Origin of the sequence: Streptomyces sp. NPDC012508 (assembly GCF_042902595.1) — a bacterium.
GTDB lineage: Bacteria > Actinomycetota > Actinomycetes > Streptomycetales > Streptomycetaceae > Streptomyces.
The window spans coordinates 800895-856899 of the sequence record NZ_JBIBEO010000001.1 but is presented as its reverse complement, the minus strand read 5'-3'; the positions used below and the strand labels follow the sequence as shown (position 1 = coordinate 856899).

Genomic DNA, 56005 nt, shown 5'->3' with positions numbered 1-56005 from the left:
CCTCGGCAACGATCGACAGACCGGGCAGCCAGGCCCCGGCGTCCTCGCGGAGGGCGTCGACCAGATCGGCCTCCGCCGTCGACCCGAAGGCCGCCGCGACGAGGTCCCGCACGGCGCGAGCATCGGCCGCGGTCTCCGGCCGCGTCCGCCACCGGTCGTCGGCCGGCCGCAGGACGTAGCCGGCGTAGCCGTACTCGCCGCCGTGGTCACGGCGCATGGCGAGTTCCGCCCGGGTCGAGGCGAGCGCCTCGGCCATCCCGGGAGCGGCCGGGTCCGCGGCGTCGGCCCGCTCGGAGAGCGGTCCGTAGTACTCGTCCCAGTCGCTCTCGGGCTGAGGGACGACGCCGAGGACGTGGTAACCGCCCTCGACGGCCGCGGCGATGTTCTCGCTCCCGGTGCGGAGCGTGTAGTGCTCGTCCCAGAAGGCGCGGGCCTCCTGGCTCGGCTCGTCCACCGTCCACTCGCATTCGGTGAGCACAAGGGTGCCGCCGGGAGAGAGCAGCCGGCGCCAGGAGCGCAGAGCGGTGTCGAAGCCGAGGGCGTAGGCCGAGCTCTCGGCCCAGACGAGATCGAAGGATCCGTCGGGGAACGGCAGCTCACCCATGTCGGCCTTGAGCGTACGGACACGGTCGCCGAGCCCGCGGGCTTCGGCGGCCTGCCGCAGCTCCTCCAGGAACGGCTCGTGCAGATCGACGGCCGTCACCTCGGCCCCGGCCTCGGCGGCCAGGAGCAGTGCGGAACGGCCGGGCCCGCAGCCCAGATCGAGCACGCGCGGTCGGTCGGGGAGCGGACCCGAGAGCGCCAGGAGTCGGCGGGTGGTGGTGTCGGAGCCCGGACCCTGCCGCGGAAGACCGTGGTGCAGGGTGAAGAAGGCGGTGTACAGAGCGTTGTCGGACAACGTGGGAAACCCTTGTGTGTGAGGGCCCCGGCCGACGTGGAACGTCAGGTCAGCCGGAAACCCGGAAGCTGAGGAAGGACCGGGCGCTGCCGCACTGGGCAGCCTCCATCGCGACGGTCATCAACCTCAGCTCCTCTCCACACCTCATGTCTGTCCGAGCAGGCTAGCAGCCGCGGGCAGCGGTCACAGGCAGAGTTTCGCCTCGTGGGCGGCGTGCCCGGCGGGCTCCAGCTGGAAGGTGCAGTGCTCCACGTCGAAGTGGTCGCCCAGGCAGCCCTGCAGCTCGTGCAGCATCTTCTCGTGGCCGACGGCGTCGAGCGCCGCCTGGGACACGACCACATGGGCGGAGAGCACCGGCATTCCGGACGTGATCGTCCAGGCGTGCAGGTCGTGGACGTCCTCGACGCCCGGCAGCGCCAGTATGTGCGCCCGCACCTCGGCCATGTCGACGCCCTTCGGGGCGGACTCCAGCAGGACGTCCAGGGTCTCGCGGAGCAGCTTGACCGTGCGCGGCACGATCATCAGGCCGATGAGGATCGAGGCGATCGGGTCGGCGTACTGCCAGCCGGTGGCCAGGATGATGCCCGCCGAGACGAGGACCGTCACCGAACCGAGCGTGTCCGCCAGCACCTCCAGATAGGCGCCGCGCACATTGAGGCTCTCCTTCTGGCCGCGGACCAGGAGCGAGAGCGAGATCATGTTGGCGACCATGCCGACCAGCGCGAACGCGACGGCCAGTCCGCCCTTGGTCTCGGCCGGCTCGATGAAGCGCTGGATCGCCTCGTACAGCAGATAGGTGCCGACACCGAGCAGCAGGAGACAGTTGGCCAGCGCGGCGAGGATCTCGGCGCGGGCGAAGCCGTAGGTGCGGGTCTGTGTGGGCGGGCGGTTGGCGAAGTGGATGGCGAGCAGCGCCATCGCCAGGCCGACGGCGTCGGTCGCCATGTGGGCCGCGTCGGCGATCAGGGCCAGCGAGTCCGCGACGATGCCGCCGACGATCTCGACCACCATCACGGACAGTGTGATCGCGAGCGCGATCCGCAGCCGGCCACGGTAGGCCGCGGCCGCGGTCCCCGTGGGCGGCGGCCCTCCGTGACTGTGCCCGTGGTCGTGTCCAGCCCCCATGACATGGCCTCCCCGTCGTCTCGTTTCCGGTGCCCGAGCCGCAAGTCAACTACGGGTGGGGGGTATGTGCAACACGGTACTGAAGACCGTTGTCATATCATCTGACCTGCGGTGATGCGGGCCTGATGGGAGGGCGTGCGAGGGTGGGTGCGGGCCGCGGGGGAGCGCGGTTTGTGGGGCGGCCGGTCGATCACCCATGATGATCTCCGTAGGGCATGGCGCACTCGGGCGGAATCGAGTGGGCCCGGGGGAGTCCGCACCGCAAAGCATCGGTGAACTCCCGCCCTCGTTCATCCGATAGCCTCAGCCGACGTGCCGCCGCCCGATGCCGGGCGGAGCCGCCGTGCCCGGGGCGTGCCATAGGGCCCCGCGGGCCCGCCCGTCAGCTCCAAGGAGTGAGTTCGTCTGTCGACCGCCATCCTCACCGGTCCGCCGGTACCCGGATCGTCGCTCGACGGCGATCTGCGGTCGCTGGGCTTCGACGTACGGGTCGCCTCCGGCCCGCAGGACACCGGCGCGCTGCTCGCCGCCGTACCCGCGGGTGAGCGGGTCGCCGTCGTCGACCCTCGTTTCGTCGGACACCTGCACGCCCTGCGGCTGGCCCTCACCGACCCCCGCTTCCCCGCCGCCGCGGCGCCCGGCGCGCTCACCGCGCAGCCCGAGGCCCGTCCGGCGCTCGCCCGCGCGCTGACCGACGCGTACGCCTCGGTACCCGGCGCGCCGGCCGCACCCGCCCCCGCGGCCACCGACGAGAACCTGCCCGACGCGCTCGCCGACGCCCTCGACGCCGACGGCGTCGCCGTGCACCGGCCCACGCTCGGCACGCTCGTCGCCGCGGTGCCGACGGACGCCGAGGCCCGCCACGAGGCCCGCGCCGCGGTCGCCGCCGTCGACGACGAGGCCGTACGACTGCGCTCCGCGGTGAAGGCTCACGACGGCTTCTTCACCACCTTCTGCGTCAGCCCGTACTCGCGCTACATCGCCCGCTGGTGCGCCCGGCGCGGTCTCACTCCGAACCAGGTCACCACGGCCTCGCTGCTCACCGCGCTGATCGCGGCAGGCTGCGCCGCCACCGGCGAGCGCGGCGGCTACATCGCCGCAGGCGTGCTGCTCCTCGTCTCCTTCGTCCTGGACTGCACCGATGGGCAGCTGGCCCGTTACTCCCTGCAGTACTCGACGATGGGCGCCTGGCTCGACGCCACCTTCGACCGCGCGAAGGAGTACGCCTTCTACGCGGGCCTCGCGCTCGGCGCCGCGCGGAACGGCGACGACGTCTGGGCGCTCGCGCTCGGCGCGATGGTCCTGATGACCTGCCGCCATGTCGTGGACTTCTCGTTCAACGAGGCGAACCACGACGCCGCGGCGAACACCAGCCCCACCGCGGCCCTCTCCAGCAAGCTCGACAGCGTCGGCTGGACCGTCTGGGCCCGCCGCATGATCATCCTGCCGATCGGCGAACGCTGGGCCATGATCGCGGTCCTCACCGCCGTCACCACCCCCCGCATCGTCTTCTGGGCCCTGATCGTCGGCTGCGCCTTCGGCGCCTGCTACACCACCGCCGGACGCGTGCTCCGCTCCCTGACCCGCAAGGCGAAGCGGACCGACCGGGCCGCCCAGGCGCTCGCCGACCTGGCGGACACGGGGCCCCTCGGCGAGCTGATCGCCCGGTCGGCGAAGCGGCAGCCGTTCCGGCTGGCCTTCGCCGGGGTCGGCGTCGGCTGCCTCCTCGCCTCGGCGCTGATCGAACCCGTCGGCAGCAAGATCGTCCTCTTCGCGGCCGTCCTGTACGTCGTGATCAGCGGCAGCGTGGTCGCGGAGCCGCTGAAGGGCGCGCTCGACTGGCTGCTCCCGCCGCTCTTCCGGGCCGCCGAGTACGGCACGATCCTGATCCTCGCCGCCCGCTCCGACGTGAACGGCGCCTTGCCCGCGGCTTACGGCCTCGTGGCCGCCGTCGCCTACCATCACTACGACACGGTGTACCGCATTCGCGGCGGCACCGGCGCCCCGCCCGCGTGGCTCGTGCGCACCGTCGGCGGTCACGAGGGCCGCACGCTCCTGGTGACCGTGCTCGCCACCCTGCTGGCGAGCAGCGGCACCGATTTCACCCTGGCGCTCACCGCTCTGGCGGTCGTCGTCGCGCTCGTGGTGCTCGTGGAGTCCATCCGCTTCTGGGTGTCCTCGGGAGCACCCGCCGTACATGACGAAGGAGAAACCGCATGATCGGCCTCGTACTGGCAGCCGGTGCCGGACGGCGTCTGCGCCCCTACACCGACACGCTTCCGAAGGCCCTCGTGCCTGTCGACGGTGACACCACCGTCCTCGACCTCACGCTGAAGAACTTCGCGGAGGTCGGCCTCACCGAGGTCGCCATCGTCGTCGGCTACCGCAAGGAGGCCGTGTACGCGCGCAAGGAGGCCCTGGAGGCCGCCTACGGCGTCTCGATCACCCTGATCGACAACGACAAGGCCGAGGAGTGGAACAACGCGTACTCCCTGTGGTGCGCGCGTGAGGTCCTCAAGCGCGGTGTGATCCTCGCCAACGGCGACACCGTCCACCCCGTCTCCGTCGAGAAGACGCTGCTCGCGGCGCGCGGCGAAGGCCGGCGGATCATCCTCGCCCTCGACACGGTCAAGCGTCTCGCCGACGAGGAGATGAAGGTCGTCGTCGCCGACGGCAAGGGCGTCGAGAAGATCACCAAGCTGATGGACCCGGCCACCGCCACCGGCGAGTACATCGGTGTCACCCTCATCGAGCCCGAGGCCGCCGAGGCGCTCGCCGACGCGCTGAAGGCCACCTTCGAGCGCGATCCCGACCTCTACTACGAGGACGGCTACCAGAAGCTCGCCGACGACGGCTTCATGATCGACGTGGAGCCCATCGGCGACGTCAAGTGGGTCGAGATCGACAACCACGACGACCTCGCGAAGGGCCGTGAGATCGCGTGCCAGTACTGACCCGGCTGATCCCCTCGCCGGTCGTCGTCGACATCCGCCGCGGCGCGATGGAGGACCTCTCCACGCTCCTGGCCGACCAGCGGATCTCCAGCAACGGCCGGATCGCCGTCGCGATCAGCGGCGGCTCGGGCCTGAAGCTGCGCGAGCACTTCGCCCCCGAGCTGCCCGGAGCCGACTGGTACCCCGTCGACGGCGGCACCATCGACGCGGCCGTGAAGCTCGCCGACGCCATAAGGGGCCGGCGCTACGACGCGGTGGTCGCCCTGGGCGGCGGCAAGATCATCGATGTCACCAAGTACGCGGCGGCCCGGGTCGGCCTGCCGCTGGTCGCCATCGCCACGAACCTGTCGCACGACGGAATCTGCTCCCCGGTCTCCACCCTGGACAACGACAACGGGCGCGGCTCGTACGGTGTGCCCACCCCCATCGCGCTGGTCATCGACCTCGACGTGATCCGGGACGCACCCGTGCGCTACGTCCGCTCCGGGATCGGCGACGCGATCTCCAACCTCTCCGCCATCGCGGACTGGGAGCTCTCCCACCGCGAGACCGGTGAGCCGGTCGACGGCCTGGCCGCGGCCATGGCCCGCAGCGCCGGCGAGGCGGTGCTCCGCCACCCCGGCGGCGTCGGCGACGACGACTTCCTCGTCACGCTCTCCGAGGGCCTCGTGATGTCCGGCATCGCCATGTCGATCAGCGGCGACACCCGGCCCTCCTCGGGCGCCTGCCACGAGATCAGCCACGCCTTCGACCTGCTCTTCCCCCAGCGCGCCGCCAGCCACGGCGAGCAGTGCGGCCTCGGCGCCGCCTTCGCGATGCACCTGCGCGGTGCAGCCGAGGGCTCGCTGGGCATCGTCGAGACGCTGCGCCGCCACGGGCTGCCCGTGACGCCCGAGGAGATGGGCTTCAGCGCGGACGAGTTCGTCCGGGCCGTGTCCTTCGCCCCGCAGACCCGTCCCGGCCGCTTCACCATCCTCGAACACCTCGACCTCTCCGACGACCAGATCAGGGACGCGTACGCCGACTATGCCAAGACCATCCGTAGCTGAACTCCGCCCGGTCGTGCACCCGGCGGGTGTGAAGGACCGGCGTAGCGGAGAGCACTGGGGCGGCCGCCTGTACATGCGCGAGATCTCGCTGCGCATCACCCGCCGCCTGGTGACCACGAAGATCACGCCGAACCAGCTGACGTACGTCATGACCCTCTTCGGCGTGCTCGCCGCCCCGGCGCTGCTCGTGCCGGGGATCTGGGGCGCCGTCCTCGGCGTCGTCGCGGTCCAGATGTACCTGCTGCTCGACTGTGTCGACGGCGAGGTCGCCCGCTGGAAGCAGCAGTTCTCGCTCTCCGGCGTCTACCTCGACCGCGTCGGCGCCTACCTGTGCGACGCCGCCGTGCTCGTCGGCTTCGGCCTGCGCGCCGCCGACCTGTGGGGCACCGGCCGCATCGACTGGCTGTGGGCCTTCCTCGGCACGCTCGCGGCGCTCGGCGCCGTCCTGATCAAGGCGGAGACCGACCTCGTCGGTGTCGCTCGCCACCAGGGCGGTCTGCCGCCCGTCAAGGAGGCGGCGAGCGAGCCCCGCTCCTCCGGCATGGCCCTCGCCCGCCGGGCGGCCTCGGCGCTTCAGTTCCACCGCCTGGTCCTCGGTATCGAGGCGTCCCTGCTGATCCTGGTCCTGGCCATCATCGACGCGGTCCAGGGCGGTCTGTTCTTCACCCGGCTCGGTGTCGCGGTGCTCGCGGGCATCGCGCTCCTCCAGACGGTCCTGCACCTGGTGTCGATCCTGGCGTCGAGCCGGCTGAAGTGAGGCCGGGGGACATGACGAGGGCGCGGACGACAGACGAGACGACGACGAGCGCGGGGAGGACGAACGTGACCACGGCGATGAAGCTGGGTGCCGTCATCATCACGATGGGCAACCGGCCCGACGACCTGCGCGCGCTGCTGGAATCGGTGGCCAAGCAGGAGGGCGACCCGGTCGAGGTCGTCGTCGTCGGCAACGGTGCCCCCGTGACGGGAGTGCCGGACGGCGTCCACACCATCGACCTGCCCGAGAACCTCGGCATCCCCGGCGGCCGTAACGTCGGCATCGAGGCGTTCGGCCCCGGCGGCCCCTGCGGACCCGTCGACGCCCTGCTCTTCCTGGACGACGACGGACTGCTGGACCGTACGGACACCGCCGAGCTGATCCGCCAGGCCTTCACCGCCGATCCGAGGCTGGGGATCATCAGCTTCCGGATCGCGGACCCCGAGACCGGTCTCACCCAGCGCCGGCACGTCCCGCGGCTGCGCGCCTCCGACCCGATGCGGTCCTCGCGCGTGACCACCTTCCTCGGCGGCGCGAACGCAGTGCGTACACAGGTCCTCACCGAAGTCGGCGGACTGCCGGACGAGTTCTTCTACGCGCACGAGGAAACCGATCTCGCCTGGCGGGCGCTCGACGCCAACTGGATGATCGACTACCGTTCCGACATGGTGCTGCTCCACCCCACCACGCCACCGTCCCGGCACGCGACGTACCACTACAACGTGGCCCGCAACCGGGTATGGCTGGCCCGGCGCAACCTCCCCGCTCTGCTCGTCCCGGTCTACCTCGGTGTCTGGCTGCTGCTGACCCTCGCACGGCGCCCCTCCGGCCCCGCCCTCAAGGCGTGGATCGGCGGTTTCCGGGAAGGCTGGGCCACCCCCTGCGGACCGCGCCGGCCCATGAAATGGCGTACGGTGTGGCGGCTGACCCGACTGGGACGCCCGCCCGTCGTCTGACACGTGGTGCCCGACCTGCCGCGCATCTGAATACGAAAGTTTCGACCTGTGAGTGACACAACCCACGACGGTGCGGTCGCGACCAGCGCCCCGCCATCCGCCGACGACGGCCTGCCCCCGGCCGAGCTGGCCGCGAAATACGGTCTGTCGGTCAGCGGCGCCCGGCCCGGGTTCTTCGAGTACATCCGTCAGCTCTGGGGGCGGCGCCACTTCATCCTCGCCTTCTCCTCGGCGAAGCTGACGGCGCAGTACAGCCAGGCGAAGCTCGGCCAGCTCTGGCAGGTCGCGACCCCCCTGCTCAACGCGCTGGTCTACTTCCTGATCTTCGGACTGATCCTGGACGCCGGCCGGGGCATGGAGACCAAGGTCTACATCCCCTTCCTGGTGACCGGCATCTTCGTGTTCACCTTCACGCAGAGCTCGGTCATGGCGGGCGTACGGGCGATCGCGGGCAACCTCGGACTCGTCCGGGCCCTGCACTTCCCGCGGGCCTCGCTGCCCATCTCGTTCGCGCTGCAGCAGCTCCAGCAGCTGCTCTTCTCGATGATCGTGCTGGCCGCGGTCGCGATCGCCTTCGGCAGCTACCCCTCGCTGAGCTGGCTGCTGCTGATCCCCGCGCTGTTCCTGCAGTTCGTCTTCAACATCGGTCTGGCCATGATCATGGCGAGGATGGGCTCCAAGACCCCCGACCTCGCCCAGCTCATGCCGTTCGTCATGCGCACGTGGATGTACGCGTCCGGCGTGATGTTCTCCATCCCGGTGATGCTCGCGGACAAGCCGGCCTGGATCGCCGACGTGCTCATGTACAACCCGGCCGCCGTCTACATGGACCTGATCCGCTTCGCGCTGATCGACGGTTACGGCGCCGAGAACCTGCCCTCGCACGTCTGGGCGACCGCCCTCGGCTGGGCCCTGGCCGTCGGCATCGGCGGCTTCGTCTACTTCTGGAAGGCCGAGGAGAGGTACGGCCGTGGCTGACCCCACCCTGGGACGTGTTCCCACCGTCATCGCCGACGACGTCCACATCGTCTACCGGGTCAACACCGGTGGCGGCGGCAAGGGCAGCGCCACCGCGGCCCTGAGCCGGATGCTCGGCCGCGGCAAGGCCGAGGTCACCCGCGGCGTCCGCAAGGTGCACGCCGTGCGCGGCGTCACCTTCACCGCGTACCGCGGCGAGGCCATCGGCCTCATCGGCAGCAACGGATCCGGCAAGTCGACCCTGCTGCGCGCCATCGCCGGCCTGCTCCCCACCGAGAGCGGCAAGGTGTACACCGACGGTCAGCCCTCGCTCCTCGGCGTCAACGCGGCGCTCATGAACGACCTGACCGGTGAGCGCAACGTGATACTCGGCGGCCTCGCCATGGGAATGAGCAGGGAAGAGATCCGCGAGCGCTACCAGGGGATCGTCGACTTCTCGGGCATCAACGAGAAGGGCGACTTCATCAGCCTGCCCATGCGGACGTACTCCTCCGGCATGGGCGCCCGGCTCCGCTTCGCCATCGCGGCCGCCAAGAACCACGACGTCCTCATGATCGACGAGGCGCTCGCGACCGGTGACCGCAAGTTCCAGATCCGGTCCGAGCAGCGCATCCGGGAGCTCCGCAAGGAGGCCGGCACGGTCTTCCTGGTCAGCCACAGCAACAAGTCGATCAGGGACACCTGCGACCGGGTCCTGTGGCTGGAGAAGGGCGAGCTCCTCATGGACGGACCCACCGAGGAAGTCCTGCGGGCGTACGAGCGCGAGACCGCGAGGTAGCACCCGAACCGCATACGAAGGCCCCCGCCGGTCCCGGCGGGGGCCTCCGTGCGCCCCGGGCCGGGCCCCGGCCCTCACCTGGAATGTTCATGCGGTCAACATCGGGCAGGATGAGCGCATGGCAGCGATCTCGGGGGGAAAGTCCTACCACCACGGCGATCTGCGCAACGCGCTGATCTGCGCCGCCGTCGACCTCGCCACCGAGGGCGGCCCCGAGCGCGTCGTGCTGCGCGAGGCGGCCCGCAGGGTCGGCGTCTCGCCCACCGCCGCCTACCGGCACTTCGACGGCCAGGGCGAGCTGCTCAGAGCCGTCAAGATCCACGCCCAGCGGGCGCTCGCCGAGTCCATGGAGCGTGCCGCCGCCCGAGCCCCGGGCGCCGACGACCCCACCGTCGCCGCGGAGCGACGCCTCGCCGCCCTCGGCCGCGGCTACGTCGGCTTCGCCGTGGACCAGCCCGGCCTCTACCGGGCGGCCTTCTGCACCCCGCGCGCGGCCTGTGGCGACGCCTGGGCGCCCCCCGGCCGCCCGGCCGAACCCGAACCCGAGATCCGCGCGTTCGCCCTGCTCACGGACGCCCTGAACGCCCTGGCCGGGGCGGGCCGCAGCCCGCGCCGCGCCCGCCCCGCCGCCGAGGCCGCCGCGTGGTCGGCCGTACACGGACTGTCACTCCTGCTGCTCGACGGCCCGCTCGGCCGCCTCCCGGAGCAGCGTCGCGCCGACGTCGTCGAGTCCACCCTCGCCCTGATGGTCTCCGGCGCCCGCGCCGACTGACGGCCCGGCGGAATGTGAACTACCGCTCCCTGTAGGGGGGTTGACGTGACCTGCGATGTTTTCGCGCGGGGCCGGGCACCCCGACGAGGCACTCGGCGTTGTACAACGTAAGCTGTACCGGTGCTGATTCGTGGCAAGTGGGGCGATAACCCCTAGGCATCCCGGCCGTCATGCGGTGAGCCCCCCGGGGAGGACCGGTGGCGTGTCCGAAATAGGATGGATTGGATCGGCAGTGTAGAACAGGAGATATGACGGCCATGACGCGAAATCTCCAGCTCCACGAGGGTGTCGCCGTCCCCGCGTCGGGCAGCGGCCAGTGACGCCGACCCGACAGGTACGCCCCGACGCCTCCTCCCGCGCCACGCTCGACAAGGCCGCGGACGAGAACTTCCCCGTGGCGCCGTTCTTCCTGCCGCGCGCCTGGCGCGACGACCTCATGGCCGTCTACGGCTACGCCCGGCTCGTCGACGACATCGGCGACGGCGACCTCGCCCCCGGCGGAGCCGACGCCCGCCACCTCGGCGTCGCCCCCGAACGGGCCGAGGACCGGCTCGTCCTGCTCGACGCCTTCGAGGCCGACCTCCTGCGGGTCTTCGACGGCACCCCCCGCCACCCCCTGCTCCGCGCCCTCCAGCCCACCGTACGGAGCCGCGCCCTCACCCCCGAGCCGTTCCTCGGCCTGATCGAGGCCAACCGCCAGGACCAGGTCGTACGCCGCTACGAGACCTACGACGACCTCGTGGCGTACTGCGAACTCTCCGCGAACCCCGTCGGACGGCTCGTCCTCGGGATCACCGGGACCGCCACCCCCGAGCGCATCCGCCGCTCCGACGCCGTCTGCACCGCCCTGCAGATCGTCGAACACCTCCAGGACGTCGCCGAGGACCTCGGCCGCGACCGGATCTACCTGCCCGCCGAGGACATGAAGCGCTTCCATGTCACCGAGGACGACCTGGCCCGGCAGACCGCGAACGCGTCCGTACGCGCCCTGATCGCCTTCGAGGCGGCGCGCGCCCGCGACCTGCTCGACGACGGCATCCCGCTGGTGGGCAGCGTGCACGGCAGGCTGCGGCTGCTGCTCACCGGCTTCACGGCCGGCGGACGCGCGGCCCTCGGCGCCGTCGCCGCCGCCGGAGGCGGGTTCGACGTCCTGGCGGGGTCGCCCAGGCCCACCAAACCGAGTCTGATGCGGGAAGCGGGATCGATTTTGCTCAGAGCGCGGAGAGAGGGGTGAGCCGGACCGTGGAGGGACAGACGGAGACGTCCGCGCCGGTACAGGCCGCGTACAGCTACTGCGAGGCCGTCACCGGACAGCAGGCCCGCAACTTCGCCTACGGGATCCGGCTCCTGCCGACCGAGAAGCGACAGGCCATGTCCGCGCTGTACGCGTTCTCACGGCGCGTGGACGACATCGGCGACGGCACGCTCGCCCCCGACGCCAAGCGGGACCGCCTCGAAGCGACCCGCGCGCTCCTGGACCGGATCCGGCAGGGCGGGGTCGACGAGGACGACACCGATCCCGTCGCCGTGGCCCTCGCCGACGCCTCCCGGCGCTTCCCGATCCCGCTCGGCGGGCTCGACGAGCTCATCGACGGCGTCCTGATGGACGTACGCGGCGAGACCTACGAGACCTGGGACGACCTCAAGGTCTACTGCCGCTGCGTCGCGGGAGCCATCGGGCGGCTCTCGCTCGGCGTCTTCGGCACCCAGCCCGGCGCGCAGGGCGTCGAACGCGCCCCCGAGTACGCCGACACGCTCGGGCTCGCCCTCCAGCTCACCAACATCCTCCGGGACGTACGCGAGGACGCCGGCAACGGACGCACCTACCTGCCCGCCGACGACCTCGCCAAGTTCGGCTGCGGCGAGGGGTTCGTGAGCGAGACCCCGCCCGCCGGCGCCGACTTCACCGGCCTCGTCCACTTCGAAGTCCGCCGAGCCCGCGCCCTGTTCGCCGAGGGATACCGGCTCCTGCCCATGCTCGACCGGCGCAGCGGCGCCTGCGTCGCCGCGATGGCCGGGATCTACCGCCGCCTCCTCGACCGGATCGAGCGCGACCCGGAGGCGGTGCTGCGCGGTCGCGTCTCGCTGCCCGGCCGCGAGAAGGCGTACGTCGCCGTGCGCGGCCTCTCCGGGCTCGACACCCGGCACATCTCCCGACGGGTCGTCAGGAGGCGTGCCTGATGCGCGCGTACGATCCCGGACACCGGGCAACCCGGCGGCGCCCCGCGGCGTCCCTGACTGCGACCATCCGAGGGGAGGCCTCGTGACCACCGACGGCATCACCCCGCACCGCGCGGCCGGCGGCGAGTCCGCCGTCGTCATCGGCGGCGGACTCGCCGGGATCACCGCCGCGCTCCAACTGGCCGACGCCGGACTGCGCGTCACACTCCTCGAAGGCCGGCCACGGCTGGGCGGGCTCGCGTTCTCCTTCCGGCGCGGCGAGCTCACCGTCGACAACGGTCAGCACGTCTACCTGCGCTGCTGCACCGCCTACCGGTGGTTCCTCGACCGCGTCGAAGGCGCCCGCCTCGCGCCCCTCCAGGACCGGCTCGACGTGCCCGTCCTCGACGTCGCCCACCCCCGCGGCCCCCGCCTCGGACGGCTGCGCCGCACCAGCCTGCCCGTACCGCTGCACCTCGCCCGGAGCCTGGCGACCTATCCGCACCTCTCCCTCGCCGAGCGGGCGAGCGTCGGCCGCGCCGCCCTCGCGCTCAAGGGGCTCGACCCCGCCGACCCCGCCCTCGACGGCATCGACTTCGCCACCTGGCTCGGCCGCCACGGCCAGTCCCCGCGCGCGGTCGAGGCCCTGTGGGACCTGGTCGGCGTCGCCACCCTCAACGCCACCGCGCCGCACGCCTCCATGGGCCTGGCCGCCATGGTCTTCAAGACCGGTCTGCTCTCCGAACCGGGCGCCGCCGACATCGGCTGGGCACACGTCCCCCTCGGCGAGCTCCACGACACCCTCGCCCGCAAGGCCCTCGACTCCCTCGGTGTACGGACCGAACTGCGGACCAAGGCCGAGCGGATCACCCGTACCGAAGACGGCCGCTGGAGCGTGGAGGTGCCGGGGGAGACCCTCGAGGCCGACGCCGTCGTCCTCGCCGTGCCGCAGCGCGAGACCCACGAGCTGATCCCCGAGGGCGCCCTCGACGACCCCGACCGGCTCCTCGACATCGGCACCGCGCCCATCCTCAACGTGCACGTCGTCTACGACCGCAAGGTGCTCAAGCAGCCCTTCTTCACCGCGCTCGGCTCCCCGGTGCAGTGGGTCTTCGACCGCACCGACTCCTCCGGTCTGCTGAGGGGCGGGCCCGAAGGGCCCTCGGACACGGGTGGCGGGCGACGGGCGGGACAGTACCTGGCCGTCTCCCAGTCCGCCGCCCAGGACGAGATCGACACGCCCGTCGCCGAGCTGCGCGAGCGCTACCTCCCGGAGCTGGAGCGCCTGCTGCCCGCGGCACGCGGCGCCGGGATCCGGGACTTCTTCGTCACCCGGGAGCGGACAGCGACGTTCGCCCCCACCCCGGGCGTCGGCCGGCTCCGCCCCGCCGCCCGCACCCACGCCCCCGGCCTGTATCTGGCCGGCGCTTGGACCGCCACCGGCTGGCCCGCGACCATGGAGGGTGCCGTCCGCAGTGGTTTCAGCGCCGCGGGCGCCGTGCTCTCCGCCCTCGGCCGCCGCCATGAACATCCGCTGCAGGAGGCGGCATGAGTGTGAGTACTGGAACAAGAGGAGAGACCGTGCCGACTGTGCCCCCGGTGAACCCGGCCGTCGACACCGCCGACGTCACCGCTCTGCTGGAGCGCGGGCGGACCCTGTCCACCCCCGTCCTGCGGGCGGCCGTCGACCGGCTCGCCCCGCCCATGGACACCGTTGCCGCCTACCACTTCGGCTGGATCGACGCGCAGGGCAACCCCACCGAGGGAGACAGCGGCAAGGCCGTCCGGCCCGCGCTCGCGCTGCTCTCCGCCGAGGCCGCGGGCGTCGCCCCCGAGGTCGGCGTCCCCGGCGCCGTCGCCGTGGAGCTGGTCCACAACTTCTCGCTGCTGCACGACGACCTCATGGACGGCGACGAGCAGCGGCGCCACCGCGACACCGTCTGGAAGGTGCACGGCCCCGCGCAGGCGATCCTCGTCGGCGACGCGCTCTTCGCGCTCGCCAACGAGCTGCTGCTCGAACTCGGCACCGTCGAGGCCGGCCGCGCCACCCGCCGGCTGACCACCGCCACCCGCAAGCTCATCGACGGACAGGCACAGGACATCTCGTACGAGCACCGCGAGCGGGTCACCGTCGAGGAGTGCCTGGAGATGGAGGGCAACAAGACCGGTGCCCTGCTCGCCTGCGCCGTCTCCATCGGCGCCGTCCTCGGCGGCGCCGACGACCGCACGGCCGACAAGCTGGAGGAGTACGGCTACCACCTCGGCCTCGCCTTCCAGGCCGTCGACGACCTGCTCGGCATCTGGGGCGACCCGGAGGCCACCGGCAAGCAGACCTGGAGCGACCTGCGCCAGCGCAAGAAGTCCCTGCCCGTCGTCGCCGCCCTCGCGGCCGGCGGCCCGGCCTCCGAGCGGCTGGGCGAACTGCTCGCCGCCGACGCCAAGAGCAGCGACTTCGACTCCTTCTCCGAGGAGGAGTTCGCCACCCGCGCGGCCCTCATCGAGGAGGCCGGCGGGCGCGAGTGGACTTCCGAGGAGGCCCGCCGCCAGCACACCATCGCCATCCGGGCCCTGCACGAGGTGGACATGCCCGAGCGCGTCCGGGCCCAGCTCACCGCGCTCGCCGACTTCGTCGTCGTACGGAAGAGATGATCACCATCACCCTGATATGAGTGCGCAGTCGCCGGCCGGTGCCACCGGGCATCGGCCGACGGCAGACCCGAAGAAGCAGAAGTATTCGACTGCACGAAGGGGAAGCCATGACAGCGACGACCGACGGAAGCGCCGGGGCCGTGGGCCCCCGGGCAGCCGCGGCCAGCGACACCACCACAACCACCACCGCGCCGGCGACCGGCCTCGACGAGGCCGCGAGACGGGCCGCGGAACGCTCCATCGACCATCTCCTCGGCCTCCAGGACGCCGAAGGCTGGTGGAAGGGCGACCTGGAGACCAACGTCACCATGGACGCCGAGGACCTCCTCCTGCGCCAGTTCCTCGGCATCCTGGACGCGGAGACCACCCGGGCCGCCGCCCTGTTCATCCGCGGCGAGCAGCGCGAGGACGGCGCCTGGGCCACCTTCTACGGCGGACCCGGCGAGCTCTCCGCCACGATCGAGGCGTATGTGGCGCTGCGCCTCGCCGGGGACCTGCCCGAGGCCCCCCACATGGCCCGCGCCGCCGCCTGGATCCGCGAGCGGGGCGGGATCGCCGCCGCCCGGGTCTTCACCCGGATCTGGCTCGCCCTCTTCGGCTGGTGGAAGTGGGACGACCTGCCTGAGCTGCCGCCCGAGCTGATCTTCCTGCCGAAGTGGTTCCCGCTCAACATCTACGACTTCGGCTGCTGGGCCCGGCAGACCATCGTGCCGCTCACGGTGGTCTCCGCCAAGCGGCCGGTACGGCCCGCTCCCTTCCCGCTGGACGAACTGCACACCGACCCGGCCCACCCGAACCCGGTCAAGCCCTCCGCTTCGGTGGCGAGTTGGGACGGTGCCTTCCAGCGGCTCGACAAGGCGCTCCACCTCTACCACAAGGTCGCCCCGCGCACGCTGCGCAAGGCCGCCATGAACGTGGCAGCCCGCTGGATCGTCGAGCGCCAGGAGAACGACGGCTGCTGGGGCGGGATCCAGCCTCCCGCGGTCTATTCGGTGATCGCCCTGCACCTGCTGGGCTACGACCTGGGGCACCCAGTCATGCGGGCGGGCCTGGAGTCCCTCGACCGCTTCGCCGTGTGGCGCGAGGACGGCGCGCGCATGATCGAGGCCTGCCAGTCGCCCGTCTGGGACACCTGTCTGGCCACCATCGCCCTCGCCGACGCGGGCCTCCCGGCCGACCACCCGGCCCTCGTGCGGGCCGCCGACTGGATGCTCGGCGAGGAGATCGTCCGGCCCGGTGACTGGGCCGTCCGCCGGCCCGGACTGCCCCCGGGCGGCTGGGCGTTCGAGTTCCACAACGACAACTACCCGGACATCGACGACACCGCCGAGGTCATCCTCGCCCTCCGCCGCGTCCGGCACCCCGACCCCAGCCGGGTCGAGTCGGCCATCGCCCGCGGCGCGCGCTGGACCCTCGGCATGCAGTCGAGGAACGGCGCGTGGGCCGCCTTCGACGCCGACAACACCAGTCCCTTCCCCAACCGGCTGCCGTTCTGCGACTTCGGCGAGGTCATCGACCCGCCATCGGCCGACGTCACCGCCCACGTGGTGGAGATGCTCGCCCACGAGGGCAAGGCCCACCACCCCCGTACCCGCAGGGGAATCGAGTGGCTGCTCGCCGAACAGGAGCCGAACGGAGCCTGGTTCGGACGCTGGGGGGTCAACTACGTGTACGGGACGGGCTCGGTGGTCCCGGCGCTCACCGCCGCCGGTCTGCCCCGCTCCCACCCCGCGATCCGCCGGGCCGTCGCCTGGCTGGAGTCCGTACAGAACGAGGACGGCGGCTGGGGCGAGGACCTGCGCTCGTACAAGGAGCAGGCCTGGATCGGGCACGGCGCCTCGACCGCCTCACAGACCGCCTGGGCGCTGCTCGCCCTGCTCGCCGCCGGTGTCCGTGACTCCAAGGCCGTGGAGCGGGGCGTCGCCTGGCTCGCCGGGACGCAGCGCCCGGACGGCTCCTGGGACGAGCCGTACTTCACCGGGACCGGCTTCCCCTGGGACTTCTCCATCAACTACCACCTCTACCGGCAGGTGTTCCCGCTCACGGCGCTGGGCCGCTACGTGAACGGTGAACCGGCTGTCTCCAGGGAGGGCTGATGGGCGAAGAGCCGGGGCCCTCGGCCGGCTCCTCCGCGCCGCTGCTGGTCGCCTGCGCGCTCGGCATCGAGCAACTCGCCCTGCGCAGCGGCGAGCGCGGCGGCGCGCCCGGCGCGTTCACCGTCGTCCGTACGGGCATGGGCCCGGGCCACGCCCGAAGGACCGTGGCCCGGGTGCTGGGGCAGGAGCCCTGGCGGGACGCCGTCGTCATCGCCGCCGGCTTCTGCGCCGGTCTCGCTCCCGGAATGCACCCCGGGGATCTGATCGTCGCCGACGAGACCCGTGGCGGGCCAGAAGGACCCGACGGCGCCACGCCCGGGGGCGCCGGGAGCGCCGGGCCCGGGGGTACCACGGCCTGTACCGGGACAGAACTCCTGGTGAAGGCCCTGACCCGGACGCTGCCCGGGCGGACCGTCCACACCGGCCCGCTGGCCGGCTCCGACCACGTCGTGCGCGGCCACGAGCGCGCCGAGCTGCGGGCCACCGGCGCCATCGCGGTGGACATGGAGTCCGCCGCCACGCTCCGTACGGCGCTGGACGCCGGGCCCCGTCCGGTTGCGGCCGTACGGGTGGTCGTGGACGCTCCAGAACATGAACTGGTCCGGATCGGCACGGTACGCGGTGGAATATCGGCTTTCCGTGTTCTTCGTGCCGTCCTTCCCGCATTCTTCGAATGGCACCGTTCTTTGCTGCTCCCCAGGAGGTGAGCGAGTTATGGCCATGCCGCTCCGTCAGTCCATCCGGGTCGGGACCTATCTCATCGAACAGAAGCTCCGCAAGCGGGACAAGTTCCCCCTCATCGTCGAACTGGAGCCCCTGTTCGCCTGCAACCTCAAGTGCGAGGGCTGCGGGAAGATCCAGCACCCGGCCGGTGTGCTCAAGCAGCGGATGCCGGTCGCCCAGGCCGTCGGCGCCGTCCTGGAGTCCGGGGCGCCGATGGTCTCCATCGCCGGTGGCGAACCCTTGATGCATCCTCAGATCGACGAGATCGTGCGCCAGTTGGTGGCGAAGAAGAAGTACGTCTTCCTCTGCACCAACGCGATGCTGCTGCGCAAGAAGCTGGAGAACTTCACCCCCTCCCGGTACTTCGCCTTCGCCGTGCACATCGACGGTCTGCGCGAACGGCACGACGAATCCGTCGCCAAGGAGGGCGTGTTCGACGAGGCGGTGGCGGCGATCAAGGAGGCCAAGCGGCGCGGCTTCCGGGTCACCACCAACTCGACCTTCTTCAACACCGACACCCCGCAGACCATCATCGAGGTGCTCAACTACCTCAACGACGACCTCCAGGTCGACGAGATGATGATCTCGCCCGCCTACGCCTACGAGAAGGCCCCGGACCAGGAGCACTTCCTCGGTGTCGAGCAGACCCGGGAGCTCTTCAAGAAGGCCTTCGCCGGCGGCAACCGGGGCCGGTGGCGGCTCAACCACTCGCCGCTCTTCCTGGACTTCCTCGAGGGCAAGGCGGACTTCCCCTGCACGGCGTGGGCGATCCCGAACTACTCGCTCTTCGGCTGGCAGCGCCCCTGCTACCTGATGAGCGACGGTTATGTCCCCACGTACCAGGAGCTGATCGAGGAGACCGACTGGGAGAAGTACGGCCGGGGCAAGGACCCGCGCTGCGCCAACTGCATGGCGCACTGCGGCTACGAGCCCACCGCCGTCCTCGCCACCATGGGCTCGCTGAAGGAGTCCCTGAGGGCGGCCCGCGAGACCGTCTCCGGCAACCGCGGATGACGTGACGGGTACGGGAGGTCCCGCGACGTCACAGGGCGCGGGCCTCCCGGACGCCGAGGACGTACGGCCCCGGGTGTCCGGCCCGGGCGTACGGCCCCGGGTGCACGGCCGAGGACGTACGGCCGAACGACGAAAGGGGGCCGAGCATGACGATTCTGGAGAACATCCGGGGGCCGCGCGACCTCCGGCCGCTGGGCGGCGCGGAGCTCGACGAACTGGCCGCGGAGATCCGGCAGTTCCTGATCCAAGCCGTCGCCAGGACGGGTGGCCATCTGGGACCCAACCTCGGCGTGGTGGAGCTGACCATCGCGCTGCACCGGGTCTTCGACTCGCCCGACGACCGCATCCTCTGGGACACCGGGCACCAGAGCTATGTCCACAAACTCCTCACCGGCCGCCAGGACTTCTCCAAGCTGCGCAGCAAGGGCGGACTCTCCGGCTATCCCTCCCGCGAGGAGTCGGAGCACGACGTCATCGAGAACTCGCACGCCTCGACCGTCCTCGGCTGGGCCGACGGACTGGCCAAGGCGAACGAGGTCTCCGGCCATCTCGACCACGTCGTCGCCGTCATCGGGGACGGCGCCCTGACCGGTGGCATGGCCTGGGAGGCGCTCAACAACATCGCCGCCGCCCGCGACCGGCCCCTGATCATCGTCGTCAACGACAACGAGCGCTCGTACGCCCCGACGATCGGCGGCCTCGCCCAGCACCTCGCCGCCCTGCGTACCACCGACGGCTACGAGCGCTTCCTCGCCTGGGGCAAGGACGTCCTCCAGCACACACCCGTGATCGGGCAGCCCCTCTACGGGTCGCTGCACGGCGCCAAGAAGGGGTTCAAGGACACGTTCGCGCCCCAGGGGCTCTTCGAGGACCTGGGCCTCAAGTACGTCGGCCCCGTCGACGGCCACGACATCGGCGCCGTCGAGTCCGCGCTGCGCCGCGCCCAGCGCTTCCACGGTCCCGTCCTGGTCCACTGCCTCACGGAGAAGGGCCGCGGCTACCGCCCTGCCGTGGAGGACGAGGCGGACCGCTTCCACGCCGTCGGCGCCATGGACCCGCTCACCTGCGCACCGCTCGCCCCGTCGGCCGGACCCTCCTGGACCGCCGTGTTCGGGGAGGCCATCGCCGAGCTCGGGGCCGAGCGCCCGGACGTCGTGGCGATCACCGCCGCCATGCTCCACCCCGTCGGCCTGACGAAGTTCGCCGAGCGGTTCCCCGACCGGGTCTGGGACGTGGGCATCGCCGAGCAGCACGCCGTCGTCTCCGCCGCGGGCCTGGCCACCGGCGGGCTCCACCCCGTCGTGGCGGTGTACGCGACCTTCCTCAACCGGGCCTTCGACCAGCTGCTCATGGACGTCGCCCTGCACAGGTGCGGGGTCACCTTCGTCCTGGACCGGGCCGGCGTCACCGGCACCGACGGCGCCTCGCACAACGGCATGTGGGACCTCTCCGTCCTCCAGGTCGTGCCGGGCCTGCGGATCGCCGCCCCGCGCGACGCCGAGCAGCTCCGCGCCCAGCTGCGCGAGGCCGTCGACGTCGACGACGCCCCGACCCTGCTGCGCTTCCCCAAGGAGACGGTGGGGGAGCCTGTCCCGGCCGTGGGGAGGATCGGCGGGATGGACGTCCTGCTGGAGCCGTCGGGGCCGGGCGCGGAGGTGCTCCTCGTCGCCGTCGGTGTCATGGCCGAGGTCTGCCTCCAGGCCGCCGATCTGCTCGCCGGACGCGGCATCCACTGCACCGTCGTCGACCCGCGCTGGGTCAAACCGGTGGACGAGGCCCTCGCCCCGCTCGCCGAGCGGCACAGCCTGGTCGCCGTCGTCGAGGACGGCATCCGCACCGGCGGCGTCGGCGCGGCCGTCGGCCAGACCCTGCGCGACGCCGGCGTCGACGTCCCGCTGCGGACCTTCGGGATCCCCGAGCAGTTCCTCGGCCACGCCAAGCGCGGCGAGGTGCTCGCCGACCTCGGCCTGACCCCGGTGGAGATCGCCGGACGGATCAGCGCCGCACTGACCCGGAAGAAGGGGCGATGAGCAAGGAGTTCGACCTCTCGGCACTGCTCGCCGAACGCGGCGCGGAGCGCTACGAGCTGCACACCCGGTACCTCAACCACCAGCTCCCGCGCATGCTGCACACCATCGGCTTCGACAAGGTCTACGTACGGGCCGAGGGCGCCCACTTCTGGGACGCCGACGGCGGCGACCACCTCGACATGCTGGCCGGCTTCGGCGTCATGGGCCTCGGGCGGCACCACCCCGTCGTCCGCAAGGCCCTCCACGACGTCCTGGACGCCCAGCTCGCCGACCTGACCCGCTTCGACTGCCAGCCGCTGCCCGGGCTGCTCGCCGAGAAGCTGCTCGCCCACAGCCCGCACCTGGACCGGGTCTTCTTCGGCAACAGCGGTACGGAAGCGGTGGAGACCGCGCTGAAGTTCGCCCGGTACGCCACCGGGAAGCCCAGGATCCTCTACTGCTCCCACGCCTTCCACGGTCTGACCACCGGCTCCCTCTCGGTCAACGGCGAGAAGGGCTTCCGGGACGGCTTCGCCCCGCTGCTGCCCGACACCGCGATCGAGCTCGGCGACCTCGACGCCCTGGAGCGCGAGCTGCGCAAGGGCGACGTCGCCGGGTTCGTCGTCGAACCCATCCAGGGCAAGGGGGTGCACGAGGCCCCGCCCGGCTTCCTGCGCGCCGCCCAGGAGGTGCTGCACCGGCACGGGGCGCTGCTGATCGCCGACGAGGTGCAGACCGGGCTCGGCAGGACCGGGGACTTCTACGCGTACCAGCACGAGGACGGCGTCGAACCGGACCTGCTCTGCGTCGCCAAGGCGCTCTCCGGCGGATACGTGCCGGTCGGCGCGACGCTCGGCAAGGACTGGATCTTCAAGAAGGTCTACTCGTCCATGGACCGTGTCCTCGTCCACTCCGCCAGCTTCGGGTCGAACGCGCAGGCCATGGCCGCCGGGCTCGCCGTGCTCTCGGTCATGGAGAACGAGGGGACGGTGGCGCACGCGCGCCGGATCGGCGACCTGCTCTCCTCACGCCTCAAGGAGCTCGTGCCGCGCTACGAGCTGCTGCACGAGATCCGCGGGCGCGGCCTGATGATCGGGATCGAGTTCGGGCGGCCCTCCTCGCTCGGACTGCGCAGCCGGTGGACGATGCTGCAGACCGCCCGCAAGGGCCTCTTCGCGCAGATGGTCGTCGTGCCGCTGCTCCAGCGTCACCGGATCCTGACCCAGGTGTCGGGGGACCACATGGAGGTGATCAAGCTGATTCCGCCGCTGATCATCGACGAGGCCGACGTGGACCGCTTCGTGACCGCCTTCACGGCCGTGATGGACGACGCCCACGCGGGCGGCGGGCTGATGTGGGACTTCGGAAAGACGCTGGTCAAGCAGGCGGTCGCACAGCGCTGACCGCCGCGCGACACGGGCTTTTGCCTCTGGGGCAAGAAAGTTGCCTCAGAGGAAAGTTCCTGGCGGAATGGAGGCATGGCACACCTCCCCGGGAAGCAGTCCGCGGACCCCGCCGCACCGGGCGCGTCCGACAGTCCGCCCGACGCCCTGCCCGAGGCGTCCGTCGCCCCTCCGGACGCGCCGCACGTCGCCCCGCAGCTGCGCGCCCTGCGCCGGCGCCGCGGGCTGACCCTGGAGGTCGCCGCCCAGCGGGCCGGACTCTCCCCGGCCCATCTCTCCCGGCTCGAAACGGGCCACCGCCAGCCCTCGCTCCCGATGCTGCTGGCGCTCGCCCGTATCTACGGTACGACGGTCTCCGAGCTCCTGGGCGAGGTTCCGCCCGAGCGCGATCCCATCGTCCGGGCGAGCCGGTCCGAGCCCGTCGAGGCCGACGGCTGGACCTACCGCCAGGCCGGCGGACCCGGCCGCGCCCTGCAGGCGCTCCGCGTCCACGTCCCGTACGCCACCCGGGCCGACATCGTGCGCGTCCACCCCGGCGAGGAGTGGCTGCACGTCCTCGACGGGCAGGTGCGCCTCGCGCTGGGCGACGCCGTGCACATCCTGGATCCCGGGGACAGCGCGCACTTCGACTCGCTCACCCCGCACCGCATCGGCGCCGTCGGCCGCGGCGGGGCCGAGCTGCTCTTCGTCCACACGCTCATGCAGAGCCCCGCCGCCGAGCTGTGCCTCGGCGACGGAGCCCCGCATCTCCGCTGACCCCTTCGAAAGAGGCCGATATGTCCGAGAAGTCTGCGCCGGTCACCGGCGAGGAGCGCGAGGCCGGCAAGTTCCCCAAGGGGCTGGTGCTCCGGCTCTTCGCCTATCTGGTGGCCGGGCACCTCTTCGCCGGCTTCCTCTACCTGCTCTTCATGCTCGGCGGGCAGAACCAGTAGCGGACGGGGGAGGGGTCACGCCTCGACGAGACGCTCGCGCAGCCGCGCCCGCGTTTCCGGGGTGAGCTTCAGGCCGTCCGTGAGGTAGCGCTCGACCGTCCCCCACGTCTGCTCCATCGTCTCGAACGCGGTACGCAGGTACGTGATCCGCGCGTCGAAGAGCGGGCTGAGCAGCTCCATCACCTCGGGCGCCATGGCCTCCGCGGAGGTGGAGCTGCGCCGCACCTTGTAGCGGCGGTGCGGGTCGTTCGACTTCACGTAGTCGGCCTCGATCGCCTCCCGCTCCACGCCCACCGCGAGCAGCGAGATGGCGATGGACAGACCCGCGCGGTCCTTGCCGGCCGCGCAGTGCATGAGCGCGGGGACGCTGTCCTCGGCCAGTGCGTGCAGGACGCGGCTGTGCTCCGCCGTCCGCTCGATGATGATCTGCCGGTACGAATCGGACATTCGGGCCGCCGCCTTGCCGTCACCCAGGATGCCGCGGAGCTGTTCCAGCTCGCCGGTACTGACCAGCTTCCAGAACTCCTTGCCGTCGGCCGGGTCGTTGAGCGGTATGTTCACATTTCGTACGCCGGGAAGTTCGACGTCCGGTCCCTCGATCTTGACATCGGCCGCATTGCGGAAGTCGAAGACCGTGTGGAGCCCGAGGGTGGAGAGGAACGCCGCGTCCTCCTCGGTGGCGTGCGCCAGGTGGCCGCTGCGGAAGAGACGGCCGAATCGCACCGAACCGCCGTCCACGGTCGGCAGTCCGCCCACGTCCCGGAAGTTGCGTACCCCGGTGAGCTCGGGTTCGGTCGACGAGACCTGCGGCAGCTGCTGCGTCACGAGTGCTCCTGAAGGTTGGCGGTCGGGATCGACTGCTGATCGATTCCTGGGCCAATCATCCCGGGTCGGGGAGCCGCCGCACACCCCCGGGGTATGGGAATGGGTGTTCTGTCCGAATTGGGCCCTAAGGCATAACGCGCCCTGGTTGCAGGGGAGATGGGATTCGGCGCGTGAGCAGCGTCATAGAGGTGACGGACCGTGCCTGATCGTCTTGTGCAATCCCCGTGCCGGAAAAGGAAATCGAAGATCCGCCATCCACGGAGGGTGACCGGAATTCGGCGCGGATATCCCGCCCCTGATTGCGAATGAAAAGCAGCGGCTTGTTCGCCCCGATCCGCTGGTCTAGCGTCACGCTCAATCCGGTCGGACCCGCCGAATCCTGCCACCGTCCGGTATCCGCACCCACCCACGTACGGCAGGAGCGGGGGACCCAGGTAGTACGCCGATCCGGTCGTTCCGGACGGCTCGGGGTGAAGCCGCGTGATACGCGGCCGGACATCTCCAGTTCGAACCCGACAGCTCACCTCGCAGGCGACGGAGAGGAATTCGCCATGCCCGCAAAGGGTAAGCACCGCCGTCCCAAGGTCAACCCGCTCACGCGTGGATTCGTCGCCGCCGGTACGGGTGGCGCCGTCGTCGCCCTGCCCCTGTTCGGCGCGACCGGAGCCCACGCAGCCGACCAGGCCGCGCCGTCCGTGACGTCCCAGCAGGCCGTCGCCGCCGTCGCCGCCGCGACCCCCGCCAAGGCCCCGGCCGCGGAGAAGGCCGCCAAGCCGAAGACGTACTCCGTCGTCCGTGGCGACTACCTGTCGAAGATCGCCGCCGAGCACCACCTCGCGGGTGGCTGGAAGAAGCTCTACGCGGACAACCGCCAGGTCGTCGGCGAGGACCCGTCGCTGATCCTGCCCGGCATGAAGCTCACCCTCGGCGCCAAGTCGACCGCCAAGGCCGCTCCGAAGGCAGCACCCAAGGCCGCTCCGAAGGCTGCTCCCAAGGCGGCTCCCAAGGCCGAGAAGCCCTCCTCCGACGAGCGCGCCTCGCGCTCCGCCGAGCGTGACACCGCCGGCACCGCCCCCGCGACGTCCGCCCCCGCGCAGGCCTCCTCCGGCTGGGTCTCCCCGGTCAGCGGCGGCATCTCCACCCCGTACCGGGCCTCCGGCGCCATGTGGTCCTCCGGCTACCACACCGGTGTCGACTTCATCGCCTCCTCCGGCACCTCGGTCAAGGCCGTCGGCGCGGGCACCGTCTACTCCGCGGGCAACAGCGGCTCGTACGGCAACGAGGTCGTCATCCAGCACGCCGACGGCACGTTCTCGCAGTACGCCCACCTCTCCTCCCTGGGCGTCTCCGCCGGCCAGACCGTCACCGGCGGCCAGGAGATCGGTCTCTCGGGCTCCACCGGCAACTCCACCGGTCCGCACCTGCACTTCGAGATCCGCACCGGCCCGAGCTACGGCTCGGACATCGACCCGCTGGCCTACCTGCGCTCGCACGGCGTCAGCATCTGACACGCCTGATCTGACGCACCGGCAGCACCCGCAGAGGCCCGGCACTTCCGAGTGCCGGGCCCTCGCGCGTATTCCGGCTTGGTGCAATCTTGACCGGTGGCGTATCTCACCCGGCGTCAACCCCTCCTTACGGTCGCGTAGGTCACATCCATAAGGGAAAGATGTGCTCCCGTGGCAGACGATTCGAGATCAAGAGACACGCACGTATTCGGGTCGTACGCGGCGATCGGGGACAGCTTCACCGAGGGCGTGGGAGATCCCGGGCCCGACGGGAGGTACGTGGGCTGGGCGGACCGCTTCGCGGTGCTGCTCGCCGACCGAGTGCCGGAGCACGACGCTTTCCGTTACGCCAACCTGGCCGTACGCGGCCGCCTCCTGGACCAGATCGTGGAGGAGCAGGTCCCCAGGGCCAAGGAACTCGCCCCCGACCTCGTGACCTTCTGCGCGGGGGGAAACGACATCATCCGCCCCGGTAGCGACCCCGACGACGTCGCCGAGCGCTTCGAGCGCGCCGTCGCCGACCTGACGTCGGCCGTCGGCACGGTGATGGTGACGACCGGCTTCGACACCCGCGACGTCCCCGTCCTCCGGCATCTGCGCGGAAAGATCGCCACGTACACGGCCCATGTCCGGTCCATCGCCGACCGCTACGACTGCCCGGTCCTCGACCTGTGGTCGCTCAAGTCGGTGCAGGACAGGCGGGCCTGGGACGACGACCGGCTGCACCTCTCGCCCGAGGGCCACACCAGGGTCGCGCTGCGCGCCGCCCAGGTCCTCGGCATGGACGTACCGGCCGACCCGGACCAGCCCTGGCCCCCGCTCCCGCCGCGCGGCACGCTCGAGGTGCGCCGCGACGACATCAACTGGGCCAGGGAGTACCTCGTGCCGTGGATCGGCCGGCGGCTGCGCGGCGAGAGCTCCGGCGACCACGTGGCGGCCAAGCGCCCCGACCTCATGCCGCTCGGCGACCTCATGCCCCTCTGAGCACGACCGGGGCCGGGATCCGCTCCAGGACACCGCCCGCGAACACGTCGTACAGCGGCAGCGTCTCCAGATGGACGTAGCCGATGTGACAGTCGCAGACCGAGAGCGGGCAGGAGCGCGGGCGCAGCGCGGCACGGTACGAACCGTCGTACAGATTGCCCAGCTCGGCCTTCACGAAGTGACAGCGGCGCACGGTCCCGTCACCGTCCACCGAGATCACCGACTCACCGGTCCGGCAGGGGAGACCGGCTGAGGGGTGCGGACGGCGGCTGTACGGGAAGAGGGGGTCGAGGGCCGTCCAGCCCTCGGCCTCGTCGTCGGTGTACGTATGCCCCTCCGCCGCGTTCACCCAGAGGTAGACCTCGGGCGGGAGATCGTCCCGCAGCCGTCCGGCGTGCTCCCGGTGCTCGGGCAGGCCGACGATCCCGACGCTGAATCGCGTGCCCCGCGTGGTCAGCTCGCGGCACTTGGCGAGAAAGCGCTCGTACGGCGTCTGCCCGGGGTGGTAGGTGCACCAGAGCGCGAGGGTCCCCGGGTCGGCCTCGGCCAGCCACTCCGTACGGCAGCTCAGATTGGTCTGGATCGCCACCCGCTCGATGTGCGGAAGGCGGGACAGCTCGACGAGCGTACGCCGGTACCAGGACCGGACCAGTCCCTCGCCCCACGGGGTGAAGAGAATCCTCAGCCGGTCGCCGGTCTGCGCCGCCGCCCAGGAGGAGAACCGCTCCAGCGCCGCCCGGTCGGCGCGCAGCTGATCGCGGCTGTCGCGACGCTTGGCGAAGGGGCAGTACGGACAGTCGTAGTCGCAGGAGGAGAGCGGGCCCCGGTAGAGGATCGTCAGGTCCATGCCGTCACCCCGCTACTTCGGCTCGTAGGCGGCCATCGCCGCCCGCACGCCCGGCGAGAAGAGGGCGGGTCCGAGGGCGTCCGAGTGGGCCAGGCCCTCGGGGGAGAGCCGCAGCAGACCGCTGCCGGCCGTCGGATCCAGCCAGCCGAGCGCCTCGAACCGGCGCAGCTCGGCCGGGAAGTCGGCGAACGGCGAGGTGCCGAAGCGCTCCACGTACCCGGCCGTGGCCATGCCCCGGGCCTGGAGGAGGGACTGGAGCAGATGGCGGCGGCGCGCCTCGTCGGCGTCGACCCACCGGCCCACCCGCGCCCGCGTGAAGTCCTCCGTCTCGGTGTAGGCGTCGACGATCGAGCGGATCTCCCTCATGTCGACCGCGTAGTCGAACGAGTGGTGCAGGGAGGAGGTGTACGAACGGGCCCCGCAGCCCAGGCCGATCATCCCGTCCGTCTGGCAGGCGTAGTCGTCGGCGCCCTGCGGCGGGGCGTCGGTGCGCCGGAACATCCGCATGGACACCTGGGCGTAGCCCCGCGCGAGCAGATGGTCCCGGCCGTGGCGGTACAGCCGCAGCCGCTGCTCGTCCCACTCCCGGTCGGCGTTCGGGGAGAGCCGGCCGAGGCCGGTGAGCGGACGGACATAGAGGGGGTAGAGGTAGAGCTCCTCGGGCGCCCAGGCGAGTGCCGCGTCGAGGGAGTGGGTCCAGGACTCCTCGGTCTGGCCCTCGATGCCGTAGATCAGATCGATGTTGAGGACGGGGACGCCGGTGTCCCGGATCCGGGCCAGCGCGGCCTCGACATCGGCGCGGCGCTGGGGCCGTACGGCGGCGCGCGCCTCGGCCTCCACGAAGCTCTGCACACCGATGCTGAGCCGGGTGGCACCCCTGTCGGCCAGGACCGCGAGCCGGTCGGCGGTCGCCGTCGAGGGAGACGTCTCGACGGACAGGGGGACGGCACGCAGCTCGGCCCCCATCCGCTTCTCGGCGATGTCGCAGAGCCGCTCCAGCTCGTCGGCGGTGAGGAAGGTCGGCGTGCCGCCGCCGAAGGCTGCCGTGGCGAACCGGACCGGCGCGCTGTCGCCGAGCGCCTCGCGGACGGCGGTCGCCTGGCGGTCGAGCGCGTCGAGATAGCGCGTCGTCAGCTCGTCCGGCGCGCCGATCCGGGTGAAGAGATTGCAGAAGCCGCAGCGGACCTCGCAGAACGGTATGTGGGCGTAGAGCGAAAGAGCGTCTTTTGGCTCGTCCCGCCAGAGCGCCGCGAGGGAGGGCGCCGGGTCGGGGAGCGGCCGATAGGCCGTCTTGTGCGGATAGGCGTAGACGTAGCTCTCGTACGGACGCGGGGTCTCGGTCGCTTCGTTCACGCGGCCGCCCCCCGCTCCGGGCCGTCCAGGAAGAAGTGGGCGTACGGGACGGTCCATACGACCTCGTGGCCGAGCCGGTGACCGGTGTAACCGTCCTCCCCGTACGCCGTGCCGTGGTCGGAGCAGACGATCGCGAAGCAGGGGCGGCGGCTGCTCATGGCGGCGAAGAGCCGGCCGATGTGCCGGTCGACGTACTCCAGTGCCGCCGCGTGCGAGGCACGGGTGTCGCCGGACTCCCGGGTCGCGCCGGGGAGATGGAACCAATTGGGCTGGTGCAGCGCGGAGACGTTCAGGAAGAGGAAGAGGCGCTGCTCGGGCGGGAGCCCGGCGACGATCTCCTCGGCCCTGGTCACCTGGGACGCGAAGGAGGTCGGGGAGGTGACACCGAAGTCGGGCTCCCAGTGGCTCTCCTGGAAGAGGTCCGGCAGCACGGAGCCGAGCGGGCCCTGCCCGTTGAAGAAGCCGACGCCGCCGACGCACACGGTGCGGTAGCCCTCCTCGGCCAGGCCGGACACGAGATCGGGGGTGTCGTGGACGAACGTGCCCCCCGCGGTGCTCTCGCTGCCCGCGAACCGCGCCGCGAAGAGGCGGGGGTGCGGGCCCTGGGCGGCGGGGGTCGGCAGGAACCCCGCGAAGATCGCCTGGTGGGAGGCGTACGTGAAGCTGCCGGGGGCGTGCCGGCGCTCCCAGCGCCCGCCCGGGAGGTGCCGGGCCAGGTTCGGGATGCGGCCGGCGGCGGCCAGCTCGGCGGCCACGTCGTACCGGAGGGTGTCGAGCGTGACCAGGAGGAGATCGTGGCTGCCCACGATCTCGTTCATGTCGGGTGCGTGCTGCTGGTTCACGTGGCGCTCGATCCTGTGGTGCGGGTGGTGCGGGTGGTGCGGGTGGTGCGGGTGGTGCGGGTGGTGTCAGTGGTGCTGGTGATGCCAGTGGTTCTTGTGGTGGCGGGGCTGCGGGGACCGTCGGCGGCGAGGGCGCCGGTCGTGGCGGGGCTGCGGGCGGGTTTTCCGCGCAGGAGCGCGGCGACCTGGGCGGCGTACGTGTCCAGGCCCTCCGCGCCGCTGCCCGGCAGGCCGGTGAGTCCGGGGAGGAGATCGCCGAAGGCGTTGACCTCGCCGACGGCGAAGCGCCGCCAGCCGACGGCCGGCAGCAGATCGACCCCGACGCACCGCATCCCGGGGAAGGCGTCGGCGGCCCGCTCGCACACCCCGAGCGCGTCCGACCACCGGCCGCCCGCGGCCGAGACCGCCGCTCGCACGGCACCCAGGTCGCCCCGGGTACCGCCGAGATGGAGGTTGGTCATCGGGGAACGGCTGGTCCGTACGACGGCGTGGGTGGCGCGCCCGTCGATCACCACCACCCGCAGATCGGCCGCGCGCCCTCCCTGCGCCGCCTTCGGCAGCCAGCGCTCGACGTGCAGCCCGTCGGGTGCGAGCGCGTCGACGATCGCGGCGACCTCGCGCTCCGTCGTATAGCGGCGCACCCGGAGGGAGTTGAAGAGGTGTCCGTCGGGGGAGCGTTCCACGGAGGTGGTGGCCTGTACGCGTCCGGCGGCGTTCGTCTCCACGGCCAGGACCCCCGAGGCGGACGAGCCATGGGCGAGCTTCACGAACACCCGGCGCAGCCCGGACGCCGCCATCAGGGAGCGGACGTCCGCCCAGCCCCGTACAGGAGGGGCGGCCGCCCCGGAGGTCGGCGAGTCCGGTACGGGGACCCCGGCCTCGCGCAGCCGGGCATGGGCGAGCCGTTTGTCGAACAGGACCGCCGGCTCGGCGGGATCGTCGACGAGGACCGCGCCGGCGTCGCCCACGCTCCGGGCCAGCCCTGCCGTCGCCGCCGTGAACGCCTCGTACCAGCGGCCCGTGCCCTCGACCCGGGTCGGATCGTCCGTGCCGCGCAGCAGCCGGTCGACGTCCGGGTCCTCACCGGGTGATTCCAGCCGGACCGTCTCGCCCGGGTGGAACCGCGCCCCGCCCCGCAGCACGTCGAGCCAGGGCTCGACCCGCACTTCGGGCAGCCCGGCCGCCCGTACCGCGTCGCGGAAGAACGCGACCCGGCGGTTGGCCGGGTTGCCGACGACGACGAGGCGCGGGTGCGTGAGGGCCGGTTGCCCGGGGTGCGGGTGCCCGAGGGGCGGGGAGTACGTCATTCGGCGACCGCGACGTACCGGTGGATCTCGCCGTCGCCGTCGTCCTCCGCCTCCTGCGCGTCGTCCACGTCGACCGTCACCCCGTAAGGGGTGAGGGCGTCGACGACCCGCTCGCTCATCTTCTCGGACAGGTAGTGGTGCGAGAGGTCGAGATGCGAGAGGTGCGTCAACGGCTGGCCCACGAGCAGCGCCTCGGCCCCCTCGTCGGTGAGCGTGCCCATCGACAGGTCGAGGGTGTCGAGCCGGGCGACGACGGGGGCGCCGGCCACCGCGGCGGCGATCTCGTCCTGGATGACGCTGTTGCGCAGCCCGAGATGGCGCAGGGCGGGGAACCCGGTGCCGGCGAGCAGCGGCTCCAGGTCCGAGACCGAGGAGTCACCGCCGTACTCGTCCGTGCCGAGCCAGAGCTCCAGCTTCTCCAGCGCGGGCAGGTCGCTTCCCGCGATGCCGCGCACGACCTCGGCGCCCAGACCGCCGGACTCCACCACGAGCGTGGTCAGCGCGGTGTGCCGGATGGCGGGGAACCCGAGCTCCGTGCCCCCGCGCACACCGAACTCCCGCAGGCGGGGGTAGGCGGCGAGCAGAGGCGAGACGTCGGACTGCTGGATCCACGAGATCTCGCAGTCCTCGAAGCTCATGTCCCCCAGGAACAGCGCCTCCAGACCGGTGAGCCGGTCGCCGGCCGCCTCCACGAGCCGAGCGACGATCGCCGCGGACGACGTGTCGTACGCCTCGTCCCAGCCGCCGGCGATCAGCGCGCGGACCCGGGTCGTGTCGACGTCGGCGAGGAAACGGTCGAAGACCCGATCCCACTGCTCGTCGTCCGAGTCGCAGTACGTCGGCCCGGAGACGCGCCAGGCCACGGAGGCCGCGTCCGGCAGCTCGACGGCGGTGTCACGATCCGGGAAATGGAACACGGGCAGGCCGTGAAACTCCTGAATGTATCCCGAAATGGTCATGAGTGCTCCAGACACCGGACGGCGTTGATCGGCTGACGCGAGCAGTTGTACCAAGCCGCACCGACAACCCCGCGCGCCGGGGGCGGCGGAAGGCCGTTGTCAGTGGCTGCCTCTAGCGTCGAATGCGTGGTCGACACGAGGCGTGTGCACCACGGAGGGGAGAGCCATGTACCGGCAGGGAGACGTGCTGATCGTGCCCGTCGCGGAGAGCGCGGTGCCCGAGCATGTGAAGGGCGCGGCGGGGGAGCCGAGAGACGCGAGGGGCCGGCTGGTCCTGGCCCTCGGTGAGGTCACCGGGCACGCCCACGCGGTCCCGGGGCCCGGCCGACTGGTGGCCGAGCCGGGACCGTTCGGGCCCCTGGTGCTCGAACTGCCCTCGGGCGGACGGGTGGTGCACGAGGAGCACGCCCCGATCCCGCTGCCGAAGGGCTGGTACCGGGTGGTGCGGCAGCGGGAGTACACACCGGGCGCGTACCGGATCGTCGCGGACTGACACAGCAGGGGCGCGGACCGCGGACGGAAGCGCCGCGTGGGACGGACAGAGCGGCGCGGACCGAGGGATCGTCGCGCACGGACAAGGGGGAGAGATGAACGGGACATCGACGGTGGTGGACAGGTGGAGGGCCGTCGTGGCGGCCACCGGGGCGGCGGACCGTGCCGCGGCGGAGGAGGGAGTACGGCTCGCGTACCGCTCGGCCGGCCTCGCTGGCCCGGAGCGGATCGTCTGGGCGGACTCGCCCCGGGCGGCCGTCACGCTCGTGCGCGAACTGGCCGACGCGGGACGCTCGGTGCGCGACGAGGTCCGTACGCGGCCCTGGGCGGAGGAGCGCCGCCGGGTGCATGACGAGCTCGGCCCCCGTGGCTGGACCGCGCTGTGGACGAGCACCGGCGCCCGGCTCTGGGACACCACACGGACGCTCGCCGATCGCATACGGTCCGCGGTCGTGGAGGACCTCGCGGGGGAGGCCGGAGTGCCCGGGGAGGCCGGGCAGGGCGGGGTGCCCGGGGAAGCCGGGGTGCCCGGGACGTCCGCGACACCCGGGGTGCTCGCTAGTCGTCCCGAGGCGCCCTGGGATGCTGCCGCCGTGCGGCTGGTGCTCCTCGACGCGGTCCTCGGCCAGCAGGACGCGGCCTGGCTCGCCGCCTTCGACGGCCGTGGCGAACGGCTCGCCGGGCTCGCCGCGGTCGCCGCGCACGCGGGCTGGTGGTGGCCGTACGAAAAGGTCGCCGTGGTGTGCGAACGGCCCGTCGAGCTGCACCGGGACGAGGCCGGCCGCCTGGACCGGGGCGACGGCCCGGCGCTCGCCTTCCGCGACGGCTTCGCGCTCTACGCCTGGCGGGGGATGCCGGTGCCCGCGGAGTTCCTCGCCGGACTGGGCGGGCTCACTCCCGAGCGCATACGGGCCGAGGAGAACGCCGAACTGCGGCGCGTGATGCTCGAGTACTACGGCTACGAGCGCTACCTCGCCGAGTCGGGGGCCCGCCCTGTGGGCCGGGACGAGACGGGCGTGCTCTGGCGGATCGAGCTCGCGGACGACGAGGACGTGGTGATGGTCGAGGTGGTCAACGCGACCCCGGAGCCGGACGGGACGTTCCGTACCTACTGGCTGCGCGTGCCCCCCGGGACGACGACCGCGCGCGAGGGGGTCGCGTGGACCTTCGGGCTCGACGCGGCGGTGTACGAACCGGTGGTACAGACCTGACAGAGCGGACAGACCTGAGCGGGTGACCGGACAGGAGTGGCGCCCGGGCGGGGGAGGTGGAGGGTGCTGGGATGGGCGGCGCCGGGGCTGTCCGGCAACCACCGCCGAAGGGACCGCCCGTGACGACCGGTCATCACCACCGCTTCCGTACTCGTATCCGCGCTCGTGGCCTCCGCCGTACGACGGTCGCCGGTGTCGTGCTCGGCGCGCTCGCGCTCGCCGGTGTCGCGCCCGCGCTCGCGGCGCCACCCGTGGCCGGACCCGCCGCGGCCGCTGTCCGGGCCCCGGCTCCGGCGACCCTCACCGTGACCGGCACCGGGCGGGCCGGAGCCGCGCCCGACATCGCGGTGATCTCGGTCGCGGTGGAGGCGCGGGCCAAGACCGGCCAGGAGGCGATGGCGGCCCAGAGCCGTGCGGCGGAGGCGCTGTTCGCCGCGCTGCGGAAGCAGTCGGTCGCGGACCGGGACATCCGCACCGAGAGCCTCTCCCTCTTCCCGGTCTACACCCAGGCCACCGACGGAGAGAGCAAGGTCTCGGGCTACCAGGCCTCGCAGAGTGTCTCCGCGACGGTCCGGGACGTGGACAGGACCGGCCAGGTCGTCGGGGCGGTCACCAAGGCGACCGGGGACGCGGGCCGGGTGGACGGAGTGACCTTCGACGTCGCGGACCCGGGCGCGCTGCGTTCCAGGGCGCGTGAGCTCGCCCACAAGGACGCGCACGAGAAGGCCGCCCAGCACGCCCGGCTGAGCGGCCACCGCCTCGGCCGGCTCGTGTCCCTCACCGAGACGGACAGCGGCCGTCCCGGAGCCGGTGCCGCGCCGGAGGCATCGGCCGACGCGTCGGGGGTTCCGCTGGCACCCGGAGAGATCGAGGAGCAGGTGACGGTCACAGCCGTGTACGAACTGCTCTGATCCGGTCCCGGGCCAGGGGCGACGAGCCGTTTCGCGGGCCGCGCCACCCGGGCGAGCCCGCCGAGCGAGACGGGCCGTCGCGCCGAGCGAGGGGAAGCCTCTCCACGCGGGCGCGCGCTCGTCCGCCTCGGCCGTCGAGCAGGTCTCTCTACGCGGGTGCGCGGTCGTCCGTGCCGTCGAGCACGGCGTCGAGCGACGGCAGGCCGAGTTCCCTGGCCAGTGCGGCGTCGGCCCATTCCAGCATCGCGGCGCGGGAGAGCGATCCGGCGTACGACGTCATCTGCACGGCGAGCCCGTCCAGGAAGGCGGTCAGCCGCCAGGCCGCGGCGGCAGGGTCAGGGCACGGGAACTCGCCGGCCGCCGCGCCCTCGCCGATCACCCGCGTCAGGGCCGCCTTCCACTGCTGGTCGAGCGCCCCGGCGACCTCGCGCAGCGCCGGTTCGCGCAGGCACGCCGCCCAGCCCTCGATCCAGAGCCGCCAGCCCTTGGCCTGCCCCGTCGGGGCGTACCACCGTACGGCGGCCCTGAGTCGGCGCAGAGCGCTGGTGCGCCTGCTCAGGAGCCGGCGCAGATGGGCGAGGTCGGCCTCGGCGGCGTACGCGAACGCCTCCGCGACAAGCTTTTCCTTGGTCGAGAAGTGGTAGAGCACGAGCGCGTTGGAGACCCCCAGGGCCGAGGCGACATCGGCGATCCTGACGGCGGCCACACCCCGTGCCTCGATCTGCTCGACGGCAGCGCGGAGCAGCTCTTCCCGCCGCTCCGCCACGCTCAACCGCACTCTCGTCACGCCGGTCAGCCTACACAGGGCCACGCCCCGGACATGATCATCTTCTCGGTGGATGAGGCGGCCCATGAAGGGACCGCGGCCGACACGGGGACGGTCGGCGGGTCAGTACCAGCCGTACCGCTCGGCGATCTCCGGCAGCCGCTCCTCGACCAGCGCGTGCGCCGCCGCGCGCGGGGTGGTGCCGTCCGCCTCCGCGCGGTCGAGCATCCGCCCGACCAGGACCCGCATAGCTGCCCGGATGTGCGCGAACGCTCCGTCGGCGTCGGCGCCGATGTCGCCGAAGAGGGTCCACCACCACCAGGCATTGGTGGCGGAATTGACGACCACGTCGGGCAGCACGGTGACTCCCCGCGCGGCGAGCAGCTCCTCCGCCGCCGGGAGTACCGGCATGTTCGCCGCCTCCACGATCCAGCGTGCCCGGATCCGCTCCACCGCCTCGCCGTCGATCGCGTACGAGACGGCGGCCGGGACCAGGACCTCGGCGTCGACCGCGAGCCAGGCGTCGCCGGGCAGCTCGGTGTCCCCTGGCCGCTCGGCGTCGCCCGGCCGCAGCACACTCCGGTCCACGGCGCCGTACGGGTCGCGTGCCGCGAGCAAGGCCTCGACGTCCAGGCCGTCGGGGTTGGCGATCGTCCCCTTCACGTCGGCCACCGCCACGACCGTGAGCCCGGCTCGGGACAGGAAGCGTGCGGTGGCCCCGCCCATGGTCCCGAAGCCCTGCACGGAGACCCGGGTGCCCGCGTGGGGCCGGCCGGCCCGGTCGAGCGCCACGAGGACCGATTCGGCGACCCCGCAGCCGCCCACCAGCTCGTCGAGACCGATGCCCTCGACGTCGACCTCGAACGCGGCCGCGAGCCTCCGCCGGGCCTGGGCCTCGTCGTCCAGGAGCGGATACACGGCCTGGATCGACGAGACCAGACCGGCCTCGGCCGCGGCCCGGTCGACGAGGTCCTGGGTCAGGCCGAGGTCCTCGCCGGTGGTCCAGCAGCGTTCGATGTGGGGGCGCATCGCCCGCAGGTACCGGACCAGGACGCCGTACGCCTCGGGCGAGCGCGGATCGCAGTCGATGCCGCTCTTGGCGCCGCCCAGCGGAACGTACCGGCCGCTCGGGTCGTAGTGCAGGGCCTCCTTCATGCTCATGCCCCGCGCCAGACCGGCCACCTCGTCCAGGGTGCAGCCCTCACGCATCCGCAGGCCCCCGCTGGCCACACCGCGCACGAGCCGGTCGACGACCAGATACCCCCGTCGTCCGGTGACGTGGTCCGACCAGGTGACGGACAACAGAGGGGCGGCGCTCATAGGCGTTCTCCGAGGTGAAAGAGGGTGCGCTACTGAATGACGGTTCAGTATGACGCACTCGGCCCGGCCGGGAACCGCGCGGGCCGCCCATAATGGAACGACCCCGACCACCAGGAGGACCCGTGACCGGTACCGGCTCCGACCATTCGCTGCGGGCCAGGCTGCGCGCCCTGCGCCCCGAGGCCTTCGGCGCCGACCCGGCAGGCGAGCGTCTCGCGCGCATCCGCCGCTCGCCGAATTTCGCGGACGGCGTCTTCCAGAACCCCGTGGCCGCGCGGACCAGGCCCACCGGGTCGACGGTCGAATTCGCCAAGGTCTACTTCGACAAGGAGGCGCGCACGCGCCGTGCCCCCTCCGGCGCGATCCCCGTCCACGCCACCACACTGGCCGACCTCGCCAAGCCCCCGGTCTCGGGCCTCCGCATCACCTGGATGGGGCACTCCAGCGTCCTCGCCGAGATCGACGGCCGCCGGGTCCTCTTCGACCCCGTCTGGGGCGACCGCTGCTCGCCCTTCGCCTTCGTCGGTCCCAAGCGCCTGCATCCCGTACCCGTGCCGCTCGCCGCGCTCGGCCCGGTCGACGTCGTCGTGATCTCCCACGACCACTACGACCACCTCGACCTGCCCACGATCAAGGCGCTGGCCTCCACGGACACCGTCTTCGCGGTGCCGCTCGGCGTCGGTGCCCACCTGGAACGCTGGGGTGTGCCGGCCTCGCGCCTGCGCGAGCTGGACTGGAACGAGTCCACCGAGGTCGGCGACCTGCTCCTGACCGCGACGCCCGCCCGTCACTTCTGCGGTCGCGGCCTGCGCAACACGCAGCACACCCTCTGGGCGTCCTGGGTCGTCACGGGCCCCGAGCACCGGATCTACCACAGCGGCGACACCGGGTACTTCCCCGGCTTCTCGGAGATCGGCGCCGCGCACGGTCCGTTCGACGCGACCATGATCCAGATCGGTGCTTACAGCGAGTACTGGCCGGACATCCACATGACCCCGGCCGAGGGCGTCCAGGCCCACCTCGACCTCCAGGGCGGCCGCCCGCACGGCGTGCTCCTGCCGATCCACTGGGGCACCTTCAACCTGGCCCCGCACGCGTGGGCGGAGCCGGGCGAGTGGACGGGCGACGCCGGGGAGGAATTCGGGCAGGCAGTGGCGTCCCCCCGCCCGGGGCAGCCCTTCGAACCGGCCGGACCCCTCCCCGTGGACCCCTGGTGGCGGGCGATCTCCGAGCCCCTGGCCCACCCCTGGCGCCGCCCGGACCGGCTCGAGCCGGCACCGGTCGACAAGCGAGGATCCGACCTCGACCTCGCCGGCGACCGCTGACGCGTGGCGCGGGAGCGCGCCGCGCCGCGGTGCCGCTGACCCCGCAGCGCCGCGCCGCATGGACGCCGACGTGCGCGGCCCCGCCGCATGGACGCCGACGTGCGCGGCCGCGGGGCCCCGACGCCGCTGAGCGCGGGCGCCGCGCCGTCGGCGCCTGCGGTACGGCGCCGGTTCCCCGCTCGCGAGCGGCACAGTGCCCCTCGACGCCGACGGGTGTGCGACGCCACCCCGCTCAGCAGCGGGCGCGTGTCGCCGCCCCGCCGCTTCCACATCTGGCCGATGGGGAGAGCAGTCTTGAGGTTCGGGTTCTGCGCCGGTCGATGCCCGGGGTGTTGACCCTGCACGACTACCTCGATGCGGAGATCGTCGTGACGAGCGGGTTCGCCCAAAGACGGCTCGATGTGTGTCTGGCTCCGGACGACTTGGACAGCTGGTCACAGGTCCTGGGTGAGCTCGCCGCCGGGCGGGATGTCGTCTGGATGGACGACGGGCGCAACCCCGAGATCCGGTTCGAGTGGTCTGGACAGGGCGGGGTTGCCGTGTTCGTGGTGGAGGACGTGGCTGCATCGGGGACATCCGTCCGTGTTCCGGTGCGCCTGGCCGGCGGTTGGGCCGATGAGCACTACGAACGGCTGCAGCGGGTCCGTGCTGCTTGGCCCCAGGAGGTTGTGGAGACCTCTCCCGGCGCCTACGAGTGGCGGCGCTGAGCTGTCGAGAACCGACGCCAGCAGATGAGCGCGCAGGCCAGGATGAGCAACGCTTCGTGGATGTCGTCGCGGATCTCCCAGCGGCTCCGCAGGCGGCGGAACCGGTGCAGGTGGGCAAAGGCTCGCTCCACCACCCAGCGTTCGGTCCCGCCGGAGCCGTGCTCGGTGCCGCGGCGGGCGATGACCGGCTTGACGCCCAGGTCCCAGGCGAGGCGGCGGTACCTGTCGTGGTCGTAGCCGCGGTCGGCGAGCACTGCGTCCGGGCGGCGTCGCGGTCGGCCGCGCTTACCGCGGACCGGCGGAACCGCCTGCAGTAGCGGGATGAGCTGAGGGACGTCGTTGCGGTTGCCGTGGCGGCAGAGGGATGCCAGTGGCGTCGGTGAGCTGTTTTGCTGCCGGTTCTGCCCCGGTCGACAGGACCTCATCCCGTTTTGGATCGCCGTTTAATGCCCGGACGTGCGAGCCGTCGACCACCGCCCGGGAGAAGTCCAAGACGTTCGCGCCGCGCAGCCTCGCGAGGAGAACCTCGTGCAGCCGGGGCCAGACGCCGGCCTCGGTCCACTCGGCCAGGCGACGCCAGCAGGTCATGCCCGAGCCGAAACCCAGTTCCTGCGGCAAGTGCTCCCACGCGATGCCGGTACGCAGCGCGAACAGAATCCCCTGAAACACCAGCCGGTCCGGCCCAACGTCTCGTCAGGCCCTTCCCGGTGCCGGAGACCCGCCCCGCGGGTCCCGCCCCGGTGGACTCCTCGGCCTTGCCGCCCCTCCGATGCGGGGCCGCGAGCCGAAGGGGCCCGGAGGGTCGGACGCCGCTCGTACACGCAGGGGCGATGCGAACGCGAATGCGGAAAGCGGCGGATCGCCCGGTGGTGCCCCGCGACGGGGGCCCGGCGCGGCTCGCGCTCGGGCGAGCTCGTTCCTCCTTGTCGGACCGCGCAGTCAGATTCCGGTCACGGCCGGAATGCACAGAGGGTGGCGGGGTGAACACGCCTCCGCCCCGCCACCTGCCCGCTCCGTTCCCCCGCCCCCGCACCCCCTCGTCGAGTTCCGGCCATGTTCTCGGCCTGTCGTGCGAAGGGTGATAGCAGAGTGGGTCCCCCCTGCGGGTAACTTTGCCAACTGCGCACCGCACATGAACGGTTGACGTCTAGAGTGGGTGGTTGGTGATCATCGGTAGGCTCATCCGACCCACGTAGTGCACCCCCGTAGTACGCCGACTCCTGGGCACGTACCAAGGACACTCATGTCTCAACTTCGCGCACCCGCCGCGCGGTCCGAACGCCGTGAGGGCGGACGGCACGGCCGGTCAGGCGCTCGTTCCGCTTCCGGCGCCGGGGCTCCCAACCCCGCGCGGCAATCCGCGCCGGTCCCGGCGGAAGCCCGTATACGCTCCCAACTCCTGCGCACCTCCGTGCTTCCCGCCGTCGCGGTCGCACTCGGCGGCGCGGCCGCCGTCATCTTCACCATCCGCTCCACAGGAGCCGGCCCGACCCCCGGTCTCTGGGCCGCGCTGACCGGCGCGGCGGCCCTCACGGTCGCCTCCGTGACCGCCGCCGCGCTCGGCGCCGACCGGGCGGCCAAGTCCGTGCTCGACCGCTGCAACGCCCTGCGCCGTGCAAGCGCCCGCGGCCAGAGCGAGCTGCGCACGGTCGTCGAGCAGTTACGTCGCGGCGAGGGCGCCCCCGCTCGCCCGGTCACTCCGCCCGCTCCCGCGTCCGGCGACGAGTTCGACCTGCTCTCCCAGGAGCTCGCCCGCTCCCACGAGGCCGCCGTGGCCGCCGTGGTGCAGGCCTCCCGGCTCTCCACCAGCGTCGGAAACGAACAGAAGGTCGAGGTCTTCGTCAACCTCGCCCGGCGCCTGCAGTCCCTCGTACACCGCGAGATCCAGCTCCTGGACGAGCTGGAGAACGAAGTCGAGGACCCGGAGCTGCTCAAGGGCCTGTTCCACGTCGACCACCTGGCCACCCGCATCCGCCGCCACGCGGAGAACCTCGCCGTGCTCGGCGGCGCCATCTCCCGCCGCCAGTGGTCGAACCCGGTCACGATGACCGAAGTGCTGCGCTCCTCGATCGCCGAGGTCGAGCAGTACCCGCGCGTGAAGCTGGTGCCGCCGATCGACGGCACGCTGCGGGGCCATGCCGTGGCCGACGTCATCCACCTCCTGGCCGAACTCGTCGAGAACGCCACGCTGTTCTCCGCACCGCACACCACGGTGCTGCTGCGCGCCCAGTACGTCACCGCCGGCCTTGCCATCGAGGTCGAGGACCGCGGCCTGGGCATGCCGGTCACCGAGCAGAACAAGATGAACGCGCTCCTCGCCGACCCCGACCAGGTGAACGTGGCCCACCTGCTCCAGGACGGCCGCATCGGGCTCTTCGTCGTCTCCGCGCTCGCCCGCCGCCATGGCATCGCGGTACGCCTCCAGTCCAACATCTACGGTGGCGTCCAAGCCGTTCTCGTGCTGCCGCAGGGCCTCCTCGGCGCCGACCCCGAAGGTCTCGCGCGCAGCGAGGGCCAGACGGCCGCCGTGGCCGCCGGCCCGTCGCACACCCAGGCGCCCTCGATGCAGCAGGTCCCCCAGCAGGCTCCCCAGGCACCGGCCCGGCCGGCCCACGCGGCGCCCGGACCTGCTCCCGTACCCGGTCACGTATCCCCGTCGCCCGCGACCGCACCCGTACAAGCAGCCGTACAAGCACCCGCGCACAGCCCCGCTCAGCCTCCGGCGCACAGCCCGGCTCAGCCTCCGGCGCACAGGCCCGGGCAGCCTCCCGCGCACAGGCCAGCTCAGCCTCCCGTGCGTACGCCCGGACAGTCACTCCCGCAGATGCCCGTACGCACCCCGGCGCGCGCTCCGGAGCCCGCGGCCGCCGAACCGCCGTACCGGCCCCCGACGTACACCCCCTCCACGTCCGCCATGCCGTTCCAGCAGGCGGACACCGCCGAGCACGCGCAGTCGACGGGCCGCCCCCTGCTCCCCAAGCGGCGCGCCCAGGAGCACCTGGTCCCGCAGCTGCGCGACGAGCCCGCGGTCCGCAAGCCCGAGGAGCACACCCTGCACGACCCGGGTCTGATGGCCGCCTTCCAGCGCGGTATCGGACTCGCCGAATCCCAGCCCGCGCCCCATCAAGAACCGCTGCGTCCCGGTGACGCGCACAAGGAGTAGATTCACCATGGCGAGCAATGTGCCGAACGGCCATTCCTCGGATCTCGACTGGCTGCTGAGCGGTCTGGTCCAGCGGGTCCCGTACACCCGGAACGCGGTACTGCTCTCCTCCGACGGCCTCGTCAAGTCGGTGCACGGCCTCGACACGGACGCCGCCGACCACATGGCCGCGCTGGCCTCCGGGCTGTACTCGCTCGGCCGCAGCGCCGGCGCGCGGTTCGGCGACGGCGGCGAGGTGCGGCAGGTGGTCGTCGAGCTGGACTCCACGCTGCTGTTCGTCTCCACCGCCGGTTCCGGCACGTGTCTGGCGGTCCTCGCCGGGCGGGAGGCGGACGCCGCCGTCCTCGGATACGAGATGGCGATGCTCGTCAAGAGCGTGCGTCCGTATCTCGTCACTCCCGCCAGGCAAGCGGCGGGTGCGGCGGGCCGCTCGGGACAGTGAGCGTGGTGTCCTCCCAGGAGGGGCCCTGGCTCGACGACGCGGCGGGCCGGCTGATCCGTCCGTACACCGTGATCGGTGGCCGGACCCAGCCCACCACCGCGCTGGACCTCCTCTCCATGGTGATGGCGACGGGCTCCTCCCCGCAGCCCCACATGGGTCCCGAACACAGCCTGGCCCTCGGGCTGTGCGGCGGGCCCACCTCGGTGGCGGAGATCGCGGCGCACTTACGGCTGCCGGCCGTCGTCACCAAGGTCCTGCTCTCCGATCTCGTGGACTGCGGGGCGCTGACCGCCCGCGCGCCCCGCTTCCACGCCAATCCAACCGACCGTTCCTTGCTGGAGGCAGTGCTCGATGGCCTACGACAACGGCTCTGAGCGCCACGAGAGTTACGCGACCGACCCGTTCCCCACCGCGCTCAAGATCCTGGTGGCGGGCGGCTTCGGCGTCGGCAAGACGACCTTCGTGGGCGCGGTCAGCGAGATCGAACCGCTGAGCACCGAAGAGCTGCTGACCCAGGTCAGCGCCGCCACCGACAGCCTGGAGGGCGTGGAGTCCAAGACCACGACCACGGTCGCGATGGACTTCGGCCGCATCACCCTCGACGACCGGAACGTGCTGTACCTGTTCGGCACTCCCGGCCAGGAACGCTTCTGGTTCATGTGGGACGAGCTCTCCGAGGGTGCCCTCGGAGCGGTCGTGCTCGCCGACACCCGCCGCCTGCAGGACTGCTTCTCCGCCGTCGACTTCTTCGAGCGGCGGGGGATCGGGTTCGTCGTCGCGGTCAACGAGTTCGACGGCGCGTTCCGCTACGAGCCCGACGAGGTGAGGGCGGCGCTCGACCTCGATCCCGAGGTCCCGGTCGTCCTCTGTGACGCCCGGATCTCCAGCGCCGGCATCCGTACACTCCTCACCCTCGTCCAGCACCTGCTGACCACCATCCCGGCCCCCGTGCCGAGCTACGGAGCACCGTCATGACCTACGACCCGACCGGTCATCTGCTGCTGACCCCCGTCGACCAGGAAGCGCCCGCCCGTGTGCGCCGTCTGCGCGAGCTGGGCATCGGGGAGCGGCCGGAACAGGCCTTCGACGAGTTCGCCCACCGGCTCGCGGAGGTGACCGGCGCCCCGTACTCGATGGTCAACTTCATCGACGAGAACCGGCAGTTCTTCGCCGGGCTGCACACCCCGGCAGGCACCCACACGGGAAGCGACCTGGGCGCGGCCGCTGCGGGTGGAGACGTCGGCCGGTACATGGCCCGCGACCACGGCTACTGCCCGCACGTGGTGGTGCGCCGCAAGGCGCTCGTCCTGGAGGACGTCTGCGACTACCCGCGGTTCGCCGGGAATCCGGTCGTGGACGAGATCGGCATCCGTTCGTACATGGGCGCGCCGCTGATCGACCGTACGGGGATAGCGCTGGGCACGATCTGCGTGGTCGACACGGACGTACGGCCGTGGGGCCGCGCCGGTCTGGAGACGATCAAGTCGCTCGCGGCGGAGCTGGTGGAGCAGATCCACCGCCGTGAGGAAGGGCTGATCTGACCCGCTCGGAGGCGGGGGAGACGCCGGGCTCCGACGTGATGCACCGGCTCCGACGGTACTCCCGCTCCGGTGGACCGAACAGGTGCGCCCCGGGACGACTCAGTGGTCGTGCCGGGGCGCTGCTGCGTGTACGCGGTCAGGCATGCACGGGCTCCAGCTTGAGGAGGTCGGCAAGCTTCTCGGACCAACTGCCCTTGTCCTGGCCGAGAGCGACCTCGGCAAGACGGAGCAGCTGGATGTCGGAGGTGCCGGCCGGGGCGAAGATGTGGTGCGCGTCGCGGAGGTAGCGCTCGATCGGACGGTCGGTGAAGAGGCCGGCGGCCGCGTGGATCTCCATCGCGTTGCGGCCGGAGTCGATCGCAGCCTCGACGTTGACCAGCTTCGCGTTCATCAACTCGGCGTCGCAGGAAAGGCCTTGGTCGAGCAGATGTACGGCGTGGTACGCGGCGAGGCGGGCCGTCATCAGCCGGGACTGCATCTGGCCGAGCTTCAGTTTGACCGTGGGCAGGTGGTGCAGGGGCTTGCCGTAGCGGTGGCGTTCCGCGCAGAAGCGGGTCGTCTCCTCCAGGATCGCCTGGTGGATGCCGAGCGAGACGGCGGTGAGGTTGGCCCTGCCGTAGAGGACGCTGGAGGAGTACGCGACGGCCAGGCCGTCGCCCTCGTCACCGAGCCGGTTGGACGCCGGCACCCGGCAGTTCTCGAAGATGAGCTCGCCGAAGCTGAAGCCGTGCAACCCCATGGCCTGCTGCTGGGGGCCGAGCCGGAAGCCGGGGCGATCGGCTTCGACGAGGAAGGCCGTCAGGCCCTTCGACCCGGGGCCGGTCCTGACCACGACGCCGTGCAGATCACCGACATGGCTGTTGCCGACGAACACCTTGCTGCCGTTGAGGAGGTAGTCGTCTCCGTCACGGACGGCATCGGCCGTCATGCCGAGGACATGCCCGCCCGACTCGGGTTCGGTGACCGCGATGGTCGGGAGGCACTCGCCGGCGGCGATGGAGGGAAGCCAGGTCTTGCGCTGCTCGTCGCTGCCGAAGTGGACGATCTTGGCGGTGCCGAGCTGGGAGGCCTGGACCATGGCGCCCATCGCGCCGCTGACCCGTGAGAGTTCCTCGATGATAATGGTTTTGGCCAGGTGGCCGGCGCCCATTCCGCCGTATTCCTGGCTGATCGTGGCGCCCAGCCAGCCTTGATCGCAGATGAGCCGGGACAATTCGTGGTGCACCGAGCGTGATGATTCCATTTCGGCTATTCGCGGGCGGACCTCTCGTTCGGCGAAGTCCCGGACGGTTTCCCTGAGCCGATGATGGAGTCGGCTGCCGAAGTAGCTGTCCATGCGAGTCCCTCCTCTGCGAATCCTGCTCGTTCGGTTGTTCGAGCAGGTGGTGCATCGGCAGTGGCCCCGTCCCGAACAGGCCGACACTCCATGGTGTTGATCTTTCTCGGACGGATCAATATCGCCACTGAGTTTGTCCGAAACCCGGGTGGTTGACGTTTGAATCCGGCTGTGGTTCGGGGGGAGTTGGCCTGTTCGGGCGGGTCGTCGGGGCATTCCGCTTGGGCATCTTTCTGCCACATGCCAAAGGCAAACAATGGGTGGTCATATGGCGGTCATATGGCGGTGAGGCGGGTCGGATCACCTCATGTGCCACCTGTTCACCATGGGACGCTCCCTCGTGAACGAGAAACCGATTTCGGGCGAAGTGGAAATCCGGGTTCCGGGCGCGTCACGGGAAGTGCGGAGCGTCCGGGGTGTCCGGGGCGTGCACGCCGGTGCGTAAACGCTGCGATGACGTACCGGCGGGCGCGTTTGGGGGCGTCACTGCCGCCCGGGTGTCGGTGTCAGTGGCGGGTCGTACGGTCGACGTATGGCCACTGCCGACGATGTTCGCCGCATCGCGCTCTCGCTGCCCGGGGCGGTCGAGAAGCTCGCCTGGGGCATGCCCACCTTCCGTGCGGGCCCGGGCGGCAAGATCTTCGCCTCCCTGGACGACGACGACCAGGCGATAGGGGTGAAATGTCCCAAGGAGGAGCGTGCGGAACTCCTCGCGTCCGAGCCCGCCAAGTTCTTCATCCGGGAGGGCCACGACGACGGCTACGCCTGGGTACGTGTCCGGATAGGTGCCCTCGACGACGAGGAGGAGCTCCGCGCCATCCTGGCCGATTCCTGGCGCCAAGTGGCTCCACGCCGCCTCCGGGATCAGTACCCGGAGGTGGGCGTGCCCCCGGAGCAGGGCTGAGTCACCGGCCGAGGAAGCCCGTGACGCGTTCGCGCAGTCCGGCCGGGTCGAGACCGTGGCCCGCCAGATGCTCGTCGATCGTGCCGTACTTGCGCAGCTCCCGGCGCGCGACACCGAGCCCGAGGACGCGGTGGGGGAGTGCGGCGAGGGCGTCGTTGGCGGCGGCGGTCGACGTGCCGGCGAGGTACGGCTCGACCAGGACGACGTCCGGGCGGGCCCGGCCGACGGCGCGGCGCAGGGACTCGGCGTCGAAGGGGCGGACCGTCGTGGCATGGAGGACGGTCACGTCCAGCCCCTCCGTCGCGGCGAGGACGTTGTCCAGCATGGGCCCGACGGCGGCGACGACCCCGGCGCGCCCCTCGCGGACGGTGCTGAGGCCGGGGGTGACCGGGCGGGGCGCGGCGTTGGACTGCAACGAGAGCCGGACGTAGACAAGGTCGTCGCCCTGGACGGCCTGGCGCAGCAGCGTCTCCGCCTCGTCCGGATGGCCGGGGACGTGGATCGTCCAGCCGTCGAGCGTCTCGAGCAGGGCCACGTCGCCGGGTGCCATGTGGGTGAGGCCGCCGGCCGGCCAGTCGTACGACGCGCCGGCGCTCACCAGGACGCCACCCACTCCCTGGTGACCGAAGTCCAGCTTGAGCTGCTCGAAGGGCCGCTCGACCAGGAAGCTCGCGAAGGTGTGCAGCACCGGCCGCATCCCGGTCAGCGCCAGCCCGCCGCCTGCGCCGATCAGCAGCTGCTCCCGGATGCCGACGTTGATCACACGGTCCGGGTGCCGGCGCTCCGCCGGACGGAACCCGTCCATGCTGATCTCGGCGAGAACGAGCGCGAGGCGCGGGTCCTCGTCGAGCAGCCGGCTGGTGGTCGAGATGAAGCGGTCACGCATCGTGTCCATGGTGGGGGTCTCCTGGAAGGGGGTCAGGCGTTCTTGGGCTCGACGCGGGCGACGACGGCGCGCGGCCGTCCCGGGTGGGGTGCGGTGAAGGCGGCGTACAGCGCCTCGTGATCACGTCCGTCGACGGTCTCGGCGGACCATCCGGCGGCCTCGAACCGCGAGGCGATCCCACCGGGCCAGCCGTAGGTGGCGGAGCTGTTGTCGATCACCAGCGTGTGCAGCTGCTCCAGGCCGGCGGGCCCCGCATAGGCGATGGCCTCGTGATTGCTGCCCTCGTCCAGTTCGGCGTCGCCGATGAGCACCCACACGCGGGAGTCCGTGAGCCCCTGCGCCCGCAGCCCGAGCGCGCTTCCGACGGCCAGCGGCAACCCGTGCCCCAGCGACCCGCTGCCGATCTCGGCACCCGGCACGAGGGTCCGGTCGGGGTGATGCCCGAGGGGCGAGTCGTACGAGCCGAAGCCGGTGAGCCACGCTTCGGGGAAGAAGCCCTTGGCGGCGAGGACGGCGTAGTACGCCATCGGCCCATGGCCCTTCGACAGCAGGAACCGGTCCCGATCGGCGCGGTCGACGCCGGCGGGCGAGATACGGAGCACGCGGTCGTAGAGGACCCAGAGCGCGTCGAGGGTGGAGGTGGCGGCGGGCGAGTGCTTCTCGTGGCCGGTCATGAGGCCCATGAGGCCGTGGAGCCGGTCGATGTCCGGGTCGATGTCCCGGCCGATGTCCGTGTTCGTCATGGCGCCCACGGTGCAACCTCAAGCTTGGTCGAGGTCAACTCCGTAAAGCGGTTCGTGACCACCCGGGGAAGTGCGGTATTGTTCTCATGCGCGTTCGGCCGGGGGAAACCCCAGGTCAGACGGGCATCGGGACGTGGCGCAGCTTGGTAGCGCACTTGACTGGGGGTCAAGGGGTCGCAGGTTCAAATCCTGTCGTCCCGACTCGAAAGAGTCGCAGATCAGGGGCCGTTTCAGAGCAATCTGAAACGGCCCCTGACTCGTTCATGGGGACCTGTTGGGGACCAGCGCACTTGGCCGGGGTGAAGCGCACCTTGACCCGGCCAAGAGGTTCCTGCCACGGATGGCTCGCCCCGGTCCTTCGCCACCGGACGCAACGCCGACCACGCTGTGGTCTCCGTGACCACGGGCGGGCCTCATGCGCCGCCTGGAGACCGTGACTGACTTGACATCCCTTCACCGGCAGGGGCCGTTTGGGTGATGGTGCTGTCGTCACCCGCGGCCACCTCGCGTAGCTTCGTTATCAGAAGGGCACCGACAGCTATTCCGCCACCGCTTCTCCGGTCGCGGTGTAAAGGGGTGCTGGATGCCGATGACGAGTCGGCGTGATGTGCTGGCGAGATCTGCGGGAGCGGTGGCGGTCGCCCTCGTGCCCGGCTCCGGCGTGGCAAGGGTGCCCACTCCACAGGAGCTGCCGGTCACTACGCCCGATGGGCGCGTGGACTGGGATGCCTTGCGGGCGCAGTTTCGTCTGGAGCCGGGATGGGTGAACCTTGCGTTGTTCTACCTGGCCTCGCATCCGAAGGTGGTGCGGGATGCGGTGGATCATCTGAGTGCACAGGTCGACGCCAATCCTCTGTCGGTGCCCACGGGGATGGCGTTGCCCGACGGTCCGACCGGATGGCCTCGGGTACGTGAGGCGCTCGCGGCCTATCTGGGAGGCCGGGCCGAGGACATCGCGATGACGGCGAGCACGAGTATCGGGCTGGGAGTCGTCTACAACGGCGTCGTGACCCGTCCGGGACAAGAGTTCCTGCTGACGGAGCACGACCACATCTCCCATCGCACCGCCGCCCGGTTGGCCGCCGAAAAGCATGGCAACTCGGTGCGACTGGTGTCCTGGTTCGCTGATCCGGCCACCGCGACGGTGGAGGGCATCGCAGCGGCAGTCGGCGAGGCGATACGCCCGAACACCCGAGTCGTAGGGATCACCTGGGTGCAGTCGAGCACGGGGCTTCGGATGCCGGTGCGTGCGGTGGCCGAGGTGGTACGCCGGGCCAATGAAGGGCGCAGCCCTGCCGAACGGTGCCTGCTGGTCGTCGACGGCGTGCACGGGCTGGCGGCAGTCGACGAGGACGTCGCTGGCCTGGGTGCGGACGTGGTGATCGCCGGAACGCACAAATGGCTGTTCGGTCCCAGGGGAACGGGGCTGGTCTGGGTGGCGCCGGACGTCCTCGAGCAGCTGCGGCCCGCCTTCGTGAGCTTCATCGGGAGCGGGGGAGCTGCGTCCTTGTCACCCGGCGGGTTTCTGGCGTTCGAGCATGCCTTCGCCCTGCCGGTGGCAGTAGCGCTGCATGAACAGTTGGGCCGAGCACGCGTCGCCGCCCGCATCACACAGCTGTCGACGCGGGTGAAGCAAGGACTGAGCTCCATTCCCCGGGTCACAGTGCACACCCCTGCTGACCCGGAGCTGTCAGCGGGCATCACGTGTTTCAGCGTGGCCGGACACACCCATCAGCAGGTCGTCGACCACGCCGCCGCCCGCCGCGTGCGGCTGTCCACCTTGACCTACACCCGCATCGGCACAGCCGTCATCAACACCCCAGCAGAGATCGACACCGCACTCGAGAGCCTGGCTGATCTCACCCGTTGAAAGCGGTTCTGGGCTTCCCCCGGGCGTCACTGGGGCATTCGGCACGGGGCCCGGCGACGGCGGGAGAGGGTTCCGTGGAGCGCAGGGCGGCGAAGGCCCACATGTAGCCGACAGCGGTCGAGCGTCGGGTCATGTCCCGGCCGGGCCCTGACCCTGCTCGCGATCGCGGTAGGGCCGCGTACCCGAAGTTGCTCGATCCTGCAGGTCAACCCAGCGGCAACCCCCGACTTCTTCAGGGGCAGACAGCTACGCCTCCTACCAGAGAAGCCAGGGCATTCACGCTGCCCGATCAGACCTCCACCTCGCTGTCGGGCCGCCTTGCCGGTGGACGGCTGAGGGCGACCAGGTTCGGCCCGCCGATAACCGCCGGACCGGCCCGATGCATCGCCGATGCCCGTGGTGATCGCTGCTTGCCACAGAGAGGCGCTTGGTGTTTCTGACAAGGGTGTAAGAGTTGTCTGCTTCTGAGGTCCCGGACAGTCCGCCGCGCGCCCGGCCTCGCCGCCGGGCGGATGCCGAACGCAGCCGCGCCGCCGTGCTCGACGCGGCGGTGCGGCTGCTCGCCGAGCGGCCAGACGCCGGCATGGCCGCGATCGCCGCCGCGGCCGGTGTCACCCGCCAGACCGTCTACGCGCACTTCGGCACCCGCGGCGTGCTTCTGGAAGCTGCGGCCGACCGCATCACGGGCGAGGCCATGGCGGCGATGGACGCGGCGGGGCTCGACGAGGGCCCCGCGCTGGGGGCACTGCTACGGCTCCAGGAGATCGGGTGGCGCCTGTTCGAGCAGAACCCCGTGTTGCTTCACCTCGGCCAAGCTCCCGTGGACGGCGTGGCGGACCGGGAGCGACACGAGCCCGTCGCGGAGCGACTGACACGGTTGATCGAGAAGGGGCAGGCAGCGGGGGAGTTCGATCCTGCCCCGCCCGCCGGCTGGTTGGCGGCCGCGGTGACGGCCCTGGGGCACGCCGCCGGTGATGAGGTCGGCGCGGGTCGGATGACCGTGGCCGAGGCGGCCGAATGCCTGCGTGCCGCGACGCTGGGTGTGCTCGGAGGTGCACCCGGCGGGCGCCCTAACTGAGTGCCTCTCGGTAGGAGGTCTCGGCGCTCCATGACTCGAGGTCGTCGTCGATCTCGATGGTGATGGGGGCGACATCCGTACCGCGTATCTCGGAGCCGGAGACCTCACCGAACTGCTGCGGCCGGCCTCCTGCCTCACCGCCGAACGCCGCAACGACCCACACCGGGCATGGGTCCTTTCGATGGGGACCAGTTGGTGGGAACAGCGCGCTCAACCGACCGGAGCGCACCTCGACTCGGTCGAGGTGCGCTTCGTGGGGCGGGGCTGCCGGCGCCCGCTCAGTCCCGCTGTGTCGTGGAGAGTCCGCTCGGCCGTCGCCTCGGGCCTGTCGAGGGGCGACCGTGCAGCGGGTGAGGTCAGGGCTTCGGGACGGTGTTGATGTAGTCGGTGCCGGTGCTGTGGAAGCCGTCCACCGTCTTCTGGACGTCCTTCTGGGAGACGGCCTCGTCGGCCTTGTAGTAGACCCAGTCGACCTTCATGTCCCAGATGCGCGGGCCGCCGGTGAAGGGGAGGTCTATGAGCCAGTTGCTGAAGTGGATGTCCATCTGCTCGCGCGGGACGTACTTGCCGGAGCTGGTGAACAGCTTCTTGCCGTCCAGGGAGTAGGTGACCTTTCCGTCCATGGCGGTGATCACCATGGTGTGCCAGCCCCCGAGGCGCCGCTTGAGGGTCTTGTGGATCCGGTCCGGCGGGTCGGCCTTGTACCAGCTGACGTTGTCGAGCTGCGGACCCACCGAACCCCAGCCGCCGTTCGGCAGGTACTCGAAGTCGAGTTCGCTGTAGTTCTCCGAGGAGTCCGAGGGGGAGATCGGGAAGAAGGTCTGGACGACGTGGTCGCCGTCGCGTCCGCTCGTGGGCTTGTCGCTGAGGTGGACCCGGGCGGCGAAGGTTCCCGTGAAGAAGTTCCGGCTCGTGGTCTGAACCTCGGCCTGCGCGGTGCCCTGTTCGGTGCCGTCGGTGGAGGAGCGCAGTCGCAGGACCTTGCCCCCCTCGGCCGTCGGGTCGGAGGGGAAGGCGACGCCGTCGGCGCTCCAGGTGTCCTTGATCCCCGGGCCGCCCCCGCCGGTACGGATCTCCCAGCCGTGCGCGGCGAGGGAAGGGTCGTCGGCGCCGGTGTAGTTGAAGTCGTCGAACAGGGTTCCCGGCGGTCCGGTGGGCGCCGGCGAGGCGTCCTGCGCGGGCCCGCCGGCGTGGGCGCCCCCGCCGGCCGCGGGGTCGGCGGAACACGCGGCGAGTGCGCACAGGAGGACGGGCAGCGTGAGCGCCGTCCACGTGCGGCGACGAGAGGGGCGGCGGGGCTGGCTCACGCAGGCTCCTTGGGGCGGGGGCACGTCTGGGCACGCCCCTTGCAGGGGGGCGAACGCTGATCACATGAATGGAGGCGTCATCCTAGCGAAGGGTTTCGGCCACTCCGCCGCGTGTGCCCGACCGGCCGTTCATGGGTCCCGACCCGCGCGTCGACATACCGATCCGGTTACGACACTCGATCGGATCATGTCAAAAGCGGATATCACGCACCAATCGATCAGGGTCATCCGCTGCGGTCGGCTCTACGCTTCAGCCGTCTACCTCCCTGCACAAAAAGGCCACACGAGATGCGCCAAGTCTCCACATCCTTCGGGCCTGCGCCGGCATACCCGGCACAGCCCAGCGTGGCCGAATCACGCCACGGAGAGCCTGTCCCGGCACCCGTGTTCGTCGACCAGTCGGGTCTGCGCAGCCGTCTGTTCCGGCGCTTCGGCTGGCCGGTCTCCGTGGTCGGCGCGATCCTGGCGGCCGCCATGGGCGGCAGCCTGATCGGTATGCAGTCGGACGCCCCGGCGATGGAGATTCCGCCGAAGCCCTCGTACTTGCCTCCCAGGGGACCCCTGCCTCCCTCGTTGCTCTAGAGGGCGCGGCCCGCGACACCCCACCCGAAAAGTTCGGCCGTCACGCCGAACGTCGCGACATTCCACGGCATACCGCGACCATCGTGCCGCCCCCAGCAACGCCTGCGGGCAAGCCGAGCGTGCCTGATCGTCCGCACCACCCATCTCCAGGAGCGCCCTTGTCCCGCCACCAGCGTCGTCGGCAGTCCCTGCTGAGACCGCGCCGACTGGCTGCGCCGCCGCTGCGCTTCTTCATGCCGCTGTCCCTGCTGGCCTGCCTGCTCGCGCTCCTCGTCCTACGCGGCCTCGCCACCAACGAGGCCTTCCACGACGACCGGATCGCGACCTCGGTCGACAAGACGACGGTGCCGGAGAACCTGCTCAAGGGCGGCCCGATCATCGACGCGCGCGGCGACAGGAACGAGCGCCCGGTGAGCTACCGGGTCCCCGACCGCACCGTGGTCCTGAGCTTCGACGACGGCCCCTCACCGGAGTGGACCCCGAAGATCCTGGACGTGCTCGCGGCCCACGACGTCCACGCGGTCTTCTTCGTGACCGGCGCGATGACCACGCGCCACCCGGAGCTGATCCGGCAGATCGTCGCGGGCGGCCACGAGATCGGTGTGCACACCTTCACCCACCCCGATCTGGTGTACCAGTCCGAAGCCCGGATCAGCTGGGAGCTGGCGCAGACGCAGCTGGCGCTGGCCGGCGTCGCGGGCGTCCACAGCGCGCTGTTCCGCCCCCCGTACTCCTCCGACGCCTCGGCGCTCGACAACTGGAACTACCCGGTGATCAAGTACGTGGGCTCCCACGGCTACCTCACCGCGTTCATCGACCGCGACACCGACGACTGGAAGCGTCCCGGCGTCGACGCGATCGTCGAGGCGGCGATGCCGCGCAAGCCCGGCGCGGGCGAGCTGGTCCTGCTGCACGACGCGGGTGGTGACCGTAGCGAGACCCTCGCCGCGCTCGAGCAGATCATCGTGAAGCTGCAGGGCGAGGGGTACCGCTTCGCCACCGTCTCCGAGGCGCTCGGCGCCACCGACGCCACCGTGCCGGTGCACGGCTACAAGCTGTGGGCGGGCAGGTGCTTCATCTGGGCCAGCCAGGCCGCCGTGTTCACCCTGCCGGTGCTGGTCGCGCTGCTGGCTGTCGTCGGCTTCCTCAACTTCGGCCGGTTCGCGCTGATGCTGGTCCTCGCGCCGCTCCACGCCCGGCGCTCCCGGCGGCGGAACGCGTGGGGATCACCCGTCACCGAGCCGGTCACCGTCCTCGTCCCGGCCTACAACGAACGCGAGTGCATCGCGAACACCCTCAACTCGCTGGCAGTCAGTGACTATCCGATCGAGGTCATCGTCATCGACGACGGCTCCACCGACGGCACGGCGGACATCGTCGAGGCGATGGCCCTGCCGTTCGTCCGGCTGATCCGCAAGGCCAACGGCGGCAAGTCCTCCGCGCTCAACACAGGTATCGCGGCCGCGTCGCACGACATCATCGTGATGATGGACGGCGACACCGTCTTCGAGCCGTCCACCGTGCGCGAGCTGGTCCAGCCGTTCGGCGACCGGGGGATCGGCGCGGTCGCGGGCAACGCCAAGGTCGGCAACCGCGACAGCCTGATCGGCGCCTGGCAGCACATCGAGTACGTCCTCGGTCACAACCTGGACCGCCGGATGTACGACATGCTCAATGTCATTCCGACGATCCCCGGAGCGGTCGGCGCCTTCCGCAAGGAGGCCCTGCGGCGGGTCGGCGGGATGAGCGACGACACCCTCGCCGAGGACACCGACATCACCATGGCGGTGCTCTGCGACGGCTGGCGGATCGTCTACGCCGAGCGCGCCCGCGCGTGGACCGAGGCCCCCGCCAGCATCCAGCAGCTCTGGTCCCAGCGGTACCGCTGGAGCTACGGCAGCATGCAGGCGATGTGGAAGCACCGGCGCGCCGTGATCTCCCGGGGTCCGGCCGGGCGCTTCGGCCGGATCGGGCTGCCCCTCGTCGTGCTGTTCGGCGTGGTCGCCCCGCTGCTCGCGCCGCTGGTCGACATGTTCCTGCTGTACGGCGTGCTGTTCGCGGACGCCCCGATCACTCTCGCCAGCTGGGGCGGCTTCATCCTGCTCCAGGCCGTGCTGTCCTGGTACGCCTTCCGGCTCGACGGCGAGAAGCCCCTGCATCTGATCAGCCTGCCGATCCAGCAACTGGTCTACCGGCAGCTGATGTACATCGTCCTGTTGCAGTCCACGATCACGGCGCTGACCGGTGGCCGACTGCGCTGGCAGAAGCTCCGGCGCACCGGCGAGGTCGCCGTGCCGGTGGAGGCCTGATCATGACCGCATCGTTCGAGTTCGGGGGAACCCAGGACACCCTCCGGCTGCGCGTACCCGCCGCTCTGCGAGGGGAACCGAGGCAGGAGCCGGAGACGGACCCCACGGCACCGTCCAGGGCCAAGGGCGGCCGAGACCGCTATTTCGACCTGCTGCGCGCCCTGGCGCTGGTTCGCGTGGTGTTCTACCACAACTTCGGCTGGTTCTGGCTGCCCGTCGTCTTCCCGTCCATGGGCGTGATGTTCGCGCTGGCCGGGGCGCTGATGGCCCGTTCGCTCAGCCGGCCCGCCCTCGGCGTCGTCCGGGGCCGCCTGCGCCGACTGCTGCCGCCGATGTGGCTGTTCGGCGCGGTCATCCTCACCCTCGAGATCGTCGACGGCTGGGGGCCCGAGGCCGAGGGGCACCCCGACTGGTGGTGGGGCAAGCTGCTGTTCTGGCTCGTGCCGCTGAGCACTCCGCCGTACGCGGAATCGCTGAACGGCTTCGACCATCTCGTGGGGCAGGGCTGGGCGGTGCAGGTCGTCGTCCCGCTCTGGTACCTCCGCGCGTACCTCTGGTACGTCCTGCTCTCCCCGTTGCTGCTCTGGGCGTTGCGGCGGATGCCGGTGGTGACGCTGTCCGTACCGCTCGCGGTGACGATCGTGCTGCACACGTTCTTCATCGACCAGGAGTTCCTCTACGGCCGGGTCTGGGAGAACCTCAGCGACTTCGCCATGTTCGGCTCCTGCTGGGTCCTCGGCATGGCTCACCAGGAGGGTCTGCTCAAGAAGATCCCGCAGTACGTCGTGCCGTCCGTCGCGCCGCTGATCATGGTGGCCGGCTGGTGGTACCTGCAGACCCGGCCGGTCGATCCGACCGTGCCGACCGACATCGAGAGCTGGCCGATAGCCCAGGCCCTGTGGTCCTTCGGCTTCGTCGCCATCCTGCTCCACGTCAGCCCCTCGTGGGAGCAGTGGCCCCGAAGACTGGAACGCTGGAACGGCCTGATCAGCCTGCTCAACGCACGCGCTGTCAGCGTCTACCTCTGGCACCAGGTCGCGTTGGTGGCCGCCATCCCGCTGATCGACCCCCTCTGGTCCGTCGGCTTCTTCTACGAGCACTTCCGGTGGCTGCTGAGCAGCCAGTGGTTCCCGCTGATCGTGGCGATCCCGCTGACCGGACTGCTGGTGCTGACCTTCGGCTGGGTCGAGGACGTGGCCGCGAAGCGCTCTCCGCGGCTCTTCCCGTACCCGCG

The 56005-nt window shown here is 71.4% G+C and carries 52 protein-coding genes, 1 tRNA gene, 1 pseudogene and 1 riboswitch (2 of these 55 only partly in view); of the genes and pseudogenes, 38 read left to right on the top strand and 16 right to left on the bottom strand.

Features of this window, described 5'->3' with window-relative positions:
- Window positions 1-898 carry the 5' portion of a GNAT family N-acetyltransferase gene (locus tag ACFY8U_RS03640; protein WP_389565107.1) on the bottom strand. The gene continues 350 nt to the left of window position 1, outside the view, so only the first 898 of its 1248 coding nucleotides appear in the window; it begins with the start codon at window positions 896-898; the stop codon falls past the left edge of the window.
- Between the two features lie 183 nt (window positions 899-1081).
- The gene (locus ACFY8U_RS03635) at window positions 1082-2023 is read right to left on the bottom strand and encodes a cation diffusion facilitator family transporter (RefSeq protein WP_389565105.1); all 942 of its coding nucleotides are present in this window, start codon (window positions 2021-2023) and stop codon (window positions 1082-1084) included.
- A gap of 405 nt (window positions 2024-2428) precedes the next feature.
- Between ACFY8U_RS03635 and ACFY8U_RS03630 the strand changes: the two genes are divergently transcribed.
- From ACFY8U_RS03630 to ACFY8U_RS03540, 19 genes are all read left to right on the top strand, one after another.
- Entirely contained in the window at window positions 2429-4243 is a 1815-nt protein-coding gene (locus ACFY8U_RS03630; protein ID WP_389566141.1) for a DUF5941 domain-containing protein, read from the top strand.
- Complete coding sequence (locus tag ACFY8U_RS03625; RefSeq protein WP_361666821.1) at window positions 4240-4977, top strand: phosphocholine cytidylyltransferase family protein; 738 nt, start codon at window positions 4240-4242, stop codon at window positions 4975-4977. The genes ACFY8U_RS03630 and ACFY8U_RS03625 overlap by 4 nt, the downstream gene beginning before the upstream one ends.
- Window positions 4965-6026, top strand: coding sequence for an iron-containing alcohol dehydrogenase family protein (locus tag ACFY8U_RS03620; RefSeq protein ID WP_361440289.1), 1062 nt, complete (start codon window positions 4965-4967; stop codon window positions 6024-6026). The genes ACFY8U_RS03625 and ACFY8U_RS03620 overlap by 13 nt, the downstream gene beginning before the upstream one ends.
- Window positions 6004-6783, top strand: a complete 780-nt coding sequence (locus tag ACFY8U_RS03615; RefSeq protein WP_389565100.1) for a CDP-alcohol phosphatidyltransferase family protein — start codon at window positions 6004-6006, stop codon at window positions 6781-6783. The genes ACFY8U_RS03620 and ACFY8U_RS03615 overlap by 23 nt, the downstream gene beginning before the upstream one ends.
- A gap of 77 nt (window positions 6784-6860) precedes the next feature.
- Window positions 6861-7739: a glycosyltransferase gene (locus ACFY8U_RS03610; protein ID WP_361440711.1), complete on the top strand. Its 879-nt coding sequence runs from the start codon at window positions 6861-6863 to the stop codon at window positions 7737-7739.
- A 48-nt stretch (window positions 7740-7787) separates the two neighbouring features.
- On the top strand, window positions 7788-8717 hold the full coding sequence (locus ACFY8U_RS03605) for an ABC transporter permease (protein ID WP_389565097.1): 930 nt from the start codon (window positions 7788-7790) through the stop codon (window positions 8715-8717).
- A complete protein-coding gene (locus ACFY8U_RS03600; RefSeq protein ID WP_361440282.1) occupies window positions 8710-9495 on the top strand; it encodes an ABC transporter ATP-binding protein in 786 nt (261 codons plus the stop codon). Before ACFY8U_RS03605 ends, ACFY8U_RS03600 begins: the two co-directional genes overlap by 8 nt.
- A gap of 118 nt (window positions 9496-9613) precedes the next feature.
- Window positions 9614-10267, top strand: coding sequence for a TetR/AcrR family transcriptional regulator (locus ACFY8U_RS03595; RefSeq protein ID WP_389565093.1), 654 nt, complete (start codon window positions 9614-9616; stop codon window positions 10265-10267).
- 316 nt (window positions 10268-10583) lie between these two features.
- Window positions 10584-11501: a squalene synthase HpnC gene (hpnC, locus tag ACFY8U_RS03590; RefSeq protein ID WP_389565091.1), complete on the top strand. Its 918-nt coding sequence runs from the start codon at window positions 10584-10586 to the stop codon at window positions 11499-11501.
- Entirely contained in the window at window positions 11498-12448 is a 951-nt protein-coding gene (hpnD, locus tag ACFY8U_RS03585; RefSeq protein WP_389565088.1) for a presqualene diphosphate synthase HpnD, read from the top strand. Before hpnC ends, hpnD begins: the two co-directional genes overlap by 4 nt.
- A gap of 82 nt (window positions 12449-12530) precedes the next feature.
- On the top strand, window positions 12531-13979 hold the full coding sequence (gene hpnE / locus ACFY8U_RS03580) for a hydroxysqualene dehydroxylase HpnE (RefSeq protein ID WP_389565085.1): 1449 nt from the start codon (window positions 12531-12533) through the stop codon (window positions 13977-13979).
- Window positions 13976-15076 carry a polyprenyl synthetase family protein gene (locus ACFY8U_RS03575; RefSeq protein ID WP_361594876.1) on the top strand — a complete coding sequence of 367 codons (1101 nt, stop codon included), beginning with the start codon at window positions 13976-13978 and terminating at the stop codon, window positions 15074-15076. The genes hpnE and ACFY8U_RS03575 overlap by 4 nt, the downstream gene beginning before the upstream one ends.
- 107 nt (window positions 15077-15183) lie before the next feature.
- Window positions 15184-17172 (top strand): squalene--hopene cyclase, encoded by a 1989-nt coding sequence (gene shc, locus ACFY8U_RS03570; RefSeq protein ID WP_389565082.1) that lies wholly within the window; start codon window positions 15184-15186, stop codon window positions 17170-17172.
- Window positions 17172-17879, top strand: a complete 708-nt coding sequence (locus ACFY8U_RS03565) for a 1-hydroxy-2-methyl-2-butenyl 4-diphosphate reductase (RefSeq protein ID WP_389565079.1) — start codon at window positions 17172-17174, stop codon at window positions 17877-17879. Before shc ends, ACFY8U_RS03565 begins: the two co-directional genes overlap by 1 nt.
- Before the next feature lie 7 nt (window positions 17880-17886).
- Window positions 17887-18909: an adenosyl-hopene transferase HpnH gene (gene hpnH, locus ACFY8U_RS03560; protein WP_361440256.1), complete on the top strand. Its 1023-nt coding sequence runs from the start codon at window positions 17887-17889 to the stop codon at window positions 18907-18909.
- A 146-nt stretch (window positions 18910-19055) separates the two neighbouring features.
- Window positions 19056-20939, top strand: coding sequence for a 1-deoxy-D-xylulose-5-phosphate synthase (dxs, locus tag ACFY8U_RS03555; protein WP_389565076.1), 1884 nt, complete (start codon window positions 19056-19058; stop codon window positions 20937-20939).
- Window positions 20936-22321, top strand: a complete 1386-nt coding sequence (locus ACFY8U_RS03550) for an aspartate aminotransferase family protein (RefSeq protein WP_389565074.1) — start codon at window positions 20936-20938, stop codon at window positions 22319-22321. Before dxs ends, ACFY8U_RS03550 begins: the two co-directional genes overlap by 4 nt.
- Before the next feature lie 75 nt (window positions 22322-22396).
- Window positions 22397-23077 (top strand): helix-turn-helix domain-containing protein, encoded by a 681-nt coding sequence (locus ACFY8U_RS03545; RefSeq protein WP_389565071.1) that lies wholly within the window; start codon window positions 22397-22399, stop codon window positions 23075-23077.
- A gap of 20 nt (window positions 23078-23097) precedes the next feature.
- Window positions 23098-23253: a DUF6126 family protein gene (locus tag ACFY8U_RS03540; RefSeq protein WP_352186173.1), complete on the top strand. Its 156-nt coding sequence runs from the start codon at window positions 23098-23100 to the stop codon at window positions 23251-23253.
- A gap of 15 nt (window positions 23254-23268) precedes the next feature.
- On the opposite strand, the gene ACFY8U_RS03535 is transcribed toward ACFY8U_RS03540, so the two are convergent.
- Window positions 23269-24078 carry a tyrosine-protein phosphatase gene (locus tag ACFY8U_RS03535; RefSeq protein ID WP_389565067.1) on the bottom strand — a complete coding sequence of 270 codons (810 nt, stop codon included), beginning with the start codon at window positions 24076-24078 and terminating at the stop codon, window positions 23269-23271.
- A 360-nt stretch (window positions 24079-24438) separates the two neighbouring features.
- A riboswitch (cyclic di-AMP (ydaO/yuaA leader) is annotated at window positions 24439-24625 on the top strand.
- Between the two features lie 4 nt (window positions 24626-24629).
- Between ACFY8U_RS03535 and ACFY8U_RS03530 the strand changes: the two genes are divergently transcribed.
- Window positions 24630-25586, top strand: a complete 957-nt coding sequence (locus tag ACFY8U_RS03530; RefSeq protein ID WP_389565065.1) for a peptidoglycan DD-metalloendopeptidase family protein — start codon at window positions 24630-24632, stop codon at window positions 25584-25586.
- Window positions 25587-25757: 171 nt separating this feature from the next.
- A complete protein-coding gene (locus ACFY8U_RS03525) occupies window positions 25758-26570 on the top strand; it encodes an SGNH/GDSL hydrolase family protein (protein ID WP_389565062.1) in 813 nt (270 codons plus the stop codon).
- Here ACFY8U_RS03525 and ACFY8U_RS03520 read toward each other — a convergent pair.
- Genes ACFY8U_RS03520 through ACFY8U_RS03500 form a run of 5 tightly spaced genes read right to left on the bottom strand, consistent with a single transcriptional unit; the run spans window position 26557 to window position 31878 of the window.
- Entirely contained in the window at window positions 26557-27417 is an 861-nt protein-coding gene (locus ACFY8U_RS03520; protein WP_361594894.1) for an STM4011 family radical SAM protein, read from the bottom strand. The genes ACFY8U_RS03525 and ACFY8U_RS03520 overlap by 14 nt on opposite strands.
- Window positions 27418-27429: 12 nt before the next feature.
- On the bottom strand, window positions 27430-28770 hold the full coding sequence (locus ACFY8U_RS03515; protein WP_389565059.1) for an STM4012 family radical SAM protein: 1341 nt from the start codon (window positions 28768-28770) through the stop codon (window positions 27430-27432).
- A complete protein-coding gene (locus tag ACFY8U_RS03510; protein ID WP_389566138.1) occupies window positions 28767-29588 on the bottom strand; it encodes an STM4013/SEN3800 family hydrolase in 822 nt (273 codons plus the stop codon). Before ACFY8U_RS03510 ends, ACFY8U_RS03515 begins: the two co-directional genes overlap by 4 nt.
- A gap of 20 nt (window positions 29589-29608) precedes the next feature.
- On the bottom strand, window positions 29609-30919 hold the full coding sequence (locus tag ACFY8U_RS03505; RefSeq protein WP_389565056.1) for an STM4014 family protein: 1311 nt from the start codon (window positions 30917-30919) through the stop codon (window positions 29609-29611).
- Window positions 30916-31878 carry an STM4015 family protein gene (locus ACFY8U_RS03500; protein WP_389565054.1) on the bottom strand — a complete coding sequence of 321 codons (963 nt, stop codon included), beginning with the start codon at window positions 31876-31878 and terminating at the stop codon, window positions 30916-30918. The genes ACFY8U_RS03505 and ACFY8U_RS03500 overlap by 4 nt, the downstream gene beginning before the upstream one ends.
- Window positions 31879-32044: 166 nt before the next feature.
- Between ACFY8U_RS03500 and ACFY8U_RS03495 the strand changes: the two genes are divergently transcribed.
- The 3 genes from ACFY8U_RS03495 to ACFY8U_RS03485 all read left to right on the top strand — a co-directional run bounded on the left by ACFY8U_RS03495 (window position 32045) and on the right by ACFY8U_RS03485 (window position 34492).
- The gene (locus tag ACFY8U_RS03495; protein ID WP_361440224.1) at window positions 32045-32371 is read left to right on the top strand and encodes a hypothetical protein; all 327 of its coding nucleotides are present in this window, start codon (window positions 32045-32047) and stop codon (window positions 32369-32371) included.
- Between the two features lie 94 nt (window positions 32372-32465).
- The gene (locus ACFY8U_RS03490) at window positions 32466-33581 is read left to right on the top strand and encodes a DUF6745 domain-containing protein (protein ID WP_389565050.1); all 1116 of its coding nucleotides are present in this window, start codon (window positions 32466-32468) and stop codon (window positions 33579-33581) included.
- Window positions 33582-33700: 119 nt separating this feature from the next.
- Entirely contained in the window at window positions 33701-34492 is a 792-nt protein-coding gene (locus ACFY8U_RS03485) for an SIMPL domain-containing protein (protein ID WP_389565047.1), read from the top strand.
- A gap of 148 nt (window positions 34493-34640) precedes the next feature.
- Here the strand turns inward: ACFY8U_RS03485 and ACFY8U_RS03480 are convergent, their stop codons facing one another.
- Together ACFY8U_RS03480 and ACFY8U_RS03475 are read right to left on the bottom strand one after the other, a co-directional pair.
- A complete protein-coding gene (locus ACFY8U_RS03480) occupies window positions 34641-35279 on the bottom strand; it encodes a TetR/AcrR family transcriptional regulator (RefSeq protein WP_389565044.1) in 639 nt (212 codons plus the stop codon).
- A 102-nt stretch (window positions 35280-35381) separates the two neighbouring features.
- The gene (locus tag ACFY8U_RS03475; protein WP_389565041.1) at window positions 35382-36578 is read right to left on the bottom strand and encodes a Glu/Leu/Phe/Val dehydrogenase dimerization domain-containing protein; all 1197 of its coding nucleotides are present in this window, start codon (window positions 36576-36578) and stop codon (window positions 35382-35384) included.
- Between the two features lie 122 nt (window positions 36579-36700).
- Here ACFY8U_RS03475 and ACFY8U_RS03470 point away from each other — a divergent pair, with 122 nt between their 5' ends.
- Complete coding sequence (locus ACFY8U_RS03470; protein WP_389565038.1) at window positions 36701-37903, top strand: MBL fold metallo-hydrolase; 1203 nt, start codon at window positions 36701-36703, stop codon at window positions 37901-37903.
- A gap of 215 nt (window positions 37904-38118) precedes the next feature.
- The gene (locus tag ACFY8U_RS03465; RefSeq protein ID WP_389565035.1) at window positions 38119-38610 is read left to right on the top strand and encodes a DUF5959 family protein; all 492 of its coding nucleotides are present in this window, start codon (window positions 38119-38121) and stop codon (window positions 38608-38610) included.
- Here the strand turns inward: ACFY8U_RS03465 and ACFY8U_RS03460 are convergent.
- A pseudogene (locus ACFY8U_RS03460) lies at window positions 38592-39288 on the bottom strand (IS5 family transposase); the annotation flags it as partial. The gene ACFY8U_RS03465 and the pseudogene ACFY8U_RS03460 sit on opposite strands and share 19 nt — an antisense overlap.
- Before the next feature lie 565 nt (window positions 39289-39853).
- Between ACFY8U_RS03460 and ACFY8U_RS03455 the strand changes: the two are divergent.
- From ACFY8U_RS03455 to ACFY8U_RS03435, 5 genes are read left to right on the top strand one after another with little or no spacing between them, the layout of a single operon-like run.
- Window positions 39854-41773, top strand: coding sequence for an ATP-binding protein (locus ACFY8U_RS03455; RefSeq protein ID WP_389565032.1), 1920 nt, complete (start codon window positions 39854-39856; stop codon window positions 41771-41773).
- Between the two features lie 7 nt (window positions 41774-41780).
- Entirely contained in the window at window positions 41781-42215 is a 435-nt protein-coding gene (locus ACFY8U_RS03450; RefSeq protein WP_389565029.1) for a roadblock/LC7 domain-containing protein, read from the top strand.
- A 2-nt stretch (window positions 42216-42217) separates the two neighbouring features.
- Window positions 42218-42589 carry a DUF742 domain-containing protein gene (locus ACFY8U_RS03445; RefSeq protein ID WP_361594916.1) on the top strand — a complete coding sequence of 124 codons (372 nt, stop codon included), beginning with the start codon at window positions 42218-42220 and terminating at the stop codon, window positions 42587-42589.
- The gene (locus tag ACFY8U_RS03440; RefSeq protein ID WP_389565026.1) at window positions 42567-43190 is read left to right on the top strand and encodes an ATP/GTP-binding protein; all 624 of its coding nucleotides are present in this window, start codon (window positions 42567-42569) and stop codon (window positions 43188-43190) included. Before ACFY8U_RS03445 ends, ACFY8U_RS03440 begins: the two co-directional genes overlap by 23 nt.
- A complete protein-coding gene (locus ACFY8U_RS03435) occupies window positions 43187-43756 on the top strand; it encodes a GAF domain-containing protein (RefSeq protein WP_361594920.1) in 570 nt (189 codons plus the stop codon). Before ACFY8U_RS03440 ends, ACFY8U_RS03435 begins: the two co-directional genes overlap by 4 nt.
- A gap of 136 nt (window positions 43757-43892) precedes the next feature.
- On the opposite strand, the gene ACFY8U_RS03430 is transcribed toward ACFY8U_RS03435, so the two are convergent.
- On the bottom strand, window positions 43893-45092 hold the full coding sequence (locus ACFY8U_RS03430; RefSeq protein WP_361594922.1) for an acyl-CoA dehydrogenase family protein: 1200 nt from the start codon (window positions 45090-45092) through the stop codon (window positions 43893-43895).
- A gap of 532 nt (window positions 45093-45624) precedes the next feature.
- Here ACFY8U_RS03430 and ACFY8U_RS03425 point away from each other — a divergent pair.
- On the top strand, window positions 45625-45996 hold the full coding sequence (locus ACFY8U_RS03425; protein ID WP_361594924.1) for an MmcQ/YjbR family DNA-binding protein: 372 nt from the start codon (window positions 45625-45627) through the stop codon (window positions 45994-45996).
- A 1-nt stretch (window position 45997) separates the two neighbouring features.
- Here ACFY8U_RS03425 and ACFY8U_RS03420 read toward each other — a convergent pair whose 3' ends face one another.
- Both ACFY8U_RS03420 and ACFY8U_RS03415 read right to left on the bottom strand, forming a co-directional pair.
- Window positions 45998-46891 carry a transketolase family protein gene (locus ACFY8U_RS03420; RefSeq protein WP_389565022.1) on the bottom strand — a complete coding sequence of 298 codons (894 nt, stop codon included), beginning with the start codon at window positions 46889-46891 and terminating at the stop codon, window positions 45998-46000.
- 23 nt (window positions 46892-46914) lie between these two features.
- On the bottom strand, window positions 46915-47625 hold the full coding sequence (locus ACFY8U_RS03415) for a transketolase (protein WP_389565019.1): 711 nt from the start codon (window positions 47623-47625) through the stop codon (window positions 46915-46917).
- Window positions 47626-47752: 127 nt separating this feature from the next.
- On the opposite strand from ACFY8U_RS03415, the gene ACFY8U_RS03410 reads away from it, so the two are divergent.
- The 3 genes from ACFY8U_RS03410 (at window position 47753) to ACFY8U_RS03400 (ending at window position 50573) form a co-directional block, all read left to right on the top strand.
- Window positions 47753-47826, top strand: a tRNA-Pro gene (locus ACFY8U_RS03410).
- 382 nt (window positions 47827-48208) lie between these two features.
- On the top strand, window positions 48209-49495 hold the full coding sequence (locus ACFY8U_RS03405; RefSeq protein WP_389565016.1) for an aminotransferase class V-fold PLP-dependent enzyme: 1287 nt from the start codon (window positions 48209-48211) through the stop codon (window positions 49493-49495).
- A gap of 535 nt (window positions 49496-50030) precedes the next feature.
- Window positions 50031-50573 carry a TetR/AcrR family transcriptional regulator gene (locus ACFY8U_RS03400; protein ID WP_389565013.1) on the top strand — a complete coding sequence of 181 codons (543 nt, stop codon included), beginning with the start codon at window positions 50031-50033 and terminating at the stop codon, window positions 50571-50573.
- Here ACFY8U_RS03400 and ACFY8U_RS03395 read toward each other — a convergent pair.
- Window positions 50566-50736 (bottom strand): hypothetical protein, encoded by a 171-nt coding sequence (locus ACFY8U_RS03395; RefSeq protein ID WP_389565010.1) that lies wholly within the window; start codon window positions 50734-50736, stop codon window positions 50566-50568. The genes ACFY8U_RS03400 and ACFY8U_RS03395 overlap by 8 nt on opposite strands.
- 193 nt (window positions 50737-50929) lie before the next feature.
- Window positions 50930-51880, bottom strand: coding sequence for a glycoside hydrolase family 16 protein (locus ACFY8U_RS03390; protein WP_389565007.1), 951 nt, complete (start codon window positions 51878-51880; stop codon window positions 50930-50932).
- A 384-nt stretch (window positions 51881-52264) separates the two neighbouring features.
- Here ACFY8U_RS03390 and ACFY8U_RS03385 point away from each other — a divergent pair, with 384 nt between their 5' ends.
- The 3 genes from ACFY8U_RS03385 to ACFY8U_RS03375 form a co-directional block, all read left to right on the top strand.
- Entirely contained in the window at window positions 52265-52462 is a 198-nt protein-coding gene (locus tag ACFY8U_RS03385; RefSeq protein WP_361594932.1) for a hypothetical protein, read from the top strand.
- A 158-nt stretch (window positions 52463-52620) separates the two neighbouring features.
- Entirely contained in the window at window positions 52621-54771 is a 2151-nt protein-coding gene (locus ACFY8U_RS03380) for a bifunctional polysaccharide deacetylase/glycosyltransferase family 2 protein (protein WP_389565004.1), read from the top strand.
- Window positions 54772-54773: 2 nt separating this feature from the next.
- Window positions 54774-56005, top strand: partial view of an acyltransferase gene (locus tag ACFY8U_RS03375; protein ID WP_389565001.1) — the 5' portion only. It continues 34 nt past the right edge of the window; 1232 of the gene's 1266 nt are visible here — the first part of the coding sequence; its start codon is at window positions 54774-54776; its stop codon lies beyond the right edge, outside the window.

Excerpts from the sequence above, each read along its gene's own strand:
- ACFY8U_RS03635 (WP_389565105.1), bottom strand. The coding sequence starts at position 2,023 with ATGGGGGCTGGACACGACCACGGGCACAGTCACGGAGGGCCGCCGCCC.
- ACFY8U_RS03625 (WP_361666821.1), top strand. The coding sequence starts at position 4,240 with ATGATCGGCCTCGTACTGGCAGCCGGTGCCGGACGGCGTCTGCGCCCC.
- ACFY8U_RS03615 (WP_389565100.1), top strand. The coding sequence starts at position 6,004 with ATGCCAAGACCATCCGTAGCTGAACTCCGCCCGGTCGTGCACCCGGCG.
- ACFY8U_RS03610 (WP_361440711.1), top strand. The coding sequence starts at position 6,861 with ATGAAGCTGGGTGCCGTCATCATCACGATGGGCAACCGGCCCGACGAC.
- ACFY8U_RS03595 (WP_389565093.1), top strand. The coding sequence starts at position 9,614 with ATGGCAGCGATCTCGGGGGGAAAGTCCTACCACCACGGCGATCTGCGC.
- ACFY8U_RS03575 (WP_361594876.1), top strand. The coding sequence starts at position 13,976 with ATGAGTGTGAGTACTGGAACAAGAGGAGAGACCGTGCCGACTGTGCCC.
- shc (WP_389565082.1), top strand. The coding sequence starts at position 15,184 with ATGACAGCGACGACCGACGGAAGCGCCGGGGCCGTGGGCCCCCGGGCA.
- ACFY8U_RS03565 (WP_389565079.1), top strand. The coding sequence starts at position 17,172 with ATGGGCGAAGAGCCGGGGCCCTCGGCCGGCTCCTCCGCGCCGCTGCTG.
- hpnH (WP_361440256.1), top strand. The coding sequence starts at position 17,887 with ATGGCCATGCCGCTCCGTCAGTCCATCCGGGTCGGGACCTATCTCATC.
- dxs (WP_389565076.1), top strand. The coding sequence starts at position 19,056 with ATGACGATTCTGGAGAACATCCGGGGGCCGCGCGACCTCCGGCCGCTG.
- ACFY8U_RS03550 (WP_389565074.1), top strand. The coding sequence starts at position 20,936 with ATGAGCAAGGAGTTCGACCTCTCGGCACTGCTCGCCGAACGCGGCGCG.
- ACFY8U_RS03545 (WP_389565071.1), top strand. The coding sequence starts at position 22,397 with ATGGCACACCTCCCCGGGAAGCAGTCCGCGGACCCCGCCGCACCGGGC.
- ACFY8U_RS03540 (WP_352186173.1), top strand. The coding sequence starts at position 23,098 with ATGTCCGAGAAGTCTGCGCCGGTCACCGGCGAGGAGCGCGAGGCCGGC.
- ACFY8U_RS03530 (WP_389565065.1), top strand. The coding sequence starts at position 24,630 with ATGCCCGCAAAGGGTAAGCACCGCCGTCCCAAGGTCAACCCGCTCACG.
- ACFY8U_RS03520 (WP_361594894.1), bottom strand. The coding sequence starts at position 27,417 with ATGGACCTGACGATCCTCTACCGGGGCCCGCTCTCCTCCTGCGACTAC.
- ACFY8U_RS03510 (WP_389566138.1), bottom strand. The coding sequence starts at position 29,588 with ATGAACGAGATCGTGGGCAGCCACGATCTCCTCCTGGTCACGCTCGAC.
- ACFY8U_RS03505 (WP_389565056.1), bottom strand. The coding sequence starts at position 30,919 with ATGACGTACTCCCCGCCCCTCGGGCACCCGCACCCCGGGCAACCGGCC.
- ACFY8U_RS03500 (WP_389565054.1), bottom strand. The coding sequence starts at position 31,878 with ATGACCATTTCGGGATACATTCAGGAGTTTCACGGCCTGCCCGTGTTC.
- ACFY8U_RS03495 (WP_361440224.1), top strand. The coding sequence starts at position 32,045 with ATGTACCGGCAGGGAGACGTGCTGATCGTGCCCGTCGCGGAGAGCGCG.
- ACFY8U_RS03490 (WP_389565050.1), top strand. The coding sequence starts at position 32,466 with ATGAACGGGACATCGACGGTGGTGGACAGGTGGAGGGCCGTCGTGGCG.
- ACFY8U_RS03475 (WP_389565041.1), bottom strand. The coding sequence starts at position 36,578 with ATGAGCGCCGCCCCTCTGTTGTCCGTCACCTGGTCGGACCACGTCACC.
- ACFY8U_RS03455 (WP_389565032.1), top strand. The coding sequence starts at position 39,854 with ATGTCTCAACTTCGCGCACCCGCCGCGCGGTCCGAACGCCGTGAGGGC.
- ACFY8U_RS03450 (WP_389565029.1), top strand. The coding sequence starts at position 41,781 with ATGGCGAGCAATGTGCCGAACGGCCATTCCTCGGATCTCGACTGGCTG.
- ACFY8U_RS03440 (WP_389565026.1), top strand. The coding sequence starts at position 42,567 with ATGGCCTACGACAACGGCTCTGAGCGCCACGAGAGTTACGCGACCGAC.
- ACFY8U_RS03435 (WP_361594920.1), top strand. The coding sequence starts at position 43,187 with ATGACCTACGACCCGACCGGTCATCTGCTGCTGACCCCCGTCGACCAG.
- ACFY8U_RS03430 (WP_361594922.1), bottom strand. The coding sequence starts at position 45,092 with ATGGACAGCTACTTCGGCAGCCGACTCCATCATCGGCTCAGGGAAACC.
- ACFY8U_RS03425 (WP_361594924.1), top strand. The coding sequence starts at position 45,625 with ATGGCCACTGCCGACGATGTTCGCCGCATCGCGCTCTCGCTGCCCGGG.
- ACFY8U_RS03420 (WP_389565022.1), bottom strand. The coding sequence starts at position 46,891 with ATGGACACGATGCGTGACCGCTTCATCTCGACCACCAGCCGGCTGCTC.
- ACFY8U_RS03415 (WP_389565019.1), bottom strand. The coding sequence starts at position 47,625 with ATGACGAACACGGACATCGGCCGGGACATCGACCCGGACATCGACCGG.
- ACFY8U_RS03405 (WP_389565016.1), top strand. The coding sequence starts at position 48,209 with ATGCCGATGACGAGTCGGCGTGATGTGCTGGCGAGATCTGCGGGAGCG.